We start from the raw sequence: 49523 nt of genomic DNA on the forward strand, positions 1-49523 counted from the left end.
GTCGCGGTACTTGGCGCCCGGCTGCACCGCCGCGATGCCGGCCTCCTGGGCCTCGTACACGGCGTCGTAGATCTTCCGCTGCAACTCGTCGAAGCGGCCGTTGATCGGCAGCGTCCGCGTCACGTCGGCGGTGTAGTACGTGTGCGTCTCCACACCTGCGTCGAGCAGCAGCAGCTCCCCGGAGCGCACGGCGCCGTCGTTGCGCACCCAGTGCAGCGTCGTGGCGTGCGGGCCCGCGGCGCAGATCGAGCCGTAACCGATGTCGTTGCCGTCGACGCGGGCGCGCAGGAAGAACGTGCCCTCGATGTAGCGCTCGCTGGTCGCCTCGGCCTTATCAAGGACGCGTACGACGTCCTCGAAGCCGCGGGCCGTCGAGTCGCACGCCTTCTGCAGCTCGCCGACCTCGAACTCGTCCTTGACCAGCCGTGCCTCGGAGAGGAAGACGCGCAGCTCCTCGTCGCGCTCGGCGGTGACCTTGTCGGTCAGAGCGGCCTCGATACCGGCGTCGTAGCCACGGACGGCCCGGACGGGACCGGTCGCCTCGCGCAGCCGGTCGGCGAGCTCGCGCACGTCGGACGCCGGGATGCCGTACAGCGTCTCGGCCTCGGTGAGGGAGTGCCTGCGGCCGACCCACAGCTCGCCCTGGCCGTCCAGCCAGAACTCGCCGTTCTCGCGGTCGGAGCGCGGCAGCAGATAGATGGTGGCCTCGTGGCCGCTCGTGCCGTCGGCGAAGTCCGTGGGCTCCAGGACCAGGACGCCGTCCTCGGTCTGGTTGCCGGTCAGGTACGCGTACTCGACGGAGGAGCGGAAGGCGTACTCGGTGTCGTTCGAGCGGGTCTTGAGATTGCCCGCCGGGATCACCAGACGCTCGCCGGGGAAGCGCGCGGAGAGCGCCGCGCGGCGCTCGGAGGTGTGTTCGGCCTGGGCGATCGGCCGCAGGTCGTGCAGCTCGGTGTCGGCCCATCCGGACTTCATGTTCTCGGCGAGCTCGTCGGAGACGCCCGGGTACAGCCCGTTCTTGCGCTGCTTGATCGGCTCTTCCTCGGACTCGATCTCCAGGTCTTCCGGGTTCTCCGGGTTTTCCCGAATGAGCTCCTCCGACACGATCTGCCTCCTATGTACGACACTGGACCCCCTCCATCGTACGGGCGTACGGAAGGGGGCCCAGAGCCGGAAGGCCCATTACATGCCGTATCGCGGACGTCACTCGGAGCGGGCCGCCGGACGTCACTCGGAGCGGGCCGTCGGACGTCACTCGAAGCGGGCCGCGAGCAGAACCACGTCCTCGTCGCTGTCGACCGTGTCGAGCCCGTCCGGCAGCATCGTCCGCAGGACGTGATCGGCGAGCGCGTCCGGGTCGTCGCGCACCGTTCTCGGCACGCTCGCCGCCGCCGCGTGCAGCCGCGCGAAGGCCCGGTCCATCGGGTCGCCGGTGCGGTGCAGCAGGCCGTCCGTGTAGAGAAGCACCGTTTCTCCAGGCTCGGTCTTGAACTCCATGCTCGGCGCCTCCCAGCAGGCGAGCATCCCGAGCGGCGCCGAGAGAGAGGTCTCCACGAACTCCGTGCGCCGTTCGCCGATCACCAGGGGCGGGCTGTGCCCCGCTCCCGCCAGGATGATCTTGCGCTGCGCCGGTTCGCAGTAGGCGAAGAGGGCAGTCGCCGACCGCGCGGGCTCGGTGAGCCTGAGAAGCAGCTCCAGATCGGACAGTACGGCGACGGGGTCCTCGCCCTCCATCACGGCGTACGCGCGCAAGGAGGCCCGCAGGCGTCCCATCGCGGCGACGGCGCTCGGTCCCGACCCGGTGACGGAGCCGACCGCGAGGCCGAGCGCCGCGTCGGGCAGCGGCAGGGCGTCGAACCAGTCGCCGCCTCCGCGCGCGCGGGTGCGGTGCCGGGCGGCGAGCCGCACCCCGGCGACCCGCGGCAGGCGTGAGGGCAGCAGCTCTTCGCGCAGGGTGGACTCGGTCGTGCGGGCGCGGTCCAGTTCGATCAGCCGCGCCAGGTGCTCGGCGGCCTGGCGCGCGTAGAGGCCGACGAGGTGGCGCTGGCGCTCGCCGGGTTCCGCGGGCTCGTCGTACAGCCAGACGGCGGCGCCGATCCGGCCCGCGGCCTCGGAGGTCAGGGGCAGCGCGTAGCTCGCGGCGTAGCCGAGGCGGGTGGCGACCTCGCGGTGGCGGGGGTCGAGGGTGCTGTCGGCGAGCAGATCGGCGTTGACGATCTCGGTCTCGGCGCCGGGCGGCGCGGACGGCGCGTCGAGGAGCCGCCCGAAGGCGGTGGCGGCGCGGGGCACCGTCTCGATGTGGCCGAGGTCGGCGCGGGTGAGGCCGAGGCCGATGGTGGTGTCGGGGCCGAGCCGGTCGGCGGGCTCCAGGACGAGCAGGCCGCGGCGGGCGCCGACCAGGGCGGCTCCGGCGTGCAGGAGCTCGTGCAGGGCCTCGTCGAGGGTGACCGTCCGGGCCAGGCGCTCCGTGAGCTCCTGCAGGGTGGTCAGATCGGAGACCCAGCCCGCGAGCCGGTCCTGGATCATGAGGGTCGGTGCGCCCTGGGCCTGTGGTGCGGGCGGGACAGTGTGGTCTTGTGGCGGAACAGTTGAATCGATTCCGGCCACTTTCGGAAGATGCGGAGGGTTCATGGCTGACGGCTTTCCGGCCGGTGCGTATTGCTCAATAGCATCGCAAACCCCCATGTCATTCTGCGCCGCTAGCAATGTTCTCCACATCTACACGCACTGGTTAGGGGATGTCCAGCATTGTCCGGCTGGGATTCGTGGTGTCCGTGGGAGTTCTGTGGCATATCAGCGATCTTGTTAACTTGGCTCAAAAGCGCCCGAGGCGGCGGTCTATTGCGATCGACTGAGTTTGTTCAACAAGGGGGTACCTCTCAAGCCCTCAGGCTCGGGAGGCGCGTCACAGCGGCCGTGATGGGTACGTACTCGGTGATGACCAGGGGCAGTTGAGATCCGCCCGGAACCTGGTGAAGGAACCGGGCGTCTTAACTCACGACGACCGTGCCCCATCCTCCCGTGGGGGAGGCGGCGAAAAGTACGCGGGACAGCAAACGCCAGGCACCGCCACCCCACGCCACGCTAACGCTCGGCCCCTAGGGGTTCCCCATGCCGCAGGCTGGGGTGTGATGCGCCAGTTCTACGCACAGCGAAGTGATCCACACATGGTGTGATGTGGCCCGCCGTGTTCCTCGGCGTGTAAACGGAAAGGAACGAGCGCTCATGCGCGAGATCCTCGGAAGGCGACGCAGGCTCCTGTCCAGGCTCACCGGCAGGAAGTCTGACCAGAGTCCCGGTCTGCTCGGCGCGGCTTTGACCTGCACGACGGCATGGAAGTGGTCCGTGGTGCCGGGCGTCGGGCTCGACCGGCGAGACAGTACCCGCTGCACCTGCCCCGACCTCGACTGCACAGTGCCAGGAGCGCATCCTCTCGATCCCGGCCTCCTTGCCGCGACGACCGACGAGCGCATGGTGCGCTGGTGGTGGACGAACCGCCCGGACGCGCCCATCGTGCTCGCGACCGGCGGCAGCGCTCCGTGCGCCGTCAGCCTGCCCGCGATCGCGGGTGCGCGCGCCCTGGCCGCGCTCGACCAGACGGGCATCAGGCTCGGCCCGGTCGTGGCGACCCCCGCCCGCCTCTTCCTGCTCGTCGCGCCGTACTCCATGGAGCAGTTGGGCGAACTGCTGTACGCCAAGGACTACGTCCCCGGTTCTCTGCGCTTCCACGGAGAGGGCGGATATCTCGCCCTGCCCCCCTCCGGGACGGGCCAGGGTCCTGTGACCTGGGAGCGCGCTCCGCTGCCCGGTTCCGCGGCGCCGTGGGTGCCCGATGTCGAGGCCGTGGTGGACGCGGTGGTGGACGCCCTCACTCGTACGGGTGTGAGCGCGCCCGAGTTGTAGGGGAAATGGGCGTGCGGCGCGCCGGACGCCCATCAAACGTCGTTAATGTCAGGGCCCATGAACCCCCGCCTGATCGCGCTCATGGGCGTCGTGGCCATTACGGTTCTCCTGCCGCTCGCCGGCGCGTCCGCGGGACCCGTGGGCGACGGTGACGCCGAAGCCAAGCCGCTGGAGCGGCAGGCGGACGCGGCACCGGCGGCGGCGCCGGACCCCGACGCGAAACGGCCCTCTACGGAGAAGCCGACCTCGAAACGGCCTTCTACGGAGGGCTCGTCGCTCCTTTCGGGACTCGGCCTCGACGGCGCCGCCCAATGCGGCCCCGAACTCACCTCGCCCAAGGGCATCGAAGCCCAGACCTGTGTCCTGACCCAGGGGCACGACACCTGGGGGCGCACGTACTACCGCAACACGACCGGCGACGAGCTGGACGCCGTACTGACTCTCATGGGCCCCGGCGGACGCACCGTGCAGATGCACTGCGCGGTGGGCGCGGCGGATGAGCCGGGGGCGTGCGAGACGCCGCGGGAGCCTGCGACGGGGAATGCGGAGGCGTATTCGGCGGTGGTGGAGTTCGCCGACGGGAGTGGCGGACCGTTGCTCCTGCGCTCCGGAAGCAACTCCGGGCGGTCGACGGCCAGTTGATACCGCAGGTCAGACCGGGCGGAGGGCCGGACATGAAAGCGCCCGGTTGCTGGCGACGGGGGATGCACCAGCAACCGGGCTATCTGAACGGTAACAAGAGATCTGCTCTGGGCAAATTCGATCTCGGATATCCAGACAGGGATTTACCTGCGACGACGGGGAGTTGTGACAGGAGTCACGCCCCCCGACCGACTGACTGGTGGGTCAGCTCAGCGTCACCTGGCGGTTGGTGAGACCGCCGCGGGCCCGGCGCTCCTCCGGCGTGAGCGGGGCATCGCTGTCCAGTGCCGTCGCGAGCCGCTCGGCGAACTCGGCGGCGGGCTTCTCGATGTCCTCGGCGCCCATTCCGGTCGGCAGGTCCCACACCGGCACCGTCAGGCCGTGCGCACGGAAGGAGCCGACCAGACGGGTGCCTTCGCCGAGACTCGACTTACCCGCTGCGTGCAGCCGGGCGAGCGCGTCGAGGAGCTGCTCCTCGGGGTGCGGCATGACCCAGCGCAGGTGGTTCTTCTCCGGGGTCTCGCACCAGTACGCGGAGTCCACGCCGGAGAGCTTCACGGTCGGGATCGCGGCGGCGTTCGCCCGCTCCAGGGACGCGGAGACCTCCGTGGACGCGTTCTCCGAGTCCGGCACCCAGAACTCGAAGCCCGCGTGCACGATCGGCTGGAATACGCCGTCGGGGTCGAGGACGTCCTGCAGGCGCGGTCCGTCGGCGGGGGCGCGGCGGGCCTGGACCGGAGAGCCGGGCTCGGCGGTCAGGGCGCGCTGGAGGGTGTCGGCGAGGTCGCGGCTGATGTCGCCGGACGCGGTGTCGTTCTGCAGGCCGAGCAGGACCGAGCCGTCGTCGCGGCGCAGCGCGGGCCAGGCCATCGGAAGGACGGTCGCCAGGGACACGGAGGGCACACCGTCCGGCAGCCCGTCCTTGAGGGGCAGTTCGACGGTCGCCGCCGGGACGAGCTCGCGCAGAGCCACCCAGTCGCCCTCGCCGGGCAGGCCTTCGAAGGGGCGCTGCACCAGTTCGGTCACCGCGTGCGCGGCGGCCCGGCCGTGACAGGCCTTGTAACGGCGGCCCGAACCGCAGGGGCAGGGTTCGCGGGCACCGACGACAGGGACCTGCCCGTCCGTCAGCTGCGGCTGCTTGCCCTTGGTCTGAGGGCGCTTCTTGGCCATCTTGGGTGTCTCCCGGATGCGGCTTTCCAGCGTGGCTCTTCGTACGTCTTGGGCGTACGGGCGCGAGCCTAGTCGCTCACCCACAGGGGGTCGGGAATCGGCCTGAGCCGGTCCGCGTCGGCCGAGCCAAGTCGAGGCCGTGGGCCGAGGCCGTGGGCCGGGGTCTGTGCCGAGGCCGTCAGCCGCGGTCGTCGATCAGCCCCATGGCCGTCGATCAGTCGCGGTCGTCGATCAGCCCCATGGCCGTCGATCAGTCGCGGTCGTCGAAGGGGTCCGCGTACGCGAGGTCCGGTATCGCGGCGCGCGACGGGGGCACGACGCGCGTAGCGAAGTCCTCGTGACGGTGACCCGCGTGGACGACGACCCACACCGTGACCTCGCCGTGGGTGTCGTCGCGCACGCCCCACGCGTCGGCGAGGGCCGTGATGATGTTGAGCCCGCGACCGCCGTGCGCGGTGACCGAGGGCGTGGCGGGAACGGGGCGGGTCGGGCCGCCGCCGTCCGTCACCTCGACCGTCAGCCGTCCCGTCGTGTCCATGTGCCAGGCGGCCCTGACGTCACCGTCGCCCACCATTCCTTCGCCCAGCGGCCTGCCGTGCCGACAGGCATTGCTGAGCAATTCCGAAAGGACAAGTACGGCATCGTCGACGACCGATTCAGGCATCCCGTTCATGCGCAGCTGATCACGCATCCGATGCCTTGCTTCCCCCACGCCCGACGGGCCATGAGGTACGGCCATGCTCGACGACGCGGGCACCTCCCGTGCCACCACCAACGCCACCCCCGAGACCTCCTTCGCCCCACGCCACGGTGTGAATGCCCCAATGGACTGGACCGGAAACCGGCCAATCCGGGTGCGGTGACGCACTCGTAACGATCGAATACGGAACGAACGCGCCGGTGTACACCCCGTAATCGACGAGGTTGCGGTTAGCGGCGGCCCAGCTGGGACAGCACTTGCTTGGGGCGATTGGTGATGATGGCGTCGACGCCGAGTTCGGCGCAGAGCTCGACGTCCTCGGGCTCGTTCACGGTCCACACGTGCACCTGGTGCCCCGCGCGTTTGAGTTTGGCCACGTAGGCGGGGTGATTGCGGACAATCCGCATGCCAGGACCGGCGATCCGAACGCCCTGGGGGAGGCGGCCGTCGCGGTGGCGCGGCGAGACGAACTGCATCAGATAGACGGTCGGCAGGGTGGGCGAAGCGGCCCGCACCCGGTGCAGGGAGCGCGCGGAGAAGCTCATGACGCGTACGGGAGAGGGGCCGTCGGCGGGCGGGGAATCCAGACCGAAGCGCTTCAGTAGAAGAAGCAGCCTTTCCTCGACCTGGCCCGCCCAGCGAGTGGGGTGCTTGGTCTCGATGGCCAGCTGGACGTTGCGCCCCGATGCGTTGCTTTCGGCCACAAGATCGAGCAGCCGCTCCAGGGTGAGGACGGAGGTGTCCTCCCAGTCGGGGCCTTCGTCGGCCTCACCGTGGTCGTTCTTCCAGGAGCCGAAGTCGAGGCCGGCGAGGTCGGCGAGCTCCAGGGCCGACACGGCTCCCCGGCCGTTCGACGTACGGTTCACGCGACGGTCGTGGACGCAGACGAGGTGCCCGTCGGCGGTGAGGCGTACATCGCATTCGAGAGCGTCGGCACCGTCCTCGACCGCCCTCTTGTACGCGGCAAGCGTGTGCTCGGGCGCGTCTTCGGAGGCTCCGCGGTGGGCGACGACCTGGATCTGGTGCTGTCGTGCGAGGGTCACCGCGTCATGGTGCCATCACGGGGTACCCGCAGCGTGCCCAAGGGGTGGCGCACACAGAGCCGGATCCACAGGATCGGCTTATGGTGCCCTGACAGCCCATGGGAAAAGCTGACTGCAGACACATGCACAGTTGGCACAGCCAGGCCGTGACCGAGAACGACAGCGTGGACCGAGGAGAAGAGCTGTGAGCACCGAGAACGAGGGCAACGAGGTACCCCCGGCCCCGTCAGCGCCTCCTGTGCCGGTGGAAACCCCCGCAGCTTCCGCCGAGCCCGCACCGCCCGCTTCCGCACCGCCCGCTTCCGCACCGCCCGCTTCCCCCGTGCCCGATCCCGCGGCGCCGTCTTCCGCGGGGTACGCCCAGGACCCGGCGGCGCACCAGGCTCCCGCGCACGCCGGTGCCTCCGTCGGCGCGCCCCCGCACGCCGCCGGGGCCGGAGCCTGGCCGCCTCCGCCGCCGCCCGCCGTTCCTTCGTACGCCCAGGACGGCGGCTCGGGATCCGGCTGGGGCGCGTCGTACGCGGCGCAGCACCCGGAGGAGCCCAAGCCCGCGGGCCGCCGCGGCGGCCTGATCGCCGCGGTGCTCGTGGCCGCGCTGGTCGCCGGCGGTGTCGGCGGTGGCATCGGCTTCTGGGCCGCCGAGCGCAACGACAACAGCACGGGCTCGACGACGGTCTCCGCGTCGAACACCCCGGCCGACCTCAAGCGCGACCCCGGCACGGTCGCCGACATCGCGGGCAAGGCACTGCCCAGCGTCGTCACCATCGAGGCCCAGGGCGGCAACGGCGAAGGCGGCACGGGCACCGGCTTCGTCTACGACAAGCAGGGCCACATCCTCACGAACAACCACGTCGTGGCCTCCGCGGCCGAAGGCGGCAAGCTGGCGGCGACGTTCTCGGACGGCAAGAAGTACGACGCCGAGGTGGTCGGCCGCGCCGAGGGCTATGACGTGGCGGTCATCAAGCTCAAGAACCCGCCGTCGAATCTGAAGCCGCTCCCCCTCGGCAACTCCGACAAGGTGGCCGTCGGGGACTCGACGATCGCCATCGGCGCCCCCTTCGGCCTCTCGAACACGGTCACCACCGGCATCGTCAGCGCCAAGGACCGCCCGGTGACCTCCAGCGACGGCGCGAGCAACAAGAGCTCGTACATGAGCGCCCTGCAGACCGACGCCTCCATCAACCCCGGCAACTCCGGCGGCCCGCTGCTCGACGCGGGCGGCGCGGTCATCGGCATCAACTCCGCGATCAAGCCAGCGGAGAGCGGCGGCGGCCTCGGCGGCGGAGGCGGCCAGTCCGGCTCCATCGGCCTTGGCTTCGCGATCCCGGTCAACCAGACCAAGTACGTCGCCGAGCAGCTCATCAAGAACGGCCAGGCCGTCTACCCCGTGATCGGCGCGTCGGTCTCCCTCGAAGAGGGCTCGGGCGGCGCCACGATCTCCCAGAAGGGCGCGAGCGACTCACAGGCGGTCACTCCGAACGGCCCCGCGGCCAAGGCGGGACTCAAGCCCGGCGACGTCATCACGAAGCTGGACGACACGGTGATCGACAGCGGCCCGACCCTGATCGGTCAGATCTGGACCCACAAGCCGGGCGACACCGTCGAGATCACATACAAGCGCGACGGCAAGGAGCACAAGGTCGACGTGGTCCTGGGCCAGCGCAAGGGCGAGAGCTGACCTGTCACTCCTGTCCCCTCCCCACACCACCGCTCTGAGCGGTGGTGTGGGGAGAACGGCCCCTGAGGCCGACGCGTCGACTCACCGCGAAGTGGCCTGCCGGGCAGCTGCCAGGGCTTGCGGCTTGCGGCTTGCGGCTTGCGGCCTGTGAACGTCATGGCCGCCATTCCTCCTGCCACAGCGAGTGCAGCTCGTAGTCCACGGCGAGTATCCGCAGATCCAGCAGTGCGTCCATCTCGTTGCGGGGCCAGCCCGGGGTGGCGTGGTCGGCTTCGCGGACGGCGGTCTCACTGATGTGGGCGATGCTCCGGCGGGCAGCGACCTTCCGGTGCATGCGATGCGGGGTGCGGCAGCCGCATGCGGGCGGTCCGTGGCCGCCGGGCACGGCGGCCGTCGAGCAGCCGGTTTCGTGGAACAGGTCCGCGGAAGCCGCCTCCTCGTCCAAGCGGGCGTGCACGAAGGCGGCCAGGGCGGTGAGCTGTACGGCAGGCGGCGTGCTGTCGGGCAGGGGTGCGCCGGGCGGAGCGGACTCAGCCGCGCGGTCCTCGCGCAGGGGCGAAGCGAACCGCCGCTGTCGGTCCGCGCGGGTTTGCGCGGCCTGCAGCCGCATCTCCACCGCGTCGGACTGCATTTGGCGGGCCCTGCCGAACGCCTCCTGGGCCAGGCGGCACAGTCGCTCGCAACGCTCGAAGGAGTTGGCGATCTCCAAGCGGTCGACCGAGTTGGGCATCATGCCTCCTCAGCAGTTGCCGAGCCTCGGACCGTGCGACAGGTCCCTGAGCGCATCCTTACTCACGTGCCCGACGCGTCCGGCTTGGATCGCCGACGGCAGACGGTGCGTGGGGGAGATCCCGTACGGCGATGACCTCTTGGGCGACGGTGGCCAGCCGTACGCGGTGATGGCGAGCGTGGCGGCGCAAGGTCTCGAAGGCCTCGGCGGGGGAGATGCCGCGGCGGGCGGCGAGGAAGCCTTTGGCCTGTTCGATGAGGATGCGGCTGTGCAGGGCGGTACGGAGCTGTTCGTTGAGGGTGTCGGCCTGCCGCAGGACGCGGGCGTGGAGCAGGCCGATGGCGGCCGCGTCGGCGAACGCCTGTGCCAGAGAGGGGTCGGCGACCGGCAAAGGAGCATGGCCGGTGCGCAGAAGCAGCAGGCTGCCGAGGGTCTCCTGGCGTAACCGCAGGGGCACGGCACCGGCGTAGGTGTAGCCGGCGGCACGGGCCTGGAAGGTGAAGTCGCGCCAGGCGGCGGGAGCACCGCCGAGGTACCTGGGGGTGACGGCGGTGGCAGTGCGGTGGGCGTCGACGGCGGGGCCTTCGCGTATGGCCATATCGAGCACCGCGGCCCGTGCGGGATCGGTGCCGCGGGCTGCCGGGTTGTACAGATGCGATTCCGGGGAGGCCAGCAGGACAGCGGCGTCCGCGATGTCAAGGATGTCGCAGCAGCGGAAGGCCAGCTGCTCCACGAAGCGGATGACATCGAAGTCGTCCGCCATGGTGTCGGCGAGCTCGACGAAAGTGTGGGTGATCTTCGCTTCCCTGCTCATCCTCGTCCCCCGGTACGCCGAAGCAGGCCACGTGCCGCACGGACGGACCGGCCCATAAAGAAGATCACCCTCCGTGTCCGGGACACTACTCTTCATCGGTTCGCCGGACACCGCTTTTGCCCTTCTCTTTGCGGATGACGAGAACCCCGGTACAGCTGTCCCGTGGCCGCCCTGTGGGCCAGGGTCTTTGCCAATAGCCCCATGCGGGTACGCTGTAGCCGCTTCGCCCCTGGTGGGCGATGCGGGGTGGGTTGCCCGAGCGGCCTAAGGGAACGGTCTTGAAAACCGTCGTGGCGAGAGTCACCGTGGGTTCAAATCCCACACCCACCGCAGCAGGTCAGCGTGTGTGCTGGTCAGAAGGGTGTCTCTCACTGAGAGGCGCCCTTCTTTCGTGGGGCGTGTCTCACCTTGATCCGCGACTGTCACGCCTTTGACCAGTGTGTATGGACCAGGCGTGGACCAAGATGGAGCCCGAACGGCGCCTTTCACCTGGGGCTTTGGGTCATGTGTGGGCCAGCGGTTGGTACGTTCCTGTAGCCGCTTGCCGTGCACGAGGAGCACTCTGGGGGCATGACCTACCACGGCACAGCCACGCTCATAGTGGGTGAGCAGCAGATCGAGGTAACGGCCGATCTAAGGGCTTTCGGCCCCCGCGACAACCGTCAGTGGGACGGCACTCTCCACGACGTACCGACTCAGCTGATGCACGCCATAGAGAAGAGCGACGATCTTCGGCTTCGACTGCCGGACGACCAAACGCGTCCCATCTGGCCTCGTGACGCTACGCACGCCTTCGAAGAGGAGTTCGCCTCTTTGCCCATTTCCGGTGACGGACTCCCGCCGTTCTAGAGCCTCACCACGCCTAGATGCCGGTGCGCGTCCAAGATTTGCTGGCGCGGCTCAAACGGCCCACCAACGCAAGAGGCGCCGCCCTGCCCGATGTGGGCGTAGGACGGCGCCTGGGGAGCGCGTGGGGCCGGGCGTCAGTCTTCTTCCTCTGCTGCCTCTAGAGCCCGCTCGATCTGGCGATTCGACCGATCCTGGCTTCGGTGGATGGCCTTCGCGTAGAAGCGAAAGAGGACCGCGATGCTGTGGCCAGCGCGGCGGGCGACCTCTGCCGGGGAGACGCCGGATTCAAGGCGGTCCGCTATCGCGGGCCGCGCGGCGCGGCGGCCGTGCCGCCGCTTCACTCCTGTCTGCCGCCCCGCTACGCGACGCCCCCGCCACTCGCGCCGCAAGCCAGAAGAAGCGGGCAGCAGAACCCAGGCAGAACCCCGATCAGTCGCAGCCGAACAGGACGGCCAGACGCAGTGGGAGCACCACCGAGGCAGACACGGCCAAGCCCAGCGCGCCCAACTCGCCAGGGTCAGCAGGAATCCGCGGTGACCACTCGCCGTGCTCGCCGAGGTCCCGTGGCTGGGGCGGACGGCCTCCACGGCTTTAGCCACCTCTTCGGGCCGGGGCCCGCGTCGGGCAAGGCCAGGGGGCCACTCGTTCAAATTCCGGGCAGGCGCAAAGCCTGCCCGAGTTGCCGGGAAGCGTACGGCCCCCTGACCATGCCCGACCCCAACCCGAACAGGACACCGGCCAAAGCCGCTACGGCCGGCCGCGTGGGTCAGCGCGCTGCTCCCCGGGCCAGCAAACGGCGAAGCCCCGGCGGTCCTACCTGCTAGAGGTCGGACCGCCGGGGGCAGATGTCGTTTCTGAGTTACGAGGGGGAGGGCCCATCCCGCACCGGGTTACGAGGAAAGCCACCGATACGGGACGGGAGCTAGTTGGTTCCCTCTCACAGGGCCGTAGTGGAACGAAATCCCGTGGGAGGGTACGGACTTATGGGCGCGCGCCACAGGCCAGAGACAGCGGGATCGCCATGACAGATGCCCAGATCACGAAGCCGAGCACGAGGCCCATACCCCAGCCATCGGAAGTGACCTTCCAGCCTCGCAAGGCTCGTCGCTGTGGCCTCTCTGGATGACTCATCGCCCTACTGACGCGATCAGTGCGCCGTGAGACGTCTCGCTTGAAAGCCGCAGTGGGCCGCCTGGTGGGACCGGGTCCGGGTTCGGCGGGCAAGGCGGCGTGGTGGCGAGCGGCTGTACTCTCAACATGCCTACTCCCTTTGTTGAGGGTGGGTGGACTCGCCCCGATCGATCGACCTTCCAGGGTTCCCGTCGGTCGGGGTGAGCTCTTTCTTGTTGATCGGCTTCTTGCACCAGATGCAGTCACTTCCCTCTTGCGCGTCCCACAGGATGAGCGCTGTGCAGTTCACGCACTTCGGATGACTGGTTGGCTCGTTCCGGCTTGAACCTCTAGCGGCGAGCATCCTGTTCTGCCCCAACCTGTGTCGGTACTGGGTTGTCGGGTGAGTCGAGCCAGATCGTGTAGTTCTCGGCCCCGGTGGTCGTCATTCCGAACCGGTTGAAGCCCGGTCGACCCTGGTTGTCCCACCATCTCCAAGCAGCCTCCAACTCGTCCCAGAGGCGACGATGTCCATCCTGAGCAACCGCGTATTCGATCAGGCCGCTGGCGTAGTCAGCCGAGGCCCAGCTACCCGTTGACGTGTCTGCCAGCCAGAGCCGGTAGGAGTCCTTCGCGGTGAACTCGACCTTGCAATACAGGTCGGGTACCTGGATGCCGATGGCGAACATGTGGATCCAGTCCCCCACGTCATCCGGTGAGAGGGACGAGGACGTGAGGCGGGCGCCGCCCGGCCACTCCGCACGGTTCAGGCGCTTGTGCGGTGCCGTGAGCGACTTCCGGTGCCCGGACATCCGCATGAATGCCGAGGAGCCCACGAAGTTCCCAGACGCCGTTCCCCGCTCGTCGATCTCCAGACGTACGAGGGCTTCGCCTCCGTACTGGGGGCCCCAGGGAGCGACGATGACTGCCCCGGGTTGGGCCTGGCCAATCCACTGCGAAGGGATCGCCCCGACCGAACAGGTTGCGATGATCCGGTCATAAGGGCTGTTCGTGCCGTGGCCGCGCTCACCGTCCCCAACGACAAGGTCCGGGCTGAACCCTGAGCAGTTGAGGCGCACTCGCGCATCCTCGGCAAGGACGTCGTCCTTCTCGATACTGGTCACGTTCTTGTCCCCAACTCGGTAGCTGAGCAGCGCGGTGTTCCATCCCCGTCCGGTGCCGATTTCGAGCACCTTGTGGCCGTGCTGAAGGTCGAGCGCATCGAGCATGGTGAACACCATCGTCGGCATAGAGATTGACGAGGTCGGAGCACGCCCCTTATCGGGCCCGGCATACCTGCCGTCGTCCCACTGCGTAGTGATCGGTACATCGCTGTAGACGACGCGGTACCAGGTCATCGGGTCGTTGGAACGTCGGACCCGCGCCCCTTGACGGTTCCCCCCGGCGTTGCCAGGCCAGATGTCGTCAGGGACAAACCCCTCTCGGGGGTTGGCCTTGTATGCGGGAAGCCAGTCCGACGACAGCGCACCGCTTTCGAGCAGCTTGACGGCGAGTGTGTCCGGGGAGGCTTCGAGCGCGGCTTCCTCTTGGCTCGCCACGGTCACTTACCGTCCGCCGGGCCCTGACCGTCGCTGGAGTTGCCTCCCTCGTCCGAGCCGCCGCCGCCATGCTTGTTGCCGCTGTCGCTGTCGTCCTGGGGGTTGCCTGCGAGAATCCACCAAGCCTTCATGGAAGTTGCTCCTCTGTCGCCGTGGTCTAGCTGTCAGTAATGATGAAACTGCGCAGGATCAAGATCAGTTCACACACGGCTTGCACAACTACATTGCGCCAAGGTCGAGTTGGTGCCGTCGTCAACCTTGACGTGGAAGAGTGACTACATGGAGAGCACACCCTCAGCAGGCGAAAACATTTCGGTCTTGCGCAAGGTGCGGGGCATCGGACAGACCAAGATGGCCAGAGAGATGAACATCTCGCTGTCGTACTTGTCCAAGATCGAGACGTGCCAGCGTCCGGTCACTCCACCCGTCGCTGCTGCTGCTGCAAAGGCTCTCCATGTCACGACGGCGCGCATCTACGGCCAGCCGTTCAGTGACCCCTCGGAGCAGTCCGATCGGCTCAATGACCTTCGAACGGCGGTGCGTCGTCACACCCTCCCGCGCGAGGACGTACCCGAGCCGATCACCTTGCAGGAGCAGCTAGCGAAGGCGTCACGCCTGCGCGAGGAAGCCCGGTACCTCGAACTTCTGAGGATTCTCCCCAAGCTGCTAGGAGAGGTGACGGCTACCGCTTTCACCGCAGGCGGTGACGCAACCGCCTGGGGGTACGTGTCCGACGTGTACGGATGCGCCTATGCGGTTGCTCATCGGCTCGGACAACCTGACCTTGCGGACATGATCGTCTCTCGCCAGTCGTGGGCTGCTCAGCAGACCTGGAATCCTGACGCGGAGGCAGCCGCAGCCTGGAACGAAGCGGGCACCTACCAATCCGCAGGCCAGTACGACGACGGACTAGCCATCATCGAGCGAGCAATCTCCCGGTACGAGCAGGCGCCCGGAGAGGGCCGCGAGGCGGCCATAATGCTGGGCTCACTCCACTTGCGTGGGATCGTGCTGGCATCTCGCCACAGGGACAAGAACGCCACCGCTGACCATCTTCGCGGGGCGAAACGTCACACCGAAACGGTCTCGAACGATGTGATCCTCCACAATCTGACCTTCGGAGAGGGGAACACAGCGCTCTACGAATTGGCCGCACACATCGAGCTTGAGAAGCTCGACGACGCCGTGACAATGTCCAATCCGCTCATGGTCGAGCCCCCATCTGCACTAACGCCGAACAGGCTCGGCCGCCTCTTCATCGACGTCGCGCGCGCCCGCCTGGGGAAGAACGACATTCAAGGCGCCGAGGAGGCCCTGAAGAAGGCGTTCGAGGTTGCCCCCCAGATGGCGGAGATCCACCCCATGAGCCGAGAAGTCCTACGAGTCCTCTTCGTGCTTCATCAGCGAGCGCGGCCCGATCTGCTCGCCATGGCCAAGCGGTCGGGGCTGGCCGAGTAGCGCCTGGGCTGGAGCCAGTGGACCAGGCGTGGACCACAGGGGCGCACGTCACTGGTGATAGTTCGGATATTCGCGGGTCAGAGTGCCTGCGAGGCTGGAAGCGCGCACGGTCTTGAAAACCGTCGTGGCGAGAGTCACCGTGGGTTCAAATCCCACACCCACCGCAGCAGTGAAGAGCCTCTGACCAGCTGAATCGGTCGGAGGCTCTCGCTTTTCAGGTGGCTCGCCGCCGCTGTCCGTTGGTGCGCGGCTCGTGAGCTGCCCAAGTCGCGTTGGATGAAAGGATGAACGTAGTACTCCACGTGGCCGTTGCCCGGCGTGCCTAGGAGGAGGTGCGGGCCGAGTACGGTCTCGTTCTCTGCGGGGGATCACTGGATTCGTCTCAGAGGAGAAACTCGTGTTGAAGCGCATCGCATCTGCCCTCGCCGTCGCCACCGTCGCCGGATTCCTGGCCGCGGGCCCGGCCGTCGCCGATGACGACCACAGCACCACCTTCAGCGAGGGCCGCCACGCCGGCCAGAGCTTCACCAACATGGGTGGCCCCTACGGGATCACCACCGCCGGTCAGGCGGACGGCGGGTACCGCAACGGCACCGCCCTCGACGGCGCCTTCGACGGCTTCGACGGCTACGACGGCTGACGGTTCCTCGTCTCCGCCCGGCCTTTCTGTGGGCCGAGCGCTCACCGAGGGAAGCCGGCGTGCTGTCGGCCAAAAGGGTGCCTCTCACTGAGAGGCACCCTTTGCCTTGCTCCGGGGCGGGTGGCACAGGGGGTGGCGGCGATGGGGGCGGCGGCGACGGGGGCGGCGGCGGCGGGGGTGGTGCCAGCAACACCCCGGAGAGACCGGGGCACCGGATGTCGCGGGCCGCTCGGATTCGCGAACCTGGAGGACATCAGCAGGGCACGTCCCCGGTACGTCCCCACCGCGAAGATTCGAGGCCCGTCATGAGCACCAGTGCACTGCGGTACGCAGCCGCTCCCTCCCCCGTGCGCCCCACGAGTTCCCCGGGCTTCTGGCGGGCGCCGTTCGCCGCCGCCACATACCGGGAGATCGGTTACACCGTCGCTTCGCTGCCCATCGCCATCGTGGGCTTCGCCTTCGCCGTGACGATGTTCGCGCTCGGCACGGGCCTGTTCGTCACCGTGCTCGGACTGCCGGTCCTTGCTGCCGCGCTTGCCGGGGCGCGGGGGCTCGGGGCCGCCGAGCGGGGGCGGGCGCGGACGCAGTTGGGGATCGAGGTCGCCGGTCCCGGTGCCGTGAAGAAGCCGCAGGACGCGGGTGCGTGGGCCGGGATACGGGCACGGCTCGCGGACGGGGCGGGCTGGCGGGCGCTGCTCTTCCAGGTCGTGACGTTCCCGACGCGGATCGTGTCCTTCGTCCTCAGCGTGACCTTCCTGGTCACCGGCTGGGTGGTCGCGCTCCTCCCGGCGTACACCTGGGTCTTCCCGCGGTACGTCGACTGGCCCGGCTACCGGGTGTTCGACTACACCTCCGGCGGCGAGCGCCACGAGTTCTACCTGGAGTCGCCGGCGCAGATCGCCGGTGCCTCGCTGGTCGGCCTCGTCATCGTCTTCCTGACCCCGAAGCTGGTCCGCGCTCTGACGAACATCGACCGTGCGGCTGTGCGTTCGATGCTCGGCTAGGGCAGCGCGCGGCTGGGGATGTGTGCGGTAAGGGGCGTCCGCTATTGCGGGCGTCCCTTACCGCGTCCGCGCCGGGTCTGTGTCACCCGTGCCCCGTGAGCCGCTCCGCCGACGCGAGCGTCGAGCGGGCCTCGCGTTCCGTGAGGCCGACCTGGAGCGCGGCGTCGACGAGTTCCCCGGCCAGGGACTCACCGATGCCGTTCTCGTAGGCGCGGCAAGCGGCCCAGAAGAGGCGGGTGTTGCGCTGGCCCTCGTGCGCCGCGAGCACGAACTGGACCAGACCGTGGCCCCGCGGGACCGATGCCTGTGGAGGGGAGAGCCGCCGGGTACGGAGCGGGAGCGGGGGCGTGAGCAGGCGCAGCAGTGCGGGCGGGCAGCTCGCGGGTGGCAGATGGGCGGTGCCGGCCACGGTGCTGTAGACGCCGTGCTCGGTGCGCGACCCGGGGCCGACGAGGTAGCCGCCCGCGCCCCGGATGTCGATTCCGGGGGCGAGACGGCCGGCGGAGTTGGGGACGACGGCGTCCGGCGGGCCCGTGAGCCAGATGTGACGGCCGCCGCTCGGGGTGGCCACGACGACCGTGGCCGGGATCGTGAACAGGTGGCGCAGCGCGAGCTCCCGCAGGGATGCCGGAGCGTCCGTACCGGACTTGGTGTCCAGGTCGATGCCGATCAGATGGTGCGGGGGCAGTCCGCACGCGATGCCGTAGCCGGTGGCCCAGGGGGCGGTGGCGAAGAGTTCGCGGATGCGGCGCGGATCGGTCGACGCGTCGTACACGCCATGTCCCGGGCGGCCGCATTCGCCGTGGCAGGGGGCGGGTTCCGGCTGGTCGTGGTGGGGGGAGCGGAGCGCCGGCAGCTTGGTGCGGGAGAGCGGGATGACGGCGAGGCCGCGCTCGGCGGCGGACAGGGCGTGGGCGAGAGCGAGCGCCGTGGCATGGCGGTCGATGGTGGCCATGACTTCATTTTCGTACGAGTGTTCGAAGAAAGGAAGAGGGGCGTGCGCCGCGCACGGGCGACACGCGGGTGCGACCACAGATCTTCAAGGAGCGGCGGAACGCTTCAACCCGTGCGGCGCTTGGGTTTGGGCGGGGTTTTAGGGGTTGAGCTGGGACTTTGGGGGCGCGGGGCGTGTTTATCGCCTTGTACTCACGCTTGCGGGGGAATTGGGGCTTCCGGGGTGGTTCGCCGGGGATTCGGTGGGCAACTCTGGAGTCGCGACGTCGTGCAGAACCCCCTCGGGGCGGTTGGCCAACTGCCCTGGAAAACAACGCACTTGAGGTGCGCCCGGCAACATCGCCGGTGCGTGTCCCCGTTCTGGAGGAATTGACATGGCAAGCATCCGTACCGCCCGCGTCATCGCTGCCGCCGCGGCCCTGCCCCTGGCCGCCGCACTGTTCACGGGTATCGCGACAGCCGACAACGGCTCCTTCGCGAACGACGGATCGAATGCGGGCGTGGCGTCGGTCAACGGCAGTGGTGTCGGGGGCAACAACAGCGGCAACTCGTCGACGACGCAGCAGCAGGCGGTGGGCTCTGGCGCCTCGAACCAGAACAACACCGCGCAGGTGAACGGCTCGGCCTTCACAGCGATCGACCAGTCGAACGAGAACCTCGCCGTCAACTTCACCAACCTCTGGTGAAGTGAGGGCGCTCCGGGACGGGGATGAGCTCCTGGAGTCCGCTCGATGGGGTGGGTGGCGATCTGCGCGGCGGTGCATCTGCACCGCCGCGCAGGCGCGTTCGGGGCTCTCGCACGTGAGGCGATCCGACCTTGTGTACGCATGATCTCTTGACACCGGAACAGTTTCTGACGGACAGTCAGAAACCATTGTCGGTGCGACGCCCGTACGCGAAGGAGAGGCCGCCGCCGTGCACCTCGCCCCCACCGAACGCCAGCAGCAGCTGCGCGCCGAACTGCGCGCCTACTTCCGCGACCTGATGCCGGGAGGGCCGCCCGAAGGGGGCGACCTGGAGGGGCAGCGCCGACTGCTGCGGCGCATCGGGGCCGACGGCATGCTCGGCCTCGGCTGGCCGGTCGAGTACGGCGGGCAGGGGCGCGGCCCCGACGAGCAGTTCGTCTTCTTCGACGAGGCCTACCGTGCGGGCGCGCCCGTATCGATGGTCACCCTGAACACCGTCGGGCCGACCCTCATGAAGTACGGCACCCAGGAGCAGAAGGCCGCTTTCCTGCCGCGCATCCTCAGCGGCGATCTCGTCTTCGCGATCGGGTACAGCGAGCCTTCGGCGGGTACGGATCTGGCCTCGCTGCGGACGCGGGCGGTGCGCGACACCGGGACACCCGGCGGCGCGTGGGTCGTCGACGGGCAGAAGATCTTCACGTCGAACGCCCACAACGCCGACTGGATCTGGCTGGCCTGCCGTACCGACCCCGAAGCTCCCAAGCACCAAGGCATCTCGATCATCCTCGTGCCGACCGACGCGCCCGGGTTCTCCTGGACTCCGATCGAGACCGTGGGCGGCCTGACGACGACAGCGACGTACTACGACGGTATCCGCGTGCCCGCCACGAACCTCGTCGGCGAGGAGAACGGCGGCTGGGGGCTCATCACCAACCAGCTCAACCACGAGCGGGTGGCGCTCGCCGCGATCGGCATGCAGGCCGAGGACTTCTACGATGCGGCCCTCGCCTTCGCCCGTACGCCCGACCCGGTGACCGGCGAACGCCGGATCGACGCCCCGTGGGTCCGGTCGAGACTGGCCGAAGCGCAGGCACGCCTCGCGGCGACGCGCCTGCTCAACTGGCGTCTGGTGGGGGATGTCGGGGCGGGCGTCCTGGCGCCGGGAGACGCGAGCGGCGTGAAGTTCGCGGGGACCGAATCGGCCGTGGAGGTGTACCGGATATGCCAGGAAGTGACGGGCGAGGCGGGACTGGTGCGGGCCGGTTCGCCCGGCTCCCTGGCGCTCGGCACCGGCGGTGAGGGGGAGTTGGAGCGGATGAACAGGGCGGCCCAGATCAATACGTTCGGGGGCGGGGTGAGCGAGGTGCAGCGGGAGATCGTGGCGACGATGCGCCTCGGGATGCGGAGGGGACGGCGGTGACTGATCTTTCGTATCTTTCGAATCTCTCGTACGAGACGCTGAAGGCGTTCGAGGGGCGGGCGGCCGCCACGTCGGGCGCGGGCAAGGATCCGGTCAACGAACCGATGATCCGGCACTGGTGCGAGGCCATGGGGGACACCAATCCGCTCTACGCGGGGGCGGATCCGATCGCGCCGCCGACCATGCTCCAGGCCTGGACGATGGGCGGTCTCTCGGGGCATCAGGGGCGCTCGGCCGCGTACGACGAGCTGTTCGCGCTCCTGGACGGCGCGGGATACACCTCGGTCGTCGCCACGGACTGCGAGCAGGAGTATCAGCGGGCGCTTCGGCCGGGGGACGAGATCACCTTCGACGCGGTCATCGAGTCGGTGTCGGAGCGCAAGACGACGAAGCTGGGGACGGGCCACTTCGTCACGACCCGGATGGATGTCAGAGCGGGCGGCGAACCGGCGGGGACACACCGCTTCCGGATCCTCAAGTACGCGCCCGCGCAGCGGCGGAGGACCAAGGGCGAGCGGCCCCGCCCCGTGATCAATCGCGACAACGCCGGGTTCTGGGAGGGCGTGGCCCGCCACCAGCTCCTGATCCAGCGCTGCGGCGGCTGCCGGGCACTGCGCTTCCCCTGGCTGCCGGGTTGCAACGCTTGTGGGTCGCTCGTCTGGGACACGGTCGAAGCGAGCGGCGAGGGCACGGTCTACTCGTACGTCGTCATGCACCATCCGCCGTTCCCCGCCTTCGACCCGCCGTACGCCGTCGGGCTCATCGACCTGGCGGAGGGCGTGCGCATGGTCAGCAACGTGGTCGGCGTGCCGAGCGACAAGGTGCGGATCGGGCAGCCGGTGCGGCTCGCATTCCAGCGGGTGGACGCGGAGCTGGAACTTCCGGTGTTCAGGGCCGTCGAAGGCATGCCAGGGGGTGGGGTCTGACATGGACTTCACGCCTACGGAGGAGCAGGCCGCCGCCCGGGACCTCGCCGGAGAGATCTTCGGGGACCTGTCCACGCCCGAGCGGCTCGCGGCGGCGGGGACGGGGTCGGACGCCGAGCTGTGGAAGGCGCTGTGCGCGGCGGGCCTGCCGGGCGCGGTGGAGGATGTCGGGTTGCTCGGACTCGTGCTGCTGCTAGAGGAACAGGGGCGGGTGACCGCGCAGGTGCCGTTCGCGGCGAGCTGCGTCTATGGGCTGCTCGCGGTGGCGGCGCATGGCACCCGGGAGCAGCGGGGGCGGCTGCTCCCGGGGCTGCGGGACGGTACGGCGGTCGCGACGGGGGCGTTCCCGGCGCGGGGTGGCGTGGTGGCCTCCGTGGTGGCCTCCGTGGAGGTGGAGGGGACGGCGTCGGCGTCGGCCGGCGGATCAGCCGGAGTGTTGACCGGGGTGGTGCCCTGGGTGCCGTGGCTGCGGGATGCCACGGAGGTCCTGGTGGCGGTGCGCGACCCGGCGCCGCGGGGCGGCCACGGCCTGTGGAGGGTGCGGGTGGCCGACGCGGGCACCGGACCCGTGGAGCTGACCGCGCCCTGGGCGGCGGGGCGGCTGGTGCTCGACGGCACCCCTGGGGAGCGGATCGGAGGGCGGGGAGCGTACGAGGACGTCCTCGCGACCGCGCGCACGGCCTTCGCCGCGCTGCAGGCCGGGGTGTGCGCGGGGTCATTGGCCCGCGCGGTCGCCCACACGAACGAGCGGGAACAGTTCGGGCGCCCGCTCGCCGCCAAGCAGGGGGTCCAGCTCCGGGCGGCGGACGCGCATATGGACACCGAGGCGATACGGGTCACGGCGTACGAGGCGGCCTGGCGGCGTGACGCCGGGCTGCCGTACGGCACGCATGCGCTGACCGCCGCGTGGTGGGCGTCGGAGGCGGGCAAGCGCGTCGTGCACGCGGGCCAGCATCTGCACGGCGGCATGGGGGCCGACCTCGACCATCCCGTACACCGGCATTTTCTGTGGGGGCGGCAGTTGGACGCGTACCTGGGCAGCGGGAGTGAAGTCCTGCAAGAGATGGGCGATCTGATAGAGCGGGCCAGCCGGAGCGGCCCGAGCGGCCCGAGCAGCGCGAGTAACCCGAGTAGTCCGGGCACGCAGTTCGCGCAGGGCCCGAGTGCTCAGTTCGCGCAGGGCGACCCGAGCCCGCAGTTCGTGCAGGGCGACCCCGGCACGCAGTTCGTGCAGGAGGAGACAGCATGAGGGTCGGTGACGAGCTGCCGGAGCTCACCATTCCGGTCACCCGGACGCTGATCGTCTCCGGTGCGATCGCGTCGCGGGACTACCAGGACGTGCACCACGACGCGGTGGCGGCCAAGGAGAAGGGCTCCCCCGACATCTTCATGAACATCCTGACCACGAACGGCCTGGTCGGCCGGTACATCACCGACCACTTCGGTTCCGGGGCGACCCTCCGCAAGGTGGCGATCCGCCTCGGGGCGCCCAACTATCCGGGCGACACGATGGTGCTCACCGGTTCCGTGGAGCAGGTCGACGGCGACACGGCCACGGTCAAGGTGACCGGGGCCAACAGCATCGGCAAGCACGTCACCGGAACCGTCACGGTGACGGTGCCGGTTCCGGCGCCGGTGCAGGTGACGGGCGGGGCCTCGGGCGACGAAGCCTCGGCAGGGAGCGCGGCATGAGCGTACGCAGGGGCGACCACCTCGGCGGGAAGGCCGCCGTCGTCGGGATCGGGGCCACCGAGTTCTCCAAGGACTCGGGGCGCAGTGAGCTCAGACTCGCCGTGGAGGCGGTGGGCCTGGCGCTCGACGACGCCGGTCTCGGGCCCGCCGACGTCGACGGCATGGTCACGTTCACGATGGACACGAACCCGGAGATCACCGTCGCGCAGGCGGCCGGGATCGGGGAGCTCTCGTTCTTCTCACGCGTCCACTACGGCGGCGGCGCGGCCTGCGCGACCGTCCAGCAGGCGGCGCTCGCGGTGGCGACCGGGGTGGCCGAAGTCGTCGTCTGCTACCGCGCGTTCAACGAGCGGTCGGGACGGCGTTTCGGTTCGGGCGTGCAGCACCGGGAGCCGTCGGCGGAGGGCGCGGCGCTCGGCTGGTCCCTGCCGTTCGGGTTGCTGACCCCGGCCTCCTGGGTGGCGATGGCGGCCCAGCGCTATCTCCACACCTATGGCCTCACGCCCGATGCCTTCGGCCATGTGGCGGTCACCGACCGGAAGTACGCGGCGACCAATCCCGCTGCCTACTTCCACGGGAAGCCGATCACGCTCGCCGATCACGCCGCGTCGCGCTGGATCGTCGAGCCGCTGCGGCTCCTCGACTGCTGCCAGGAGACCGACGGCGGGCAGGCGATCGTCGTGACGAGCGTGGAGCGGGCCCGGGATCTGCCGAACCCGCCCGCCGTCATCACGGCAGCGGCCCAGGGCGCGGGCCGGGCGCAGGAGCAGATGACCAGCTTCTACCGCGACGACCTGAGCGGGCTTCCGGAAATGAGCGTGGTGGCCCGGCAGTTGTGGCGGAGCTCCGGTCTCGCGCCCACCGATATCGACGTGGGCATTCTCTACGACCACTTCACTCCGTTCGTGCTGATGCAGCTGGAGGAGTTCGGCTTCTGCGGGCCGGGTGAGGCGGCGGACTTCGTGGCCGAGGAGACGCTGCCGCTGAACACGCACGGGGGACAGCTCGGGGAGGCGTATCTGCACGGGATGAACGGCATAGCGGAAGCGGTCCGACAGGTGCGCGGTACGTCCGTGAACCAGATACCGGGAGCGGCGCGGACGCTCGTCACCGCGGGCACCGGTGTGCCCACGTCGGGGTTGATTCTGGCGGCGGACGGCTGAACGCGAGCGTGTCCTGGCCGGGACACGGGCTCAGGGCCCTTCACTCGGCTTATGCGCTGCAAAAAGCTGATGATGGGCCTTGTCCTAGCCGTCGCCCTGACCGCTCCGGCGGTGGGCGCGCCACCGGTCGGTGCCGTGAGCAGACCCGGGTCCGAGGGGCGCGCGAACGTCTCAGAGGGGCGTGCCGCCGTCTCCCAGGGGCGTGCGGTCGTCTCCGAGGGGCGTGCCGCCGTGTCCGAGGGGCGTGCGGCCGGGCGGGCGGCGGGGGTGACGACCTTCCATGGCTGGGCCTTCGACACCTGCCTCGCCCCGTCCGTCGACACGATGCGCCGCTGGAAGGCCTCCGACTACCAGGCGGTGGGCGTCTATTACGCGGGCCGGGGCCGGGCGTGCCAGCGCCAGCCGCAGCTTTCCCACAGCTGGATGCGCTCGGTGCGGGGGCTGGGGTGGAAGGTCCTTCCGGTGTACGTCGGTTCGCAGTCGCCCTGTGTCACCGCGAAGCACAAGAAGGACGTACGCATCGGGCGGCATCCCTGGCGACAGGGGACGCGGGAGGGGCGTGACGCGGTACAGAAGGCGAAGGCGTTCGGGATGCAGCGGCAGAGCGCGCTCTATCTGGACATGGAGGCCTACACCTACTGGAAGGCCAAGTGCGGCAACACCACCCTGGCGTTCGTGCGAGCCTGGGACCGTGAGGTGCGCAGGCTCGGGTACGTACCGGGGTTCTACAGCAGTGCGGACTCGGGCGTACGGCACATGGAGAAGGCGCGGCGGGCAGGGGTGCGGGATCTGCCGGCGGCGATGTGGTTCGCGCGCTGGCACACGCGTCCGCACCTGTACCGCGAGCCCATGCTCGCGAAGAACGCGTGGCGCCCTGCGCGGCGCATTCACCAGTACGCGGGGAACGTGAAGGAGAAGCACGGCGGGCGCAAACTGATGATTGACCGGAACCTCGTGCACGCCCCGGTGGCCCGGATCGGCTAGGGCGAAAGCGCGGCGGAAGCGGGGCAGGAGCAGGGCAGGAGCAGGGCGGAAGCGGGGCGGAGGCGCGGCGGGAGCGCGGATTCTCAGGGGCGAACCCTCAGAGGCGTGCTCCGCCTCCTCCACCTTCAGGAGGTGGGGCTACCACCCCGCGTACAACCTGAGGCGGACACCGCTTCGGGACCTGCGGCCGATCCGCTGAAGTAGGGGTCGCTTCTAGCGTGGAGCCATGACCGTATCCATGGTGTCCATGTGCACCAGCGCATCGAAGGCCGCGACGCGGACAGCGAGTCATTCGGCGTATCCGTCGTTCGCGTCGTACGTACGGGCACGGCAGCCCGTACTGCTGCGCACCGCGCGCTCACTGACAGCGAATCCGAGCGATGCCGAGGATCTGCTGCAGACCGCCCTCACCAAAACCTACGTCGCGTGGGACCGGATCGAGGACCACCGGGCGCTCGACGGCTATGTGCGCCGGGCCCTCCTGAACACCCGGACCTCGCAGTGGCGCAAGCGCAAGGTCGACGAGTTCGCGTGCGACGAGCTGCCCGAGCCCGAGGCGACGCCGGTCGCGGATCCGGCCGATCAGCAGGTGCTCAGGGACGCGATGTGGCGCGCGATCATGAAGCTGCCCGCGCGGCAGCGGGCGATGGTCGTCCTGCGGTACTACGAGGACCTCAGCGAGGTGCAGACGGCCGAGGTGCTCGGGGTGTCCGTCGGCACCGTCAAGAGCGCGGTGTCGCGCGCTCTCGGCAAGCTGCGCGAGGACCCGGAGCTCACGCCGGTCCGGTGATGGCCGCGGTCTCGGGCGGGTGATTGCCCCGATTCCGGGCGGGGTGATCGCCGCGCTTCTTGCCGGTGATCGCGGCGCTTCGTGTCCCGTGAGCGTCGGGGCTCCGCGGACCTTTCTTCTCCCGCCCTAGTGACATACCGTGCGGTATGCGGCAACAATCTGGCGAGCCCTACTGCCAGGTAGGTCATTCGGGAGCCGCCCCGGATGAATGCCGCGCGCCCACCGGGAGGACGCCGTGCTGAGCACGATGCAGGACGTACCACTGACCGTCACCCGCATCCTTCGGCACGGGACGACCGTGCACGGGTCGTCGCAGGTCACCACATGGACCGGCGAGGCCGCTCCGCACCGCCGCAGCTTCCGTGAGATCGGCGAACGCTCCGCTCAGCTCGCGCACGCGCTGCGCGAGGACCTCGGGGTCGACGGCGACGAGCGCGTCGCCACCTTCATGTGGAACAACGCCGAACACGTCGAGGCCTACTTCGCGGTCCCCTGCATGGGCGCCGTCCTGCACACCCTCAACCTCCGGCTGCCCGCCGACCAGCTGACCTGGATCGTGAACCACGCGGCCGACCGCGTCATCATCGTCAACGGCTCCCTCATCCCGCTCCTCGCGCCGCTCCTTCCGCAGCTGCCGACCGTCGAGCATCTGGTGATCTCGGGCCCCGGCGACCGCTCGCCGCTGGCCGGAGTCCAGGCGCGGGTGCACGAGTACGAGGACCTGATCGCCGCCAAGCCCACGGCCTACGACTGGCCCGATCTCGACGAGCGCACGGCCGCCGCCATGTGCTACACCTCCGGCACCACCGGCGACCCCAAGGGCGTCGTCTACTCCCACCGTTCCATCTACCTGCACTCCATGCAGGTCAACATGAGCGAGTCCATGGGTCTGACGGACGCGGACACCACGCTCGTCGTCGTCCCGCAGTTCCACGTCAACGCCTGGGGCCTGCCGCACGCGACCCTGATGGCCGGCGTGAACATGCTGATGCCGGACCGCTTCCTGCAGCCCGCCCCCCTCGCCGAGATGATCGAGTCGGAGCGGCCCACGCACGCGGCCGCCGTCCCCACCATCTGGCAGGGCCTGCTCGCCGAACTCAGCGCGAAGCCGCGTGACGTCAGCACCCTCGGACAGGTCACCATCGGCGGCTCGGCCTGCCCGCCCTCGCTGATGGAGGCGTTCGACAAGCTGGGCATGCGGGTCTGCCACGCCTGGGGCATGACGGAGACCTCCCCGCTCGGCACGGTCGCCCGTCCGCCGGCCAAGTCCATCGGTACCGACGACGAGTTCGCGTACCGCCTCACCCAGGGCCGTTTCCCGGCCGGGGTCGAGGCCCGCCTGGTCGGACCCGGTGGTGAGCACCTGCCGTGGGACGGCGAGTCGGCGGGCGAGCTGGAGGTGCGCGGGCCGTGGATCGCGGGCGCCTACTACGGCGGCGCGGACGGCGAGGCACTCAAGCCCGAGGACAAGTTCAGCGCGGACGGCTGGCTGAAGACCGGCGACGTCGGCGTGATCACCTCCGACGGATTCCTGACGCTCACCGACCGTGCGAAGGACGTCATCAAGTCGGGCGGCGAGTGGATCTCCAGCGTCGAGCTGGAGAACGCGATCATGTCCCACCCGGATGTCGCGGAGGCGGCGGTCGTCGCAGTCCCCGACGACAAGTGGGGCGAACGCCCGCTCGCCACGGTCGTGCTGAAGGAGGACGCGAGCATCGACTACGCCGTCCTGCGCGACTTCCTCGCGGGCACCATCGCCAAGTGGCAGCTGCCCGAGCGCTGGGCGATCGTGCCCGCGGTGCCCAAGACGAGCGTCGGCAAGTTCGACAAGAAGGTGCTGCGCAAGCAGTACGCCGACGGGGAGCTGGACGTCACGAAGCTCTGACGGGGTCGGCGGGCGCGCGCTCGGCGACCAGCGGCACCAGAAGCTGAGGTATGACGCTCGCCGCCGCGGCGACGAACAGGGCGCAGGCGAGCGCGACGGAGCCCGAGCAGACCGAGGCCGCCGCCAGTGGGTGCCGGCGCGGCTTCGTGCGGGTTCGTGTTGCGCAGGTTCGTTTCGTGCGGGCTCGCGTTAAGCAGATCCGCGTCGAGCAGATCCGCGTCGTGTAGGCCTGGCCCGTTCAGGCCTGGCCCGTTGAGGTCTGGCCCGTGCGGGTCTGGTCCGTCCAGGCTGGCCCGTTCAGGCCCGTTCAGGCCCGTTCAGGCCCGTTCAGGCCCGTTCAGGTCCGGTCCGTGCCGGTCAGTTCGTGCCGATCTTCGCCAGCAGATCCACGATGCGCCCCTGCACCTCGTCGCTCGTCGAGCGCTCCGCGAGGAACAGCACCGTCTCCCCCGCCGCGAGCCGCGGCAGCTCCGTCTGGTCGACGGCGGCGGTGTAGACGACGAGCGGGGTGCGGTTCAACTGGCCGTTCGCGCGCAGCCAGTCGATGATTCCGGCCCTGCGGCGACGTACCTGCAGCAGGTCCATCACCACCAGGTTCGGCCGCATCTGTGCCGCGAGCGTCACCGCGTCCGCGTCGCTCTCGGCCCGTGCGACCTGCATGCCACGCCGTTCGAGCGTCGCGGTCAGGGCGAGCGCGATCTCCTCGTGCTCCTCGATGAGCAGGACGCGGGGCGGGTGCTGCTCGCTGTCGCGGGGCGCGAGGGCCTTCAGGAGTATGGCGGGGTCGGCGCCGTACGCTGCTTCGCGCGTCGCCTGCCCGAGTCCCGCCGTGACGAGCACGGGGACCTCGGCGGCCACGGCGGCCTGGCGCAGGGACTGCAGGGCCGTACGCGTGATGGGACCGGTCAGCGGGTCCACGAAGAGGGCCGCGGGGAACGCGGCGATCTGGGCGTCGACCTCCTCGCGGGAGTGCACGATCACGGGACGGTAGCCGCGGTCGCTGAGGGCCTGCTGCGTGGTGACGTCGGGCGCGGGCCAGACGAGGAGGCGGCGCGGGTTGTCCAGGGGCTCGGGCGGCAGTTCGTCGTCCATGGGCTGCGGCTGGGGCCGGTTGGAGACCTCTACCGCGCCGCCGGGACCGTCCAGCGGCTCCGGCCCCTCGTCGGCGTCCTCGTCCGGTGCGCCGATCGCGTACGCGCGGCCCGTGCCCTCGGTGGAGGACCCGATCCGGGACTGCGGCTGGGCCTGGGCCTGAGCCTGGGCCTGGGCTTGCGCCTGGGGGTGCGGGCGGGCCGCGGTCTCGGGGCGGTCCTCGCCCGCGGGAGCCGGGGGAGTGGACAGCCTGCGTCGGCGCCCGGATCCGCTGACGGAGCCGCCGAGGGTGTGGGACTGCGACTGCCCCGTGGCCGGTGCCTGCGCCGGTGCCTGTTCAGGCAGCGGGCCCGCGGTGGACTGCGGGCCTACGGCGGGCTCCGGGGCATCCGGGGTCGCCGGGGTCGGCGTGGAGGGCTGGGTCTGTTGGGCCTGAGGATTCTGCTGTGCCGGAGATGCCTGCGGGGGCAGCGGAGGCTGCGGTGCCTGCGGGATCCGTGGATTCTGTGGCGGCTGCGGGGACTGCTGGGACTGCGTCTCCCCCGCCGCGGCCTGGCCGCGCTGCCGCAGCCCGAGCCGAAGCTGCTGCTGCTCGGCGATCTGCTGGCCGAACGGCACACCCTGCCCGAGCGTGCGCACGCTGATCGCGCGCCCCTGCGTCGAGTCGGGGTCGCCGGGCGCGGCCTCGGCGGGCAGCGGCTGCGCGGCCCGGGCCTCGGCCCCGCGCTCGGGCGGGAGTGCGACGCCCCTGCTGGGCGTGTGGACGCCCCGCGCGGGAGTGCCTTCGGCGTACGTGGTGGCCTGCGAGGGAACACCGGCGGGCGGCGTCTCTTGTACGTCCCCCGCCGTACCGGAAGCTGCGGGAGCACCAGGAGTGGCGGGCGCCTCAGATGCCCCCGGAGCCCCCGGAGCCCCCGGAGCCCCCGGAGCCCCCGGAGCCCCCGGAGCCCCTGGAGCCGAGTGGGACCGCCGGCGGCCCGTCGGCGCCTGGGACGGGTGAGGCTGCGGAGGGGTGTGGTCGTCGTCGGGGTGGCGCAGAGCGGCATCGTGCTCCTGCTGCTGACCCGTGTCGTCCTGGTCCGCGGATGCGGGCGGCAGAGCGAAGACGCGCCCGCTGGGAGCCTCCTCGGCGGCGGCACGCTCCTTGGCGGCGGCCAGCGCACGGCGGCGGCGCCCCGTCGGCCGGGGCGAGGCCTCGCCCGCGTCGCCTGCGACAGCCACAGCGGTGCCGACCCCGGAACCACCGGCGGCGGAAGGCAGCGCGGGCGGCAACGCCAGCTGCTCATCGCTCCGGCGGGCCCGCTGCCCGGAAGGGGCGGGTGCCACGGCCCCCGCGCGAACCGGCACGCCCTGCGGCGGCACCGTCTGCCCCAGAGCAGCCGACCCGGCAGCGGCGTGTTCGGCAGCGGTCACCACGGAGCCCACGGAGCCCACGGACGCCACAGAGGAACCTACGGTGCCCGTAGAGCCCGCAGAACCCTCCGCGGCGCTGGGCCGACCACGACGCCGCCCAGTGCCGCTGGAAGCCTGCGAACCCTCGCCCCGCGCGGGCGCCTCCGGAGCAACCGCCACATCGGCCGAACCCGTACCCGTACCCGAACCCGTACTCGAACCTGAGCCCGTACCCGTACCCGTACCTGAGCCCGTGACCTGGGCGGCGGCGGCCTGTGCCTCAGCGACCTGCGCCTCAGCGGCCTCCGCGGCACGGCGTCCACGACGCCTCCCGGTCCCGCTGGACGAAGCCCCACCGGACCCACCGGTAGCCCCACCGGAGGCCCCGCCCTCGATCCCGGCGGCAGCACCCCCCGAAGAACCGCCCCGGGAATCCGAACCACCCGAACCCGAACCCGAACTCGAATCCGAATCCGAATCCGAACCCGAACCCGAACTCTCCAGGAAGGAGTCCACCGAGGGCCCAGCAGCCCGCCGGGCCCGTCGCCGCCCGCCGCCCGTGGCAGGCGAAGCCTGCTCAGGCACGACGACCGAAGAGCCAACAGAGTCGCCCGTCACCTCAGGAGCAGCGGGTGCCACGCCGGCCGCCGCTGCGCCGGTCGCCCCGCTCCCCGCACCGATCGGTACTTCAAGAACGTACGCATTGCCGCTCATCCCCGGCACCTCATGCGTCTGCAGCACGCCGCCGTGCGCCCGCACGATGCCCCGGACGATCGGCTCGTGCACCGGGTCTCCCCCGGCGTACGGCCCCCGCACCTCGATACGGACGACCTCACCGCGCTGAGCGGCGGCGACGACCACGGTCGAGTCCACGTAGCCACCGGCCTGCACGGCCGAGGGGTTCACACCGGCGCGGGCGTTGCCCGTGGCGTCGATGCCGGCCACGTCGGCGACCAGGTGGGCGAGAGCCGTGGCAAGGCGCCCCGGGTCGACCTCGACCTCGATCGGCGGCGCGTGCACCGCGAACTGCGCGCGTCCGGGCCCGATCAGCTCGACCGCGCCCTCCACACCGCTGGCGACGACGGCGTCGAGCATGACCTTCACGCGGGAGAGCTGTTCCGTGCCCGAGTCGAGCAACTGGAAGCCCAGGACGTTGTCGACCAGGGTCGTGATGCGCGCGTACCCGGCCGAAAGATGATGAAGGACCTGATTCGCCTCGGGCCACAGCTGCCCGGCGTCATCGGCGGCCAGAGCCGACAGCTCGCGCCGCAGCTCGTCGAGCGGACCGCGCAGGGACGAACCGAGCACGGCGAGCAGCTGCTCGTGCCGCGCCGCCAGAGCGTCGTACCGCGCCTTCTCGCTCTCGGCGAGCTCCTCGAACCGGTCCTTCTCGCGCTCGGCGAGCGCCGCGTACCGGTCCTGTTCGGCGGCGATCTCCTCCGCACGCTCCTCGGCGGCGGCGGCCAGTTCGGCGGCGTGCCGCTCGGTGGCGGCCCGCAGTTCCTCCGTGCGCCGGTCGGTCGCGGCCTGCATCTCCTCGGCGTGCTGCGCGATCGCGGCCTCGTGCTCCTCGGCCAGCGCGTCGTAGGGCCGCCGGTCGGTGAACGTCATGACCGCGCCGACGAGTTGGTCCCCGTCCCGCACCGGTGCCGTCGTCAGGTCGACGGCGACCCGGTCACCGCTCTTGGACCACAGGACCTGTCCGCGTACCCGGTGCTTGCGCCCGGAGCGGAGCGTGTCCGCGAGCGGGGACTCCTCGTAGGGGAAGGGCTCGCCGTCGGCGCGCGAGTGGAGCACCAGGTGGTGGAGTTCCTGCCCGCCCAGGTCGCTGGCCCGGAAGCCCAGTATCTGCGCGGCGGCCGGGTTGACGAGGACGACCCGGCCTTCGGTGTCCGTTCCGACGACGCCTTCGGCGGCGGCGCGCAGGATCATCTCGGTCTGCCGCTGGGAGCGCGCGAGTTCGGCCTCGGTGTCCACGGCGCCTGAAAGGTCGCGTACGACGAGCATGAGCAACTCGTCACCGGTATAGCCGTAATTGTCGTACGCGTCCCGGATGTCCTCGAGGTTCGAACTGGTGACCTCGACGGGGAACTCGCTGCCGTCCGTGCGCCGCGCCATCATCCGCGTCGGCTTGGTCCGCCCGCGCTCGTCGATGGATTCGGGCCTGCGCATCGATCCGGGAATGAGCCGGGAGTCGAACTCCGGCAACAGATCGAGGAGCCCACGTCCCACGAGGGCGGTGCCCGGCGTCTCGAACGCCTCGAGCGCGATCGCGTTCGCGTTCACGACGGTCCCGTTGGCATTCACGAGGACCAGCGCGTCCGGGAGCGCGTCGAGTATGGCTGCGAGGCGAGCAGCGCCTCGGGATGGCCTGCTGCTCACGACGACGCTTCCTCCCTGGTTACTGCTGCTTGCCGACTCGTCCAGGCCATCTTGCCCCGCGGCCCGCGGCGTGTCACGGGAGGGAGTCTACGGGGAGCGGTTGTGCGCGCGACGCCGGATGAGAGGGAGGTCGCACGCAGAAGATGTGAGGCTTCCGTACCCCCTGGTCACGGCGAGGTGGTGGCGGGACGGTTTCGGCCGGGGCCGGGAAGCGGCCCCGGCCGTGGCCAGAAACGGATAGCCGGAAACCGGTCCGAACCAGTTCCCGGCCAGCCTCGGACCCGTCTCGGGCCAGCCTCGGACCTGTCGCGGACCCGTCCCGGACCCGCCTCGGACCCGTCCCGGACCCGCCTCGGACCCGTCCCGGACCTGGTCCGGATCCGCGCCTCGGACCCGTCCCGGACCTGGTCCGGATCCGCCTCGGGCCTGGTCCGGAGCTAGGCGGTGGCCTCGGGCAGCACCGGGACGAGCCTGTCCCATCGGGAGATCTCGCATCCGTTGCTGCGGTTGTACGTCGCGTCGACGGGCCGGCCGTGCCAGGTCCCGGTGATGTGCGCGGTGGCGGGGCCGCCGTACTGCATGGTGCAGCTCGCGTCGGTCGGCGTGGGCGCGAAGGTGTCGCTGCCCCACCTGCCCTGGTCGAGCTTTCCGCACGCGTCCTCCGCGTGCGGGTGCGTGCCGCCCGTCGGGTGACATTCCAGCTCGTACGTCCCGTCCCGCCCGTCCCCGGCCTTGGTGACCTCCACCGTGAGCCGGTCGGGGGTCGACTCGGTCAACGGCGTCGACAGGTGGAGGGGGCCCATGTCGGCGTGGGCGACGGCGGGCGCGGCGGACAGCGCGGCGGCGGCCGCGGCGGCGGTGAGGACGAGACGGCGCAGCATGACGGGGCTCCACTGGGTGCGGGATACCGGGTACGCGAACACGTACGGGCTCTACCGCGTCTAACGCCGTTGACGCCACGACGTTGCGGGCGGCGGAAGACGCTTTGCTCTGCGGGCCGCCCGACTAGTACCTTGGAATCCGCGATTGGTGACACGCCGCCTGGCTGTGTCATCATCTGCACGCACCCCTCGCGTTCGCGCAGGTGTGCAAGCTGGAGGCGTCGCCTAGTCCGGTCTATGGCGCCGCACTGCTAATGCGGTTTGGGACTTAAATCCCATCGAGGGTTCAAATCCCTCCGCCTCCGCTGCAAGATCCCGAAGCCCCGGTCCACTGGACCGGGGCTTCGGTCGTGAGTACGGATCGTCAACGGCTCGTTCGAGGCCCGTTTGCGGCTGTTTCCCCAGCTCAGACGGGTCGGGGGAAACGGATTTCGCCTCACGGCACAGGTCATGTAATGTTGTTCTCGCAACGCCGACCGGGGCGAAAAACCCCGGAAGGAAGAGCAACACAACAGAAGAATCAAGCACTCGTAGCTTAACGGATAGAGCATCTGACTACGGATCAGAAGGTTGCAGGTTCGAATCCTGCCGAGTGCACAGCAGACCAGAGGCCCTAGCGGGTAACCGCTAGGGCCTCTGGCTTTTGCGTTGACGGCAGTCGTTGACGGCAACCGCCCTAGATTGCGACAGGTGACCCGGCTAGGCCGTCATCGTTATCCGGCCCGTCGCTGTCATCCGGCCCGTCGCCGTCGTCCGCCGCCAGGGCGTCGCCCACGCGATCGAAGGCCGCCCGCTGTGTCGAGGCGTACGAAGCGGCACGAATGGCCACCCCTCCCTTGGAACCCACACCACGATTACGTTCCCGTCCGGTCGGCCCGCGTATCCCCGTGGCTGGGGCGGGCGGCCTTCACAGCCGACCGAGCTACCGAGAAGCACCTTGTCGTCGGTGAGCAGCTCAGCAACATGGCCGAGCAGATCGTCCGCCATGCCGAGTTGCACAGACTCGATGTTGTCCGCCACGCGGTCCAAGTAGCCTCTGCCGTCGCTGGACAGGTAGCACGGGTTGCCTTCGGGGGTCGACCAAGGAAGCAGCCGTGCCGAGTGCGTCGTGACCGTCACGCCAGCACCTCCGTACCGTGCGGCAGGATCGGCACTCGAAATCTCGCGCTAGTTTGAGTCATGTCGTCAACCTCCTGGGTTGATGGCCACGCCCCCGGGCCGTCCACCACGGTCGCGGGGGCCCTTCTTCAGCAAGACCCTTGCGCCAAACGCCTGTTGATCCCATCCCGCGGCCCTATAGGCCCGTCCTATATTGGAGATATGGGAGACACTCCCGAGAACCTGTGGACCCACCCGCAGCTAGCAACGGCGGTCACCAGCGCGGACTGGGGCGCCGTCTTTCGCACGTATCGCAAGCTCACCGGCTTGAGTCAGACGAAGCTGGGGGAACGGGTCGGTCTCGCCCAGTCCGACGTGTCCGACATCGAGCGGGAGTGCCGCCGAATCACCTCCGTCGAGGTGCAGCAACGCATCGTGGGTGGGCTCAGAATTCCGGCCGGACTCCAGGCTGTAACAGCAGAGGCAGGCCGGGCAGAGACCCCGGTTCCGGGGCTTTCGCTTCCGGGAGCCGCGCCGGACGAGGATCTGTTGGCCCGAGTGACGAGCGTGGTCGACTCCTCCCACCGAGTCGACGTGGCCACCCTCGATTGGCTTGACCGACTGCTTGCCGAGCATCGCCGCGCCGAGGACCACATCGGGTCACGGCCACTCGTCGACGTGATGCGCCAGCAACTTCGGACTGTCGTCGACCTGTACGCGGGGGCACGTGGCCCGCTCGCAGACCGCGTCGTACGACTCGCTTCCGAACACGCGCAGTTCCTCGCGTGGATGGCCCAGGACCAGGCGCAGTCTGCCGCCGCCCTTGCTTGGTACGACCGTTCGCACGAGTGGGCGCTGGAGGCGGGAGACGCCAACATGGCCGCCACGACGCTCAGCATGAAGGCGCACATGGCGTGGTCCGGTGGCCGGGGAACCAGGTGTGTCCGCCTGGCGGAAGCGGCCCGCTGGTCAGCGCCGGGCACCTCGCTCGGAGTGCAGGGCATGGCCGCGCAGATGGCCGCCCGAGGGCACGCGCTCAACGGTGAGGCCGACGACGCCCACCGCCTGCTCGATGAAGCGCATGGGCTCATCCGCCGGGCGTCCGAACACCCCGAGGACGAGCCGGTGTGGATGTACTTCTACGACGAGACGTGGTTCACCCTGCAACGTGGCATGGCAGCACTGCACTTGCACGACTGGCGGGAAGCCGTGGATCAGATCACGGTCGGGCTTGCCGCACTGCCGGACGAGTACCGACGCGACAAGACCTGGTACCGCGCTTGCCTCGCGCACGCACTCGCCGGGGCCGGTGAGTCTGGGCAAGCGGCGTCAGTGGCTGTGGCGAGCGTTCCCGATGCCGCCGACATCGGGCGCCCGCACTCGTGGAACGAGCTGCACACCACGGCCGCCGTGCTTAAGCGCAGGGGAGCGAAGGAGGGTACGCAGTTGGTTGCCGCACTCCGCGAGTACGACTGAACGGGCCGTACTGGCCGCCCGCCCTTGATGACGGCAACGACGGCACACACAGGCGCGTGAGCGCGAACGCAGGCGCCCAATCCAGGGGGCGAACGGGGCCTCTCCCCGGCCGCCACCCCAACCATCGTGTCAAGTGTTCACCGCCGTCCGGAGGGGGCCACAGCGGGCGGAGTGCGGAGTGCGGAGTGCTTCACTTCGAACCCGCGAGACCCATCGTGACACCCGCCAGATGGTGCGTGCATTGGCCCCTCACGCGAGCCTACGAATGCGAGGCGCGCGGGAGCTCAACTCCTCGTCAGCGGACGGATACTGAGGTGTGACAGCGAGCGAGCCTGTCTGCTGAGCCCGGCTAGTCATCCGGGAGGAGCCTTATGCAAGAGGCGGTCTATGGCCTACTCGGGGCGGTGGGCGGCGCTGTTGTGACGGCCGCTGCTGCGTATTGGGGGCCATTGCAGGCACAGAAGCGCTCACGGGAACAAGCCGAAGAGGAAAGGAGACTGGCTCAGGAACGAGCGGAGCAGGAAGGAGCGCTGGTTCGCAGAGAAGCCGCAGCGGCCGAGCGACGAGAACGTCAGCAGGCACAAGTAGCCGTTGTGGCACGGGTTCGTAGATCGGTAGGTGACTGGTGTCAGCTCTTAAGCGCGGCGCGGTACCGATACGACGGCGGGATAGCTGACGACCAACGGCGACGGGATGAAGAGGAGCGCTTCCGCCAGGTCATGGCGCACGCCAGAGATGCCGCAAGCGCCTCGATCTACGACGCCTTGAACGAGGGGCTGCACATCCGCAGCTCCGAAGGGAGCGTTCCTCTTGGAGATGGCGCGCGGGCTCAACGGCACGAGGATGGGAAGCGGTTGATCTTGGATGCGCTCGACGATGCGACATTCATGATTCGGCAGCTGATAGTGCTGGCCCCCAATGACGAGCGGCGACGACAGGCAACTGCTCGGGCCGCGTACAGCTTTCGGCAATTACTCGAAGTCCGAGCCACTCTCGCTCAGATCCTCATGGAGCGTGTGGTGGACATCATGGACGTAGATGTGATCGACACGAGTGGTGGAGCGGGATTTTCAGCAGGCGGGTCTGCCAGGCCCCCGGGCACGCCCTAAACATGCATGAGAACTGAGGTCACCGAACTCGACTCAGGGTCGGTGCTCTGGACGGGTACGGGTCGCCGTTTCGCTCCCGGGTTCGCCACAGCCGGCTAGGAGCGCCAGTTGAAGGCACGGCGTAGTGCCAAGGTCGCGTCGACCTCCGGGAATGCCCGCCGGATCTCACGGTCTACCAGGTCGATCAGCAGCTCCAGCACGCCAGGTGCTGCGCCGTGCACCAGCTCACGCAGGTACCCATCGAGTTCGGCCACGTCAGCGGGTAACGCGACGTCCGCCAGCAGCGCCACACCGTCCGTCTTGTACGGCGCGGGCGGTAGGCCCACCTTCTCCGGGTGCACGCAGACGGGCACACCTTGCAGGGTGTACCTGTGGCCGTCCTCGGGGCTGAAGGGGCACTCGCGAGACGGACGTTCGGCCACGTCGAACTCGCCGTGCGGGAAGCGGCGTGAAGGACAGATGCCGCACGCGCGGTGGCCGTCACCGGAGACGAAAGTCTCGACCATGCGCAGAGGGTAGCGTGGTGGAAACGGATGGTGATCCGGAGTTGCTGTTCTCCATGGCTCCGGGGCTGGGGCCGGGATCCGTTAGGTCGCCCCGCCCCCGCCCCCGCCCTGCCACCCCCTCAGGCCGACGTCTTGACCGGCGATGCCGCCGCCCGGGACTGCTCCCGTACGACACGGCGGGGCCGGGACGGCATCCTGAACGTCGGGTTGGCCACGGACCAGGCCGCGCCCTTGCAGATCAACTCCTTGTAGAGGGCGGCGAGTCGTCCCGTAAGGGCCGCCCGTATGGCGCGGTCGTCGGCGGTGACGTACTGGATCAGGCCCTCCTTGCGGCCGAGCGAGATGCACTGGTTGAAGTAGCGCATCGGCGTGTTCGGGGTCTTTCCGCCGGTCAGGCGTGCCGTGACGGCTTCGGCGGCCTGCCATGCCATGGGGGTGCCCGTGGCGCACGACATGCGCAGCGGCTTGTCGCCGGGGCCCATCGCCATGGCCGCGTCGCCGATGGCGTACACGTCCGGGTGCGACACCGAGCGCATGGTCCCGTCGACCACGATCCGGCCGGTGTCGGTGACGTCCAGGGTGGTGGCCTGTGCGATCGGGTGGACCGCGAAGCCGGTGGTCCACACGGTGACCGCGGCCGGGATGGACCTGCCGTCCGCGGTGGTCACGTGGTCGGCCCGCACGGCGGCGACGGATGCCTGCTCGTGCACGGTGATGCCGAGCTCGGCGAAGACCTTCCGCGCGTGTCCGCGGCCCTTGGGCGAGAGCCAGTCGCCGAATCCGCCGCGGGCGGCGAGGGCGACATCGAGGTCCGGGCGGGCCTCGGCGATCTCGGTCGCGGCCTCCAGGCCGGTGAGGCCGCCGCCGACGACGGTCACGGTCTCTCCGGCGCCAAGGCCGGCCAGGCGCTCGCGCAGACGGAGCGCTCCGGGGCGGCTCGCGATCTCGTAGGCGTGCTCGGTGGTGCCGGGGACGCCTTGGGCGTTCCAGCCGCTGCCGAGGGCGTAGAAGAGGGTGTCGTACTCCAGTTCCTCATTCAGTTCCGAGTCCAGTTCCGCGCCCGGCTCCGCGTCCGCGTTCGCGTTGTCCTGGCCGATGGCGGTGACGGTGACCGTCTTGCTGTCCACGTCCACGCCGGTGACCCTCGCGAGCCTCAGCTCGACGCCGGTGCCCGCGAACATCTCGTCGAAGGGCCGGGGCTTGAGGTTCTGGCCGACGGTCAGCTGGTGCATCCGAACCCGCTCGACGAAGTCGGGCTCGGCGTTGACGAGGGTGATGGCTACGTCCTCGCGGTGCAGTCGCTTGGCAAGGCGCCCTGCGGCGATGGCTCCGGCGTATCCGGCTCCGATGACGACGATGCGGTGCTGCTGCATTTCCTGGCTCCTGTCATTCATCAGCTCTTCAGCGGGTTCGCCCCTTGAACCGGGCAGCCCGCCGTTTCCTGACAGGAACCCGATGTGAAGCACCTCACATCGGGGAAGGGGTGGGGGCAGCGGGTCAGAAGGCCGCGTCGAGCAGGGGCTCACCGTGGTCCGTCGCCGCCCACTGCCGGCTCGCGCGGGCCAGCTTGTCGGGGTTCACCTGGTTGCGGAACGCGGTGATGCCCTCGGCGCTGATCTCCAGGCACATGATGCCGACGACCTGGCCGCCGAAGACCGCTACGAGGGCGGGTTCGCCGTTGGCGGCCGTGAGGTGGACCTCGGGCGAGCCGCCGAGGTAGGCGCGCTTGGCCCCGCTCGGCTTGAACAGGCCCCGCATGAACTTGGCGACCGCGACGGCGCCCTCGAACGCCTTGGCGCGGGCCGGGATCTTCCCGCCGCCGTCGCCGATCGCGACGGCGTCCTCGGTGAGCAGCCGTACGAGTGGCTCGGTCCGGCCGCTGGTGGCGGCCGCGAGAAATTCCTCGACGATCCGCCGGGCCGCCGCCCCGTCGATCTCGGTGCGGGTCTTGCCGTCCGCCACGTGCTTCTTGGCGCGGTGGAAGATCTGCTGGCCCGCGGACTCGGTGATGTCGAGGATCTCCGCGATCTCCCGGTGCGGGTAGCCGAAGGCCTCCCGCAGTACGTACACCACCCTCTCGTCCGGTGAGAGGCGCTCCATGAGGGTGAGGACCGCGTACGAGAGCGATTCGCGCTGCTCCGCGGTGTCGGCGGGGCCGAGCATCGGGTCCCCGGCGAGCAGTGGTTCGGGCAGCCACTGGCCCACATAGGTCTCGCGCCGGGCGCGCGCCGAGGTGAGCTGGTTGAGGCAGAGGTTGGTGAGGACCTTCGTCAGCCAGGCCTCGGGGACCTCGACGCGGTCGACGTCGGCGGCCTGCCAGCGCAGGAACGTGTCCTGTACGGCGTCCTCGGCGTCGCTCGCGGAGCCGAGGAGGCGGTAGGCGATGGCCTCCAGGCGGGGCCTGGAAGCCTCGAACCGGTCCACGTCGTTCATGGTCAGAGCCATGGCCGCGATCCTAACTCCCGTGGTGCGTGACGGGAGTTGCCGAGGGCCTCGTATTGACATGCACGGCACAATGGTCCGGACCAATCCCGCCGGGGATGGGTGATGTCCGAGGAGAGTGATGACGCAGTGTGGAGAAGACGAGCTCTTGCTGTTCTGGTCGGGCTTGCGGTGCTCTCCGGGGTGAGCGCGGGAGTGAGCTCCGGAGCGAGCGGGGCCAGTGCCGTCGCGGGGTCCGGTACCGCCGCAGCCGAGGGGCGGGGCAAGGCGCGGTTCGTCGTCAGTGAGGCTCAGTTCGAGCGGATGTTCCCCGAGCGGGACTCCTTCTTCACGTACGACGGTCTCGTCGAGGCCACCCGTGCCTACCCCGAGTTCGCGCGGACGGGCGGCAAGGTGGTGCGGCGCCAGGAAGCCGCCGCCTTCCTGGCCAACGTCAGTCATGAGACCGGGGGGCTGTTCTACGTCGTGGCTCAGGACGAGTCGACGTATCCGATCTTCTGCGACAAGACCCGGCCCTACGGGTGTCCGGCGGGCGAGTCCGCGTACTACGGGCGTGGCGCGATCATGCTGAGCTGGAACTTCAACTACAAGGCGGCCGGGGACGCGCTGGGGATCGACCTGCTCAATGATCCGGGTCTTGTGGAGCGCGATCCGAAGGTGGCCTGGATGACCGCCCTTTGGTACTGGAACACCCAGACCGGGATGGGCACCCTGACCGGGCACGAGGCCATGGTGGAGAAGAAGGGGTTCGGCGAGACCATCCGCAGTCTCAACGGGCCCGAGTGCGGCGGGGGCAAGCCCGAGCAGGTGAAGCACCGGGTCGGGCTCTACCGTGACTTCGTACGCGTGCTGCACGCCGCGCCCGGTCGGCACGTCAGCTGTTGAGACAGTTGCCGGGATACGGCGTAAGACTGTCCCCATGGAGTGGCGCAGTGCGGGGTTGAGCTGGGCGGATCCGGAGCGCCCCGGGCTCGTGTGGGAGCGGGGGGACGTCAGTCCGCTGGTCGTGGGGCGGCGGGTGGGCTTCCGGGCTCTCGGGCGGCGGCGGTGCGTGGGGGCGCGGGGAAACCCCTGCCCGACCGCCGCTGTCGTGCCGGGGCGGGGGACACAGGCCCGGTGTGCCGAGTGCGCGCGGCTCGACCGGGCGCACTCGGTGGCCGCCGACACCATCGCCGACGATCCGCGGACCTACCGCGTCTATCTCGCGTGGTTCGGCGTCGGGATGGTGAAGGTCGGGATCACCCGTGAGGAGCGGGGATCGGCGCGGCTGCTCGAACAGGGGGCCGTTGCCTTCGGCTGGCTCGGGCGCGGGCCCTTGATGGCAGCGCGGCGGGCCGAGGAGTTGCTGCGGGTCGCTCTCGGGGTGCCGGACCGGATCTCGTACGCCAGGAAGCGGGCCGTCAGGCCCACCTTGCCGGGGGCGGACGAGCGGCGGCGCGAGCTGGAGCGGATGCATGGCTTCGCCCTCGCGCTCGACGGCTGGCCCGAGTCGCTCGAACGGATGCCCCTGGGGAACCACGCTCTGGTGGACCACGGCGCGGTGTTCGGGGTGGAGCGTCTCGCGGGCGTCGGTGGGTTCGCCGTCACCGAACTCGTCGACCGTGGGGTGGTGCTGGGGGATCTCGTCGCCGTGGCCGGGCCCGATCTGTATCTGGACGACGGTGGGCGGCTTGTCGTCCTCGACAGTCGGCTGCTGCGGGGGTGGCGGCTTGAAGGGGTGCGGGAAGGGGAGCGGGGAGGGGCTCGGGGAGGGGCTCAGGAAGGGGCTCGGGGAGAGGTGCGTACGACTGTTCCCGTACGGGAGGTTCCCGTGGTTCAGGGCGGTCTCTTCTGAGTCTCGTGCCGCCCCAGCCGACCGGCTGGTCAAGCCTTTCTGCCCGTACGGCAATGAAGGCGCGGAGAGGGTGGACAGGCGGGTGGGCGTGACCGATTCTCAGGACATGAGTGATCAACCCGTTGCGCCTGTCCAGCCCTTCGAACTGCCCTACTACGCCGTCGTGTTCACCTCGCTGAGAACCGAGACCGAAGACGGCCCTGACAGCCCTGACGGCCCCGACAGCCTCGACAGCCCCGACAGCCCCGACGACGGCTATGGCGAGGCCTCCGACCGCTTGGAAGAGCTCGTCACCGCCGTCCCCGGTTTCCTGGGCATGGAGTCCGCGCGGACGCCCGGCGGGCTCGGCATCACCGTCGGGTACTTCCGCGACGAGGAGGCGATCCTGCGGTGGCGCGGCGACGCCGAGCACCGCATGGCGCAGAAGCGCGGGCGCGACGAGTGGTACGAGAAGTACGCCGTCCACGTCGCCAAGGTGGAGCGGAGCTACGGCTTCGAGCGGGGCCACGCGGCGGAGGCAGGGTCTTGAGCGGGGATGACGGCGAAGGCGCGGCCGTCCGCGATTTCTGGGAGCGGCTCGGCCTTCCCGGACTCATCGACGTACATACGCACTTCATGCCCGAGCGCGTCCTGTCCAAGGTGTGGGACTACTTCGATTCCGCCGGGCCGCTGACCGGCGTGAAGTGGCCCATCGCCTACCGGCACGAGGAAGATCAACGGCTGGCGATCCTGCGGGAGTTCGGGGTGCGGGCCTTCACCTCGATGGTCTATCCGCACAAGGCCGGCATGGCGGAGTGGCTCAACGGCTGGGCCGTCGACTTCGCCCGCCGGACGCCCGACTGCCTGCACACCGCGACCTTCTTCCCCGAGCCGGGAGCGCAGGCGTACGTGCGGGACGCCGTCGACGCCGGGGCCCGGGTCTTCAAGTCCCATGTGCAGGTGGGGGCCTACGACCCCAATGACGCGGCGCTCGACCCCGTCTGGGGGCTGCTCGCCGAGGCCGGTGTCCCGGTCGTGACGCACTGCGGGTCGGGGCCCGCGCCCGGCAAGCACACCGGCCCGGAGCCGATCGGGCGGCTGCTTGCGCGCCACCCCCGGCTGCGGCTCGTCGTGGCGCACATGGGGATGCCGGAGTACGTCGACTTCCTCGACCTCGCCGAGCGGTACGACGAGGTCAGGCTGGACACGACCCTGACGTTCACCGACTTCTCCGAGGAATTCTCGCCGTTCCCGCGCGCGGAGCTGCCGCGCCTCGCCGACCTGGGGGACCGGATCCTCCTAGGGTCGGACTTCCCCAACATTCCGCACGCGTACGTCCATCAGCTGCACGCCCTTGAGCGGCTCGGCCTGGGGGACGACTGGCTGCGCGCGGTCTGTCACGGGAACGCGGCCGAACTCTTCGGGCTGCCGGACGGTCCGTAGGCGCCCGGCGCCGAAGCCTTTCTCAGGGAATTCACAGGTTCTGGCAAGAGCTCTCTCAGGGCCGCCGCGCAGTCTGTGTGGCATGACTACGACCTCGCCCCAGGGGCGTACCGAACTGCTCAGGGCGGACGGGAGCCCCGTCCGCGTGCTCGTCGTCGACGACGAGGTGTCGCTGACCGAGCTGCTCTCCATGGCCCTGCGGTACGAGGGCTGGCAGATCCGCAGCGCGGGGGACGGCGTCGGTGCGGTGCGCACCGCACGCGCGTTCAGGCCCGACGCCGTGGTGCTCGACATGATGCTGCCCGACATGGACGGCCTCGCCGTGCTCGGACGGCTGCGGCGCGAGCTGCCCGACGTGCCTGTGCTGTTCCTGACGGCCAAGGACGCCGTCGAGGACCGCATCGCCGGTCTCACCGCCGGGGGCGACGACTACGTCACCAAGCCGTTCAGCCTGGAGGAGGTCGTCGCGCGCCTTCGCGGGCTCATCCGCCGGGCCGGGGCCGCCGACCGGCGCAGCGAATCCGTCCTCGCCGTCGGGGACCTCACCCTCGACGAGGACAGCCACGAGGTCACGCGGGGCGGGGACTCCATCCACCTCACCGCCACCGAGTTCGAGCTCCTTCGGTACCTGATGCGCAATCCGCGGCGCGTGCTCAGCAAGGCGCAGATCCTGGACCGCGTGTGGAACTACGACTTCGGGGGCCAGGCCAACGTCGTCGAGCTCTACATCTCGTATCTCCGCAGGAAGCTCGACGCGGGCCGTGAGCCGATGATCCACACGCGGCGCGGTGCCGGGTACCTGATCAAGCCCGCGCCCTCGACCGAGGCGGCAGCGGCCTCATGAGACGGCGGCGACAGCCGCGGTCGCTGCGGACGCGGCTCGTCGTCTCGGCTGTGGCGCTGATCGCCGTCGTCTGCGCGGTGATCGGCACGGTGACGACCATCGCGCTGCGCTCGCACCTGTACGACCAGCTGGACGGCTCGCTCGGGGCGGTCGCGATGCGTGCGGCGGGGCCGATGCCGAAGCCGGGGGCCGACGGTCATGACGTGCCTTCCGTGGATCAGGACGATCCGCTGCGGTTCGTCTCCAAGGGGCCTCAGGAGATCGGCACCGTCGGGGCCGTCGTCGAGGAAGACGGCTCGGTCGGCCAGGCCCTGGTCAGCAGGGATCCGGACAGCGGCAGCTACGAGCCGCGGGCCGATCAGCTCGACGCGGCGCAGTCCGCCGCCCTCGCCTCCGTGCCGCGGGACGAGCAGGAGCACAACGTCGACATCCCGGACCTGGGCGACTACCGCGTGAAGTACGCGACGGGCCCCAACGGCGACTTCCTCGTCGGCGTCCCCACCGCCAAGGTGCAGAACACCCTGGAGACGCTCGTCATCGTCGAGGTCAGCGTCACGGCCGCGGGCCTGGTCGCCGCCTCGCTCACCGGTGCCGTCATGGTCGGCGTCGCCCTTCGCCCGCTGCGCCGGGTCGCGGCGACCGCGACCCGGGTATCCGAACTCCCGCTGCACAGCGGCGAGGTGACGCTGTACGAGCGCGTCCCCGACACGGAGCCGAACACGGAGGTCGGGCAGGTCGGCGCGGCGCTCAACCGGATGCTCGACCATGTGCACTCCGCGCTGCACGCACGCCAGGAGAGCGAGACGCGGGTACGGCAGTTCGTCGCGGACGCCAGCCATGAGCTGCGTACGCCACTGGCCTCGATCCGCGGCTATGCCGAACTGACACGCAGGGGACGCGAGTCGACCGGACCCGACACGCGGCACGCGCTCGGCCGGATCGAGTCCGAGGCGCAGCGGATGACGGGCCTCGTGGAGGACCTGCTGCTGCTCGCGCGTCTCGACGAGGGGCGAGACGGCGGACGCCCCGGCAGTGACGGCCCCGGTGCCCGACTGCCGCTCTCGTATCCGAGCACTGATCTCTCTCCGCTGGTCGTCGACACCGTGAGCGACGCGCGGGCCGCCGGACCCGAGCACTACTGGGCCCTGGAACTGCCGGACGAGCCCGCGCTCGTCCTCGCCGACCCGGCCCGCCTCCAGCAGGTCGTCGTCAACCTCCTCGCCAACGCGCGTACGCACACGCCACCGGGCACGAAGGTCACCGCACGCGTGCGGCGGGCCGGACCCGGCGTGTGCCTGGAGGTCGAGGACAACGGCCCCGGCATCGCCCCCGCCCTCCTCCCCCACGTCTTCGAACGGTTCGCCCGCGGCGACGCCTCCCGCTCCCGCAACGCCGGGTCCACGGGGCTCGGCCTCGCCCTCGTGGAGGCCATCGTCGCGGCGCACGGCGGCGGCGTGACGGTGGAGAGCGCGCCGGGACGGACGGTGTTCACGGTGACGCTGCCCGCCGTATCGCACCAGGTCAGCGGCTTCGAGCGGCACTCACAGGCGGGCCACAGGCTCACCACACCGGCCTGACAGACCACTTGGCGAATGTCGGTGTCATGCAAACCGACTCTTCTCCGGGCGGCGCTTGCTCGGTCCCTCTGCCGGCGCGGGCCCACCTCCCCGCCGGATGGCGCGATGTGCCCGTCCTGGACATCGTGATCCCCGTCTACAACGAGGAGAAGGACCTCCAGCCGTGTGTGCGGCGCCTGCACGACCATCTCGTACGCACCTTCCCCTATCCCTTCCGCATCACCATCGCGGACAACGCGTCCACGGACCGCACCCCCGAGGTGGCGGCGCAGCTCGCGGCGTCGAGCGAAGAGGTCCGGTACACGCGCCTTGAGCAGAAGGGGCGCGGACGGGCCCTGCGCGCCGTGTGGTCCGCCTCGGACGCCCCCGTCCTCGCCTACATGGACGTGGACCTGTCCACCGACCTCAACGCGCTGCTCCCGCTGGTGGCGCCGCTGATCTCCGGGCACTCGGACCTGGCGATCGGCTCCCGGCTCGCGCGCAGCTCGCGTGTGGTGCGCGGCCCCAAGCGGGAGTTCATCTCGCGCGGCTACAACCTCATCCTGCGCAGCTCCCTGCACGCACGCTTCTCCGACGCCCAGTGCGGGTTCAAGGCGATCAGGGGCGACGTGGCGGGGGTGCTGCTCCCGCTGGTCGAGGACACGGGGTGGTTCTTCGACACGGAGATGCTGGTGCTCGCCGAGCGCGCGGGCCTGCGCATCCACGAGGTGCCGGTCGACTGGGTCGACGACCCGAACTCCACGGTCCACCTGGTCAAGACGGCCACGGACGACCTCAAGGGAGTGTGGCGGGTCGGGCGCGCCCTCACGGTCGGCGCGCTCCCGCTCGACCGCCTCGCGCGCCCCTTCGGGGACGACCCGCGCGACCGCAAGCTGGCCGGAGTCCCCGGCGGCCTGGCCCGCCAGCTGGTCGGCTTCTGCGTGGTCGGCGCGCTCTCCACGCTCTTCTATCTGCTTCTGTACTCCGGCTTCCGTACGTTCTCGGGCTCGCAGGTGGCCAACGCGCTCGCCCTGCTCGTGTCCGCGATCGCCAACACCGCCGCCAACCGCCGCCTCACCTTCGGAGTGCGGGGCCGCGACAGCGCGATGCGCCACCAGGCACAGGGCCTCGTGGTCTTCGCCATCGGCCTCGCCCTGACCAGCGGCTCGCTGGCCGCTCTCGGCGCGGCGTCGGGCAACGCGTCCCACGGCACGGAACTGGCGGTGCTCATAGCCGCCAACCTCGCGGCGACGGTGCTGCGGTTCCTGCTCCTGCGGGCCTGGGTGTTCCCGGAGCGCCGCGACGCCGCGGCGACCCCCGTGATCCGTTACGAGCAACTCCCCCAGCAGGAACAGCAGCTCCGCGTCACCGCAGCCGCGGACACCCACGACCCGAGGAACGCGCGATGACGACCACCCACCCCGATCACTCGGCCCAACCGGCACCCCCGCCACCGGCGGCACCGCCCCACGAAGGCGCCGCACACCGGCGCGCGGGAGCGGGCGGGTTCCTCACCCGTGTGTGGCGCGGACGCGCCGACGACCCGCGCTGGGCGCGCCCCGCCTTCCTGGGTCTGCTGCTCGCGACCGCGGTCCTCTACCTCTGGAACCTCAGCGCGTCCGGCTACGCCAACTCCTTCTACTCCGCGGCCGTCCAGGCGGGCAGCCAGAGCTGGAAGGCGATGTTCTTCGGCTCGCTGGACGCGGGCAACGCGATCACCGTCGACAAGCCCCCGGCCGCGCTCTGGCCGATGGCGCTCTCCGTGCGCCTCTTCGGGCTCAACTCCTGGGCGGTGCTCGCCCCGCAGGTCCTGATGGGCGTCGCGACGGTCGGTGTGCTGTACGCCGCCGTGCGCCGCCGCTTCAGCCCGGCGGCCGGACTCGTCGCGGGCGCCGTGCTCGCGCTCACGCCCGTCGCCGCGCTGATGTTCCGGTTCAACAACCCGGACGCGATCCTCGCGCTCCTGATGACCGTCACCGTGTACTGCGTGCTGCGCGCCCTGGAGAACGGCCGCACCAAGTGGCTGGTGTGGGCGGGCGTCGCGGTCGGCGTCGCCTTCCTGGCCAAGACGCTGCAGGCGTTCCTGATCCTGCCGCCGCTCGCGGTCCTGTACGCGGTGTGCGCACCCGTGCGCCTTCGCAAGCGCTTCGGTCAGCTCGCCCTCTCCGGGCTCGCGATGATCGTGGCCGGTGGCTGGTGGGTGGCCGTCGTCGAACTCTGGCCCGCCTCCTCGCGCCCGTACATCGGCGGATCGCAGAACAACTCCTTCCTTGAACTGACCTTCGGCTACAACGGCCTCGGCCGCATCAACGGCGAGGAGACCGGCAGCGTCGGCGGGGGCGGCGGTGGCGGTGGCGGCGGCATGCAGTGGGGTGAGACCGGGCTCGGGCGGATGTTCAACTCCGAGGTCGGCAGCCAGATCTCCTGGCTGCTCCCCGCCGCCCTGATCCTGCTCGTCGGCGGCATCATCCTGACCTGGAAGGCCCGCAGGACCGACACCGCGCGCTCGGCGTTCGTGGCCTGGGGCGGCGCGCTCCTGATGACGGCGGCCGTCTTCAGCTTCATGGCGGGGATCTTCCACCAGTACTACACGATCGCCCTCGCCCCCTACATCGCGGCGCTGATCGGCATGGGCGCCACGGTCCTGTGGGAGGAGCGCGCCAAGTGGTGGGCGGGCGCGCTGCTCGGCGTGAGCGTCGCGGGCACGGCCTGGTGGGGGTACGTCCTGCTCGGCCGGACCCCGGACTATCTGCCCTGGCTGCGCTGGGCGGTGCTCGTCGGCGGCCTCGTGGGCGCGCTCGGCCTGCTGCTCGCGGCCCGGCTCGGGCGGCGGATCGCCCTCGTGGCGGTGGGGCTGAGCTTCGCCGCGTCCTTGGCGGGGCCGGTCGCGTACACCCTCTCCACGGTGAACAGCGCGCACACCGGGTCGATCGTGACCGCGGGTCCCGCTTCGGCGGGGCGGATGGGAGGCGGCCCCGGTGGCGGCGGTCCTGGCGGTGGCGGCGGTGGCGGAATGCAGCCGCCCGGCCAGCAGGGTCAGAACGGCAAGCAGGGCAACAACGCCATGCAGCCCCCGACGGGCGGCCAGAACGGCGGCGGCATGGGCCAGCCCCCCGGCCGGAACGGCAAGCAGGGCGGTAACTCCCAGGGTCAGCAGGGCAAGCAGCAGGGCAAGCAGCAGGGTGGCTTCCCCGGTGGCGGTACCGGCGAGCGCGGCGGCATGGGCGGAGGCGGCGGCATGGGCGGCCTCCTCGACGGCGCCCAGGTCAGCGCCAAGGCGAAGAAGCTCCTGGAGGCGAACGCCGGGGACTACACCTGGGCGGCGGCGGCCATCGGTTCGCAGAACGCGGCGAGCTACCAGCTCTCCACCGGCGACCCGGTGATGGCCATCGGCGGCTTCAACGGCAGCGACCCGTCACCGACCCTCGCGCAGTTCAAGCAGTACGTCGAGGACGGGAAGATCCACTACTTCATCTCGGGCGGAGGCATGGGAGGCGGCAAGGGCGGCGACAGCGGCACCTCCTCCAAGATCACCTCCTGGGTGGAGGACACGTACAAGAAGGTCACGGTCGGCAGCGCGACCTTCTACGACCTGACCCAGCCGAAGACCTGATCCAGCCGAAGACCAGACCCAGCCGAAGAGCCGACAGCTCGAACGGATCGGGGCCGGCCGCGACCTTCCTGAAGGT

General features: G+C 70.1%; 42 protein-coding genes, 4 tRNA genes and 1 pseudogene (1 of these 47 cut by a window edge). 31 read left to right on the forward strand and 16 right to left on the reverse strand.

Going from position 1 to position 49523, the window contains the following annotated elements:
- Positions 1 to 1104, reverse strand: partial view of an aminopeptidase P family protein gene (locus tag ACFVXC_RS08685; protein WP_389902876.1) — the 5' portion only. Its footprint begins 393 nt before the window's first position; 1104 of the gene's 1497 nt are visible here — the first part of the coding sequence; the start codon lies at positions 1102 to 1104; its stop codon lies beyond the left edge, outside the window.
- A gap of 147 nt (positions 1105 to 1251) precedes the next feature.
- A complete protein-coding gene (locus ACFVXC_RS08690; RefSeq protein WP_389902878.1) occupies positions 1252 to 2685 on the reverse strand; it encodes a PP2C family protein-serine/threonine phosphatase in 1434 nt (477 codons plus the stop codon).
- 540 nt (positions 2686 to 3225) lie between these two features.
- Here ACFVXC_RS08690 and ACFVXC_RS08695 point away from each other — a divergent pair.
- Together ACFVXC_RS08695 and ACFVXC_RS08700 are read left to right on the forward strand one after the other, a co-directional pair.
- Positions 3226 to 3903 carry a bifunctional DNA primase/polymerase gene (locus ACFVXC_RS08695; protein ID WP_389902880.1) on the forward strand — a complete coding sequence of 226 codons (678 nt, stop codon included), beginning with the start codon at positions 3226 to 3228 and terminating at the stop codon, positions 3901 to 3903.
- A 57-nt stretch (positions 3904 to 3960) separates the two neighbouring features.
- Entirely contained in the window at positions 3961 to 4545 is a 585-nt protein-coding gene (locus ACFVXC_RS08700; RefSeq protein WP_389902882.1) for a hypothetical protein, read from the forward strand.
- Positions 4546 to 4749: 204 nt separating this feature from the next.
- Here ACFVXC_RS08700 and ACFVXC_RS08705 read toward each other — a convergent pair whose 3' ends face one another.
- From ACFVXC_RS08705 to ACFVXC_RS08715, 3 genes are all read right to left on the reverse strand, one after another.
- The gene (locus ACFVXC_RS08705; RefSeq protein ID WP_389902885.1) at positions 4750 to 5715 is read right to left on the reverse strand and encodes a DUF5926 family protein; all 966 of its coding nucleotides are present in this window, start codon (positions 5713 to 5715) and stop codon (positions 4750 to 4752) included.
- 250 nt (positions 5716 to 5965) lie between these two features.
- Complete coding sequence (locus ACFVXC_RS08710) at positions 5966 to 6583, reverse strand: ATP-binding protein (RefSeq protein WP_389902888.1); 618 nt, start codon at positions 6581 to 6583, stop codon at positions 5966 to 5968.
- A gap of 62 nt (positions 6584 to 6645) precedes the next feature.
- Positions 6646 to 7458, reverse strand: a complete 813-nt coding sequence (locus tag ACFVXC_RS08715; RefSeq protein ID WP_389902891.1) for a glycerophosphodiester phosphodiesterase — start codon at positions 7456 to 7458, stop codon at positions 6646 to 6648.
- 184 nt (positions 7459 to 7642) lie between these two features.
- Between ACFVXC_RS08715 and ACFVXC_RS08720 the strand changes: the two genes are divergently transcribed.
- On the forward strand, positions 7643 to 9136 hold the full coding sequence (locus ACFVXC_RS08720) for a S1C family serine protease (RefSeq protein WP_389902893.1): 1494 nt from the start codon (positions 7643 to 7645) through the stop codon (positions 9134 to 9136).
- 154 nt (positions 9137 to 9290) lie between these two features.
- On the opposite strand, the gene ACFVXC_RS08725 is transcribed toward ACFVXC_RS08720, so the two are convergent.
- On the reverse strand, positions 9291 to 9869 hold the full coding sequence (locus tag ACFVXC_RS08725) for a DUF6221 family protein (protein WP_389902896.1): 579 nt from the start codon (positions 9867 to 9869) through the stop codon (positions 9291 to 9293).
- 55 nt (positions 9870 to 9924) lie between these two features.
- Positions 9925 to 10680, reverse strand: coding sequence for an ANTAR domain-containing protein (locus ACFVXC_RS08730; protein ID WP_389902897.1), 756 nt, complete (start codon positions 10678 to 10680; stop codon positions 9925 to 9927).
- A 245-nt stretch (positions 10681 to 10925) separates the two neighbouring features.
- Between ACFVXC_RS08730 and ACFVXC_RS08735 the strand changes: the two genes are divergently transcribed.
- Both ACFVXC_RS08735 and ACFVXC_RS08740 read left to right on the forward strand, forming a co-directional pair.
- Positions 10926 to 11010, forward strand: a tRNA-Ser gene (locus ACFVXC_RS08735).
- A gap of 240 nt (positions 11011 to 11250) precedes the next feature.
- The gene (locus tag ACFVXC_RS08740; RefSeq protein ID WP_389902900.1) at positions 11251 to 11529 is read left to right on the forward strand and encodes a hypothetical protein; all 279 of its coding nucleotides are present in this window, start codon (positions 11251 to 11253) and stop codon (positions 11527 to 11529) included.
- Between the two features lie 1460 nt (positions 11530 to 12989).
- Here ACFVXC_RS08740 and ACFVXC_RS08745 read toward each other — a convergent pair.
- Positions 12990 to 14204 (reverse strand): rRNA adenine N-6-methyltransferase family protein, encoded by a 1215-nt coding sequence (locus ACFVXC_RS08745; RefSeq protein WP_389902901.1) that lies wholly within the window; start codon positions 14202 to 14204, stop codon positions 12990 to 12992.
- On the reverse strand, positions 14201 to 14329 hold the full coding sequence (locus tag ACFVXC_RS08750) for a hypothetical protein (RefSeq protein WP_389902903.1): 129 nt from the start codon (positions 14327 to 14329) through the stop codon (positions 14201 to 14203). The genes ACFVXC_RS08745 and ACFVXC_RS08750 overlap by 4 nt, the downstream gene beginning before the upstream one ends.
- 148 nt (positions 14330 to 14477) lie before the next feature.
- Between ACFVXC_RS08750 and ACFVXC_RS08755 the strand changes: the two genes are divergently transcribed.
- The 4 genes from ACFVXC_RS08755 to ACFVXC_RS08770 all read left to right on the forward strand — a co-directional run bounded on the left by ACFVXC_RS08755 (position 14478) and on the right by ACFVXC_RS08770 (position 17300).
- On the forward strand, positions 14478 to 15656 hold the full coding sequence (locus tag ACFVXC_RS08755; protein WP_389902904.1) for a helix-turn-helix domain-containing protein: 1179 nt from the start codon (positions 14478 to 14480) through the stop codon (positions 15654 to 15656).
- Between the two features lie 87 nt (positions 15657 to 15743).
- Positions 15744 to 15817: transfer RNA gene (locus tag ACFVXC_RS08760), tRNA-Ser, on the forward strand.
- Positions 15818 to 16053: 236 nt separating this feature from the next.
- Positions 16054 to 16296, forward strand: coding sequence for a hypothetical protein (locus tag ACFVXC_RS08765; RefSeq protein WP_389902905.1), 243 nt, complete (start codon positions 16054 to 16056; stop codon positions 16294 to 16296).
- A gap of 305 nt (positions 16297 to 16601) precedes the next feature.
- Positions 16602 to 17300 carry a sensor domain-containing protein gene (locus tag ACFVXC_RS08770; protein WP_389902907.1) on the forward strand — a complete coding sequence of 233 codons (699 nt, stop codon included), beginning with the start codon at positions 16602 to 16604 and terminating at the stop codon, positions 17298 to 17300.
- 82 nt (positions 17301 to 17382) lie between these two features.
- On the opposite strand, the gene ACFVXC_RS08775 is transcribed toward ACFVXC_RS08770, so the two are convergent.
- Positions 17383 to 18255, reverse strand: coding sequence for a bifunctional DNA primase/polymerase (locus ACFVXC_RS08775; protein ID WP_389902910.1), 873 nt, complete (start codon positions 18253 to 18255; stop codon positions 17383 to 17385).
- 373 nt (positions 18256 to 18628) lie between these two features.
- On the opposite strand from ACFVXC_RS08775, the gene ACFVXC_RS08780 reads away from it, so the two are divergent.
- The 10 genes from ACFVXC_RS08780 to ACFVXC_RS08825 all read left to right on the forward strand — a co-directional run bounded on the left by ACFVXC_RS08780 (position 18629) and on the right by ACFVXC_RS08825 (position 28027).
- Positions 18629 to 18940: a hypothetical protein gene (locus ACFVXC_RS08780; protein WP_389902912.1), complete on the forward strand. Its 312-nt coding sequence runs from the start codon at positions 18629 to 18631 to the stop codon at positions 18938 to 18940.
- A 229-nt stretch (positions 18941 to 19169) separates the two neighbouring features.
- A complete protein-coding gene (locus ACFVXC_RS08785) occupies positions 19170 to 20360 on the forward strand; it encodes an acyl-CoA dehydrogenase family protein (protein WP_389902915.1) in 1191 nt (396 codons plus the stop codon).
- On the forward strand, positions 20357 to 21286 hold the full coding sequence (locus ACFVXC_RS08790; protein ID WP_389902917.1) for a bifunctional MaoC family dehydratase N-terminal/OB-fold nucleic acid binding domain-containing protein: 930 nt from the start codon (positions 20357 to 20359) through the stop codon (positions 21284 to 21286). Before ACFVXC_RS08785 ends, ACFVXC_RS08790 begins: the two co-directional genes overlap by 4 nt.
- A 1-nt stretch (position 21287) precedes the next feature.
- Positions 21288 to 22535: an acyl-CoA dehydrogenase family protein gene (locus ACFVXC_RS08795; RefSeq protein WP_389902920.1), complete on the forward strand. Its 1248-nt coding sequence runs from the start codon at positions 21288 to 21290 to the stop codon at positions 22533 to 22535.
- A complete protein-coding gene (locus ACFVXC_RS08800; RefSeq protein ID WP_389902922.1) occupies positions 22532 to 22978 on the forward strand; it encodes a MaoC family dehydratase in 447 nt (148 codons plus the stop codon). Before ACFVXC_RS08795 ends, ACFVXC_RS08800 begins: the two co-directional genes overlap by 4 nt.
- The gene (locus ACFVXC_RS08805; RefSeq protein WP_389902925.1) at positions 22975 to 24141 is read left to right on the forward strand and encodes a lipid-transfer protein; all 1167 of its coding nucleotides are present in this window, start codon (positions 22975 to 22977) and stop codon (positions 24139 to 24141) included. Before ACFVXC_RS08800 ends, ACFVXC_RS08805 begins: the two co-directional genes overlap by 4 nt.
- 51 nt (positions 24142 to 24192) lie before the next feature.
- Positions 24193 to 25125, forward strand: coding sequence for a DUF1906 domain-containing protein (locus tag ACFVXC_RS08810; protein ID WP_389902926.1), 933 nt, complete (start codon positions 24193 to 24195; stop codon positions 25123 to 25125).
- 226 nt (positions 25126 to 25351) lie between these two features.
- Positions 25352 to 25915, forward strand: coding sequence for a SigE family RNA polymerase sigma factor (locus ACFVXC_RS08815; RefSeq protein ID WP_389902929.1), 564 nt, complete (start codon positions 25352 to 25354; stop codon positions 25913 to 25915).
- A gap of 235 nt (positions 25916 to 26150) precedes the next feature.
- Positions 26151 to 27800 carry a long-chain fatty acid--CoA ligase gene (locus ACFVXC_RS08820; protein ID WP_389902931.1) on the forward strand — a complete coding sequence of 550 codons (1650 nt, stop codon included), beginning with the start codon at positions 26151 to 26153 and terminating at the stop codon, positions 27798 to 27800.
- Positions 27801 to 27850: 50 nt separating this feature from the next.
- A complete protein-coding gene (locus ACFVXC_RS08825; RefSeq protein WP_389902933.1) occupies positions 27851 to 28027 on the forward strand; it encodes a hypothetical protein in 177 nt (58 codons plus the stop codon).
- A 130-nt stretch (positions 28028 to 28157) separates the two neighbouring features.
- Here ACFVXC_RS08825 and ACFVXC_RS08830 read toward each other — a convergent pair whose 3' ends face one another.
- Both ACFVXC_RS08830 and ACFVXC_RS08835 read right to left on the reverse strand, forming a co-directional pair.
- Positions 28158 to 32666, reverse strand: a complete 4509-nt coding sequence (locus ACFVXC_RS08830) for a PAS domain-containing protein (RefSeq protein WP_389902935.1) — start codon at positions 32664 to 32666, stop codon at positions 28158 to 28160.
- Positions 32667 to 33103: 437 nt separating this feature from the next.
- The gene (locus ACFVXC_RS08835; protein ID WP_389902938.1) at positions 33104 to 33547 is read right to left on the reverse strand and encodes an SSI family serine proteinase inhibitor; all 444 of its coding nucleotides are present in this window, start codon (positions 33545 to 33547) and stop codon (positions 33104 to 33106) included.
- A 214-nt stretch (positions 33548 to 33761) separates the two neighbouring features.
- Here ACFVXC_RS08835 and ACFVXC_RS08840 point away from each other — a divergent pair.
- Positions 33762 to 33852: transfer RNA gene (locus ACFVXC_RS08840), tRNA-Ser, on the forward strand.
- A gap of 219 nt (positions 33853 to 34071) precedes the next feature.
- Positions 34072 to 34144, forward strand: a tRNA-Arg gene (locus ACFVXC_RS08845).
- A gap of 342 nt (positions 34145 to 34486) precedes the next feature.
- Here ACFVXC_RS08845 and ACFVXC_RS08850 read toward each other — a convergent pair.
- Positions 34487 to 34666 (reverse strand): annotated as a pseudogene (locus ACFVXC_RS08850) (hypothetical protein); the annotation flags it as partial.
- Positions 34667 to 34867: 201 nt separating this feature from the next.
- On the opposite strand from ACFVXC_RS08850, the gene ACFVXC_RS08855 reads away from it, so the two are divergent.
- A complete protein-coding gene (locus ACFVXC_RS08855; protein WP_389902939.1) occupies positions 34868 to 36121 on the forward strand; it encodes a helix-turn-helix domain-containing protein in 1254 nt (417 codons plus the stop codon).
- Positions 36122 to 36492: 371 nt separating this feature from the next.
- Positions 36493 to 37230 (forward strand): hypothetical protein, encoded by a 738-nt coding sequence (locus ACFVXC_RS08860; RefSeq protein ID WP_389902942.1) that lies wholly within the window; start codon positions 36493 to 36495, stop codon positions 37228 to 37230.
- A 95-nt stretch (positions 37231 to 37325) separates the two neighbouring features.
- On the opposite strand, the gene ACFVXC_RS08865 is transcribed toward ACFVXC_RS08860, so the two are convergent.
- The 3 genes from ACFVXC_RS08865 to sigJ all read right to left on the reverse strand — a co-directional run bounded on the left by ACFVXC_RS08865 (position 37326) and on the right by sigJ (position 40181).
- Positions 37326 to 37736 carry a hypothetical protein gene (locus ACFVXC_RS08865; protein WP_389902944.1) on the reverse strand — a complete coding sequence of 137 codons (411 nt, stop codon included), beginning with the start codon at positions 37734 to 37736 and terminating at the stop codon, positions 37326 to 37328.
- Positions 37737 to 37855: 119 nt separating this feature from the next.
- Positions 37856 to 39109 carry an NAD(P)/FAD-dependent oxidoreductase gene (locus ACFVXC_RS08870; RefSeq protein WP_389902946.1) on the reverse strand — a complete coding sequence of 418 codons (1254 nt, stop codon included), beginning with the start codon at positions 39107 to 39109 and terminating at the stop codon, positions 37856 to 37858.
- Positions 39110 to 39233: 124 nt separating this feature from the next.
- Complete coding sequence (gene sigJ, locus ACFVXC_RS08875; RefSeq protein ID WP_389902949.1) at positions 39234 to 40181, reverse strand: RNA polymerase sigma factor SigJ; 948 nt, start codon at positions 40179 to 40181, stop codon at positions 39234 to 39236.
- A gap of 102 nt (positions 40182 to 40283) precedes the next feature.
- On the opposite strand from sigJ, the gene ACFVXC_RS08880 reads away from it, so the two are divergent.
- The 8 genes from ACFVXC_RS08880 (at position 40284) to ACFVXC_RS08915 (ending at position 49447) form a co-directional block, all read left to right on the forward strand.
- Positions 40284 to 41063 carry a chitinase gene (locus ACFVXC_RS08880; protein WP_389902952.1) on the forward strand — a complete coding sequence of 260 codons (780 nt, stop codon included), beginning with the start codon at positions 40284 to 40286 and terminating at the stop codon, positions 41061 to 41063.
- Positions 41064 to 41097: 34 nt separating this feature from the next.
- Positions 41098 to 42012 carry a DUF2797 domain-containing protein gene (locus ACFVXC_RS08885; RefSeq protein WP_389902955.1) on the forward strand — a complete coding sequence of 305 codons (915 nt, stop codon included), beginning with the start codon at positions 41098 to 41100 and terminating at the stop codon, positions 42010 to 42012.
- 106 nt (positions 42013 to 42118) lie between these two features.
- The gene (locus tag ACFVXC_RS08890) at positions 42119 to 42541 is read left to right on the forward strand and encodes an antibiotic biosynthesis monooxygenase family protein (RefSeq protein WP_389902956.1); all 423 of its coding nucleotides are present in this window, start codon (positions 42119 to 42121) and stop codon (positions 42539 to 42541) included.
- Positions 42538 to 43434 (forward strand): amidohydrolase family protein, encoded by an 897-nt coding sequence (locus ACFVXC_RS08895; RefSeq protein ID WP_389902959.1) that lies wholly within the window; start codon positions 42538 to 42540, stop codon positions 43432 to 43434. Before ACFVXC_RS08890 ends, ACFVXC_RS08895 begins: the two co-directional genes overlap by 4 nt.
- A gap of 82 nt (positions 43435 to 43516) precedes the next feature.
- A complete protein-coding gene (locus tag ACFVXC_RS08900; protein ID WP_389902962.1) occupies positions 43517 to 44278 on the forward strand; it encodes a response regulator transcription factor in 762 nt (253 codons plus the stop codon).
- Complete coding sequence (locus ACFVXC_RS08905) at positions 44275 to 45855, forward strand: sensor histidine kinase (protein ID WP_389902965.1); 1581 nt, start codon at positions 44275 to 44277, stop codon at positions 45853 to 45855. Before ACFVXC_RS08900 ends, ACFVXC_RS08905 begins: the two co-directional genes overlap by 4 nt.
- A 26-nt stretch (positions 45856 to 45881) precedes the next feature.
- Positions 45882 to 47243: a glycosyltransferase gene (locus ACFVXC_RS08910; protein WP_389902968.1), complete on the forward strand. Its 1362-nt coding sequence runs from the start codon at positions 45882 to 45884 to the stop codon at positions 47241 to 47243.
- Positions 47240 to 49447 carry an ArnT family glycosyltransferase gene (locus tag ACFVXC_RS08915; RefSeq protein WP_389902971.1) on the forward strand — a complete coding sequence of 736 codons (2208 nt, stop codon included), beginning with the start codon at positions 47240 to 47242 and terminating at the stop codon, positions 49445 to 49447. Before ACFVXC_RS08910 ends, ACFVXC_RS08915 begins: the two co-directional genes overlap by 4 nt.
- The last annotated feature ends 76 nt before the right edge of the window (positions 49448 to 49523 follow it).

The organism is Streptomyces sp. NPDC058257 (assembly GCF_042881845.1).
Classification (GTDB): domain Bacteria; phylum Actinomycetota; class Actinomycetes; order Streptomycetales; family Streptomycetaceae; genus Streptomyces.

Bases quoted from the DNA above. Each gene is read 5' to 3' on its own strand.
- ACFVXC_RS08690 (WP_389902878.1), bottom strand. From the start codon at position 2,685: ATGGGGGTTTGCGATGCTATTGAGCAATACGCACCGGCCGGAAAGCCG.
- ACFVXC_RS08695 (WP_389902880.1), top strand. From the start codon at position 3,226: ATGCGCGAGATCCTCGGAAGGCGACGCAGGCTCCTGTCCAGGCTCACC.
- ACFVXC_RS08700 (WP_389902882.1), top strand. From the start codon at position 3,961: ATGAACCCCCGCCTGATCGCGCTCATGGGCGTCGTGGCCATTACGGTT.
- ACFVXC_RS08705 (WP_389902885.1), bottom strand. From the start codon at position 5,715: ATGGCCAAGAAGCGCCCTCAGACCAAGGGCAAGCAGCCGCAGCTGACG.
- ACFVXC_RS08725 (WP_389902896.1), bottom strand. From the start codon at position 9,869: ATGATGCCCAACTCGGTCGACCGCTTGGAGATCGCCAACTCCTTCGAG.
- ACFVXC_RS08730 (WP_389902897.1), bottom strand. From the start codon at position 10,680: ATGAGCAGGGAAGCGAAGATCACCCACACTTTCGTCGAGCTCGCCGAC.
- ACFVXC_RS08740 (WP_389902900.1), top strand. From the start codon at position 11,251: ATGACCTACCACGGCACAGCCACGCTCATAGTGGGTGAGCAGCAGATC.
- ACFVXC_RS08750 (WP_389902903.1), bottom strand. From the start codon at position 14,329: ATGAAGGCTTGGTGGATTCTCGCAGGCAACCCCCAGGACGACAGCGAC.
- ACFVXC_RS08755 (WP_389902904.1), top strand. From the start codon at position 14,478: ATGGAGAGCACACCCTCAGCAGGCGAAAACATTTCGGTCTTGCGCAAG.
- ACFVXC_RS08770 (WP_389902907.1), top strand. From the start codon at position 16,602: ATGAGCACCAGTGCACTGCGGTACGCAGCCGCTCCCTCCCCCGTGCGC.
- ACFVXC_RS08775 (WP_389902910.1), bottom strand. From the start codon at position 18,255: ATGGCCACCATCGACCGCCATGCCACGGCGCTCGCTCTCGCCCACGCC.
- ACFVXC_RS08780 (WP_389902912.1), top strand. From the start codon at position 18,629: ATGGCAAGCATCCGTACCGCCCGCGTCATCGCTGCCGCCGCGGCCCTG.
- ACFVXC_RS08795 (WP_389902920.1), top strand. From the start codon at position 21,288: ATGGACTTCACGCCTACGGAGGAGCAGGCCGCCGCCCGGGACCTCGCC.
- ACFVXC_RS08800 (WP_389902922.1), top strand. From the start codon at position 22,532: ATGAGGGTCGGTGACGAGCTGCCGGAGCTCACCATTCCGGTCACCCGG.
- ACFVXC_RS08805 (WP_389902925.1), top strand. From the start codon at position 22,975: ATGAGCGTACGCAGGGGCGACCACCTCGGCGGGAAGGCCGCCGTCGTC.
- ACFVXC_RS08810 (WP_389902926.1), top strand. From the start codon at position 24,193: ATGCGCTGCAAAAAGCTGATGATGGGCCTTGTCCTAGCCGTCGCCCTG.
- ACFVXC_RS08815 (WP_389902929.1), top strand. From the start codon at position 25,352: ATGACCGTATCCATGGTGTCCATGTGCACCAGCGCATCGAAGGCCGCG.
- ACFVXC_RS08825 (WP_389902933.1), top strand. From the start codon at position 27,851: ATGACGCTCGCCGCCGCGGCGACGAACAGGGCGCAGGCGAGCGCGACG.
- ACFVXC_RS08835 (WP_389902938.1), bottom strand. From the start codon at position 33,547: ATGCTGCGCCGTCTCGTCCTCACCGCCGCCGCGGCCGCCGCCGCGCTG.
- ACFVXC_RS08855 (WP_389902939.1), top strand. From the start codon at position 34,868: ATGGGAGACACTCCCGAGAACCTGTGGACCCACCCGCAGCTAGCAACG.
- ACFVXC_RS08860 (WP_389902942.1), top strand. From the start codon at position 36,493: ATGCAAGAGGCGGTCTATGGCCTACTCGGGGCGGTGGGCGGCGCTGTT.
- ACFVXC_RS08865 (WP_389902944.1), bottom strand. From the start codon at position 37,736: ATGGTCGAGACTTTCGTCTCCGGTGACGGCCACCGCGCGTGCGGCATC.
- ACFVXC_RS08870 (WP_389902946.1), bottom strand. From the start codon at position 39,109: ATGCAGCAGCACCGCATCGTCGTCATCGGAGCCGGATACGCCGGAGCC.
- sigJ (WP_389902949.1), bottom strand. From the start codon at position 40,181: ATGGCTCTGACCATGAACGACGTGGACCGGTTCGAGGCTTCCAGGCCC.
- ACFVXC_RS08880 (WP_389902952.1), top strand. From the start codon at position 40,284: ATGTCCGAGGAGAGTGATGACGCAGTGTGGAGAAGACGAGCTCTTGCT.
- ACFVXC_RS08885 (WP_389902955.1), top strand. From the start codon at position 41,098: ATGGAGTGGCGCAGTGCGGGGTTGAGCTGGGCGGATCCGGAGCGCCCC.
- ACFVXC_RS08890 (WP_389902956.1), top strand. From the start codon at position 42,119: ATGAGTGATCAACCCGTTGCGCCTGTCCAGCCCTTCGAACTGCCCTAC.
- ACFVXC_RS08900 (WP_389902962.1), top strand. From the start codon at position 43,517: ATGACTACGACCTCGCCCCAGGGGCGTACCGAACTGCTCAGGGCGGAC.
- ACFVXC_RS08905 (WP_389902965.1), top strand. From the start codon at position 44,275: ATGAGACGGCGGCGACAGCCGCGGTCGCTGCGGACGCGGCTCGTCGTC.
- ACFVXC_RS08910 (WP_389902968.1), top strand. From the start codon at position 45,882: ATGCAAACCGACTCTTCTCCGGGCGGCGCTTGCTCGGTCCCTCTGCCG.
- ACFVXC_RS08915 (WP_389902971.1), top strand. From the start codon at position 47,240: ATGACGACCACCCACCCCGATCACTCGGCCCAACCGGCACCCCCGCCA.